Source organism: Bacillus sp. 0102A, from assembly GCF_036765155.1.
Classification (GTDB): domain Bacteria; phylum Bacillota; class Bacilli; order Bacillales; family Bacillaceae; genus Bacillus; species Bacillus subtilis_G.
In genome coordinates, this window is sequence record NZ_JBAIZW010000008.1 from 57,672 (window position 1) to 115,342 (window position 57,671).

General features: G+C 46.1%; 59 protein-coding genes, 2 pseudogenes and 1 other annotated feature (1 of these 62 only partly in view). Of the genes and pseudogenes, 41 read left to right on the forward strand and 20 right to left on the reverse strand.

Annotated features, from left to right (window positions below; genetic code table 11):
- The 3 genes from V6D41_RS17520 to V6D41_RS17530 all read right to left on the reverse strand — a co-directional run.
- A protein-coding gene (locus V6D41_RS17520) for a glycoside hydrolase domain-containing protein (protein ID WP_333519091.1) crosses the window boundary here: on the reverse strand, positions 1-379 show its beginning. It extends 1,799 nt beyond the left edge of the window; the window shows 379 of its 2,178 coding nt (coding positions 1-379); the start codon lies at positions 377-379; its stop codon lies off the left edge, out of view.
- A 73-nt stretch (positions 380-452) separates the two neighbouring features.
- Positions 453-1,373, reverse strand: a complete 921-nt coding sequence (locus tag V6D41_RS17525; RefSeq protein ID WP_333519239.1) for a DMT family transporter — start codon at positions 1,371-1,373, stop codon at positions 453-455.
- A 2-nt stretch (positions 1,374-1,375) separates the two neighbouring features.
- Positions 1,376-2,203: an AraC family transcriptional regulator gene (locus V6D41_RS17530; RefSeq protein ID WP_333519092.1), complete on the reverse strand. Its 828-nt coding sequence runs from the start codon at positions 2,201-2,203 to the stop codon at positions 1,376-1,378.
- 287 nt (positions 2,204-2,490) lie between these two features.
- Here V6D41_RS17530 and purT point away from each other — a divergent pair, with 287 nt between their 5' ends.
- The 11 genes from purT (at position 2,491) to trhO (ending at position 12,088) form a co-directional block, all read left to right on the forward strand.
- Positions 2,491-3,645, forward strand: coding sequence for a phosphoribosylglycinamide formyltransferase 2 (purT, locus tag V6D41_RS17535; RefSeq protein ID WP_333519093.1), 1,155 nt, complete (start codon positions 2,491-2,493; stop codon positions 3,643-3,645).
- A 144-nt stretch (positions 3,646-3,789) separates the two neighbouring features.
- Positions 3,790-4,728 carry an extracellular metalloprotease Mpr gene (gene mpr / locus V6D41_RS17540; RefSeq protein WP_333519094.1) on the forward strand — a complete coding sequence of 313 codons (939 nt, stop codon included), beginning with the start codon at positions 3,790-3,792 and terminating at the stop codon, positions 4,726-4,728.
- Complete coding sequence (locus V6D41_RS17545) at positions 4,691-5,089, forward strand: YbfJ family protein (RefSeq protein WP_148962854.1); 399 nt, start codon at positions 4,691-4,693, stop codon at positions 5,087-5,089. The genes mpr and V6D41_RS17545 overlap by 38 nt, the downstream gene beginning before the upstream one ends.
- 176 nt (positions 5,090-5,265) lie before the next feature.
- Positions 5,266-6,150: an alpha/beta fold hydrolase gene (locus V6D41_RS17550; protein ID WP_333519095.1), complete on the forward strand. Its 885-nt coding sequence runs from the start codon at positions 5,266-5,268 to the stop codon at positions 6,148-6,150.
- Between the two features lie 199 nt (positions 6,151-6,349).
- Positions 6,350-6,883 (forward strand): CDP-diacylglycerol--serine O-phosphatidyltransferase, encoded by a 534-nt coding sequence (gene pssA / locus V6D41_RS17555; protein ID WP_333519096.1) that lies wholly within the window; start codon positions 6,350-6,352, stop codon positions 6,881-6,883.
- On the forward strand, positions 6,874-7,362 hold the full coding sequence (locus V6D41_RS17560; protein WP_333519097.1) for a DedA family protein: 489 nt from the start codon (positions 6,874-6,876) through the stop codon (positions 7,360-7,362). The genes pssA and V6D41_RS17560 overlap by 10 nt, the downstream gene beginning before the upstream one ends.
- On the forward strand, positions 7,355-8,146 hold the full coding sequence (locus V6D41_RS17565) for a phosphatidylserine decarboxylase (RefSeq protein ID WP_333519098.1): 792 nt from the start codon (positions 7,355-7,357) through the stop codon (positions 8,144-8,146). Before V6D41_RS17560 ends, V6D41_RS17565 begins: the two co-directional genes overlap by 8 nt.
- Before the next feature lie 55 nt (positions 8,147-8,201).
- Positions 8,202-8,480 carry a hypothetical protein gene (locus tag V6D41_RS17570; protein ID WP_333519099.1) on the forward strand — a complete coding sequence of 93 codons (279 nt, stop codon included), beginning with the start codon at positions 8,202-8,204 and terminating at the stop codon, positions 8,478-8,480.
- A 104-nt stretch (positions 8,481-8,584) separates the two neighbouring features.
- Complete coding sequence (locus V6D41_RS17575; protein ID WP_333519100.1) at positions 8,585-9,925, forward strand: erythromycin esterase family protein; 1,341 nt, start codon at positions 8,585-8,587, stop codon at positions 9,923-9,925.
- 107 nt (positions 9,926-10,032) lie between these two features.
- On the forward strand, positions 10,033-10,920 hold the full coding sequence (locus V6D41_RS17580) for a helix-turn-helix transcriptional regulator (RefSeq protein ID WP_333519101.1): 888 nt from the start codon (positions 10,033-10,035) through the stop codon (positions 10,918-10,920).
- Positions 10,921-11,119: 199 nt separating this feature from the next.
- Positions 11,120-12,088, forward strand: a complete 969-nt coding sequence (gene trhO / locus V6D41_RS17585; RefSeq protein WP_333519102.1) for an oxygen-dependent tRNA uridine(34) hydroxylase TrhO — start codon at positions 11,120-11,122, stop codon at positions 12,086-12,088.
- A 140-nt stretch (positions 12,089-12,228) separates the two neighbouring features.
- Here the strand turns inward: trhO and ptsG are convergent, their stop codons facing one another.
- The gene (gene ptsG, locus V6D41_RS17590; protein WP_333519103.1) at positions 12,229-14,124 is read right to left on the reverse strand and encodes a glucose-specific PTS transporter subunit IIBC; all 1,896 of its coding nucleotides are present in this window, start codon (positions 14,122-14,124) and stop codon (positions 12,229-12,231) included.
- Between the two features lie 20 nt (positions 14,125-14,144).
- Positions 14,145-14,894 carry a glucosamine-6-phosphate deaminase gene (gene nagB, locus V6D41_RS17595; protein WP_333519104.1) on the reverse strand — a complete coding sequence of 250 codons (750 nt, stop codon included), beginning with the start codon at positions 14,892-14,894 and terminating at the stop codon, positions 14,145-14,147.
- 218 nt (positions 14,895-15,112) lie between these two features.
- Between nagB and gamR the strand changes: the two genes are divergently transcribed.
- The 3 genes from gamR (at position 15,113) to V6D41_RS17610 (ending at position 17,430) form a co-directional block, all read left to right on the forward strand.
- Positions 15,113-15,820: a transcriptional regulator GamR gene (gamR, locus tag V6D41_RS17600; RefSeq protein WP_333519105.1), complete on the forward strand. Its 708-nt coding sequence runs from the start codon at positions 15,113-15,115 to the stop codon at positions 15,818-15,820.
- Between the two features lie 56 nt (positions 15,821-15,876).
- Positions 15,877-16,152, forward strand: coding sequence for a DUF1648 domain-containing protein (locus V6D41_RS17605; protein ID WP_148962865.1), 276 nt, complete (start codon positions 15,877-15,879; stop codon positions 16,150-16,152).
- A gap of 210 nt (positions 16,153-16,362) precedes the next feature.
- The gene (locus V6D41_RS17610; RefSeq protein ID WP_333519106.1) at positions 16,363-17,430 is read left to right on the forward strand and encodes a branched-chain amino acid aminotransferase; all 1,068 of its coding nucleotides are present in this window, start codon (positions 16,363-16,365) and stop codon (positions 17,428-17,430) included.
- A gap of 293 nt (positions 17,431-17,723) precedes the next feature.
- On the opposite strand, the gene mmuP is transcribed toward V6D41_RS17610, so the two are convergent.
- The 4 genes from mmuP to V6D41_RS17630 form a co-directional block, all read right to left on the reverse strand.
- Positions 17,724-19,136, reverse strand: a complete 1,413-nt coding sequence (gene mmuP, locus V6D41_RS17615; RefSeq protein WP_148962868.1) for an S-methylmethionine permease — start codon at positions 19,134-19,136, stop codon at positions 17,724-17,726.
- Between the two features lie 118 nt (positions 19,137-19,254).
- Positions 19,255-20,202 carry a homocysteine S-methyltransferase gene (gene mmuM, locus V6D41_RS17620; protein WP_148962869.1) on the reverse strand — a complete coding sequence of 316 codons (948 nt, stop codon included), beginning with the start codon at positions 20,200-20,202 and terminating at the stop codon, positions 19,255-19,257.
- A 125-nt stretch (positions 20,203-20,327) separates the two neighbouring features.
- Complete coding sequence (locus V6D41_RS17625) at positions 20,328-21,764, reverse strand: alanine/glycine:cation symporter family protein (RefSeq protein ID WP_333519107.1); 1,437 nt, start codon at positions 21,762-21,764, stop codon at positions 20,328-20,330.
- 21 nt (positions 21,765-21,785) lie between these two features.
- On the reverse strand, positions 21,786-22,769 hold the full coding sequence (locus V6D41_RS17630; RefSeq protein WP_148962871.1) for a glutaminase: 984 nt from the start codon (positions 22,767-22,769) through the stop codon (positions 21,786-21,788).
- 293 nt (positions 22,770-23,062) lie between these two features.
- Here V6D41_RS17630 and V6D41_RS17635 point away from each other — a divergent pair, with 293 nt between their 5' ends.
- The 14 genes from V6D41_RS17635 (at position 23,063) to V6D41_RS17700 (ending at position 38,116) form a co-directional block, all read left to right on the forward strand.
- Positions 23,063-24,295, forward strand: coding sequence for an ATP-binding protein (locus V6D41_RS17635; protein ID WP_333519240.1), 1,233 nt, complete (start codon positions 23,063-23,065; stop codon positions 24,293-24,295).
- Positions 24,296-24,304: 9 nt separating this feature from the next.
- Positions 24,305-25,240, forward strand: a complete 936-nt coding sequence (locus tag V6D41_RS17640) for a DNA-binding domain-containing protein (protein WP_333519108.1) — start codon at positions 24,305-24,307, stop codon at positions 25,238-25,240.
- 227 nt (positions 25,241-25,467) lie between these two features.
- The gene (gene kdgD, locus V6D41_RS17645; RefSeq protein WP_333519109.1) at positions 25,468-26,394 is read left to right on the forward strand and encodes a 5-dehydro-4-deoxyglucarate dehydratase; all 927 of its coding nucleotides are present in this window, start codon (positions 25,468-25,470) and stop codon (positions 26,392-26,394) included.
- A 32-nt stretch (positions 26,395-26,426) separates the two neighbouring features.
- The gene (gene gucD / locus V6D41_RS17650) at positions 26,427-27,893 is read left to right on the forward strand and encodes an alpha-ketoglutaric semialdehyde dehydrogenase GucD (RefSeq protein WP_333519110.1); all 1,467 of its coding nucleotides are present in this window, start codon (positions 26,427-26,429) and stop codon (positions 27,891-27,893) included.
- A gap of 89 nt (positions 27,894-27,982) precedes the next feature.
- Positions 27,983-29,350 carry a glucarate transporter GudP gene (gene gudP, locus V6D41_RS17655; RefSeq protein WP_087993085.1) on the forward strand — a complete coding sequence of 456 codons (1,368 nt, stop codon included), beginning with the start codon at positions 27,983-27,985 and terminating at the stop codon, positions 29,348-29,350.
- 36 nt (positions 29,351-29,386) lie between these two features.
- On the forward strand, positions 29,387-30,754 hold the full coding sequence (gudD, locus tag V6D41_RS17660; RefSeq protein WP_333519111.1) for a glucarate dehydratase: 1,368 nt from the start codon (positions 29,387-29,389) through the stop codon (positions 30,752-30,754).
- A 69-nt stretch (positions 30,755-30,823) separates the two neighbouring features.
- Positions 30,824-31,525 carry a FadR/GntR family transcriptional regulator gene (locus V6D41_RS17665; RefSeq protein ID WP_333519112.1) on the forward strand — a complete coding sequence of 234 codons (702 nt, stop codon included), beginning with the start codon at positions 30,824-30,826 and terminating at the stop codon, positions 31,523-31,525.
- A gap of 92 nt (positions 31,526-31,617) precedes the next feature.
- Positions 31,618-33,150, forward strand: a complete 1,533-nt coding sequence (gene garD / locus V6D41_RS17670) for a galactarate dehydratase (protein WP_333519113.1) — start codon at positions 31,618-31,620, stop codon at positions 33,148-33,150.
- A 65-nt stretch (positions 33,151-33,215) separates the two neighbouring features.
- Positions 33,216-33,464 (forward strand) — a binding site (T-box leader).
- A 94-nt stretch (positions 33,465-33,558) separates the two neighbouring features.
- Entirely contained in the window at positions 33,559-33,720 is a 162-nt protein-coding gene (locus V6D41_RS17675) for a tryptophan RNA-binding attenuation protein (RefSeq protein ID WP_333519114.1), read from the forward strand.
- 20 nt (positions 33,721-33,740) lie between these two features.
- On the forward strand, positions 33,741-34,679 hold the full coding sequence (locus tag V6D41_RS17680) for a DMT family transporter (RefSeq protein WP_333519115.1): 939 nt from the start codon (positions 33,741-33,743) through the stop codon (positions 34,677-34,679).
- A gap of 96 nt (positions 34,680-34,775) precedes the next feature.
- Positions 34,776-35,456 (forward strand): response regulator transcription factor, encoded by a 681-nt coding sequence (locus tag V6D41_RS17685; protein ID WP_333519241.1) that lies wholly within the window; start codon positions 34,776-34,778, stop codon positions 35,454-35,456.
- Between the two features lies 1 nt (position 35,457).
- On the forward strand, positions 35,458-36,393 hold the full coding sequence (locus tag V6D41_RS17690) for a HAMP domain-containing histidine kinase (RefSeq protein ID WP_333519116.1): 936 nt from the start codon (positions 35,458-35,460) through the stop codon (positions 36,391-36,393).
- 94 nt (positions 36,394-36,487) lie between these two features.
- Positions 36,488-37,411 (forward strand): ABC transporter ATP-binding protein, encoded by a 924-nt coding sequence (locus tag V6D41_RS17695; protein WP_333519117.1) that lies wholly within the window; start codon positions 36,488-36,490, stop codon positions 37,409-37,411.
- An 18-nt stretch (positions 37,412-37,429) separates the two neighbouring features.
- Entirely contained in the window at positions 37,430-38,116 is a 687-nt protein-coding gene (locus V6D41_RS17700) for an ABC transporter permease (RefSeq protein ID WP_333519118.1), read from the forward strand.
- On the opposite strand, the pseudogene V6D41_RS17705 reads toward V6D41_RS17700, so the two are convergent.
- Together V6D41_RS17705 and V6D41_RS17710 are read right to left on the reverse strand one after the other, a co-directional pair.
- Positions 38,077-38,207: pseudogene (locus V6D41_RS17705) on the reverse strand (hypothetical protein). The gene V6D41_RS17700 and the pseudogene V6D41_RS17705 sit on opposite strands and share 40 nt — an antisense overlap.
- Positions 38,167-38,553, reverse strand: coding sequence for a YndM family protein (locus V6D41_RS17710; protein ID WP_003223823.1), 387 nt, complete (start codon positions 38,551-38,553; stop codon positions 38,167-38,169). Before V6D41_RS17710 ends, V6D41_RS17705 begins: the two are co-directional and overlap by 41 nt.
- A 110-nt stretch (positions 38,554-38,663) precedes the next feature.
- Between V6D41_RS17710 and V6D41_RS17715 the strand changes: the two genes are divergently transcribed.
- From V6D41_RS17715 to tatC, 7 genes and pseudogenes are all read left to right on the forward strand, one after another.
- The gene (locus V6D41_RS17715) at positions 38,664-39,899 is read left to right on the forward strand and encodes a serpin family protein (protein WP_333519119.1); all 1,236 of its coding nucleotides are present in this window, start codon (positions 38,664-38,666) and stop codon (positions 39,897-39,899) included.
- Between the two features lie 80 nt (positions 39,900-39,979).
- Positions 39,980-40,408 (forward strand): cell wall hydrolase, encoded by a 429-nt coding sequence (locus V6D41_RS17720; protein WP_148962882.1) that lies wholly within the window; start codon positions 39,980-39,982, stop codon positions 40,406-40,408.
- A gap of 101 nt (positions 40,409-40,509) precedes the next feature.
- On the forward strand, positions 40,510-41,241 hold the full coding sequence (locus V6D41_RS17725) for a vWA domain-containing protein (RefSeq protein WP_333519120.1): 732 nt from the start codon (positions 40,510-40,512) through the stop codon (positions 41,239-41,241).
- Positions 41,242-41,320: 79 nt separating this feature from the next.
- A pseudogene (locus tag V6D41_RS17730) lies at positions 41,321-41,497 on the forward strand (hypothetical protein).
- 18 nt (positions 41,498-41,515) lie between these two features.
- On the forward strand, positions 41,516-43,267 hold the full coding sequence (phoD, locus tag V6D41_RS17735) for an alkaline phosphatase PhoD (RefSeq protein WP_333519121.1): 1,752 nt from the start codon (positions 41,516-41,518) through the stop codon (positions 43,265-43,267).
- 12 nt (positions 43,268-43,279) lie between these two features.
- Positions 43,280-43,492: a sec-independent protein translocase protein TatAD gene (gene tatAD / locus V6D41_RS17740; protein ID WP_003223835.1), complete on the forward strand. Its 213-nt coding sequence runs from the start codon at positions 43,280-43,282 to the stop codon at positions 43,490-43,492.
- Positions 43,493-43,552: 60 nt separating this feature from the next.
- Positions 43,553-44,278, forward strand: a complete 726-nt coding sequence (gene tatC / locus V6D41_RS17745; RefSeq protein ID WP_333519122.1) for a twin-arginine translocase subunit TatC — start codon at positions 43,553-43,555, stop codon at positions 44,276-44,278.
- Here tatC and pcp read toward each other — a convergent pair.
- Positions 44,275-44,922 (reverse strand): pyroglutamyl-peptidase I, encoded by a 648-nt coding sequence (gene pcp / locus V6D41_RS17750; RefSeq protein ID WP_333519123.1) that lies wholly within the window; start codon positions 44,920-44,922, stop codon positions 44,275-44,277. The two genes, tatC and pcp, sit on opposite strands and share 4 nt — an antisense overlap.
- A 79-nt stretch (positions 44,923-45,001) precedes the next feature.
- On the opposite strand from pcp, the gene V6D41_RS17755 reads away from it, so the two are divergent.
- On the forward strand, positions 45,002-46,111 hold the full coding sequence (locus V6D41_RS17755) for an aminotransferase class V-fold PLP-dependent enzyme (RefSeq protein WP_333519124.1): 1,110 nt from the start codon (positions 45,002-45,004) through the stop codon (positions 46,109-46,111).
- A 57-nt stretch (positions 46,112-46,168) separates the two neighbouring features.
- Here V6D41_RS17755 and lmr(B) read toward each other — a convergent pair whose 3' ends face one another.
- The 3 genes from lmr(B) to V6D41_RS17770 all read right to left on the reverse strand — a co-directional run bounded on the left by lmr(B) (position 46,169) and on the right by V6D41_RS17770 (position 48,750).
- A complete protein-coding gene (gene lmr(B), locus V6D41_RS17760) occupies positions 46,169-47,608 on the reverse strand; it encodes a lincomycin efflux MFS transporter Lmr(B) (protein WP_333519125.1) in 1,440 nt (479 codons plus the stop codon).
- A 55-nt stretch (positions 47,609-47,663) separates the two neighbouring features.
- Positions 47,664-48,230 carry a transcriptional regulator LmrA gene (gene lmrA / locus V6D41_RS17765; protein ID WP_333519126.1) on the reverse strand — a complete coding sequence of 189 codons (567 nt, stop codon included), beginning with the start codon at positions 48,228-48,230 and terminating at the stop codon, positions 47,664-47,666.
- 394 nt (positions 48,231-48,624) lie between these two features.
- Positions 48,625-48,750 carry a hypothetical protein gene (locus V6D41_RS17770; protein ID WP_289628037.1) on the reverse strand — a complete coding sequence of 42 codons (126 nt, stop codon included), beginning with the start codon at positions 48,748-48,750 and terminating at the stop codon, positions 48,625-48,627.
- Between the two features lie 392 nt (positions 48,751-49,142).
- Between V6D41_RS17770 and lipA the strand changes: the two genes are divergently transcribed.
- Positions 49,143-49,781, forward strand: a complete 639-nt coding sequence (gene lipA / locus V6D41_RS17775; RefSeq protein ID WP_333519127.1) for a lipase LipA — start codon at positions 49,143-49,145, stop codon at positions 49,779-49,781.
- A gap of 38 nt (positions 49,782-49,819) precedes the next feature.
- Here the strand turns inward: lipA and V6D41_RS17780 are convergent, their stop codons facing one another.
- Entirely contained in the window at positions 49,820-50,203 is a 384-nt protein-coding gene (locus V6D41_RS17780) for an RDD family protein (protein WP_333519128.1), read from the reverse strand.
- A gap of 233 nt (positions 50,204-50,436) precedes the next feature.
- Here V6D41_RS17780 and V6D41_RS17785 point away from each other — a divergent pair, with 233 nt between their 5' ends.
- A complete protein-coding gene (locus V6D41_RS17785; RefSeq protein WP_333519129.1) occupies positions 50,437-51,513 on the forward strand; it encodes a helix-turn-helix domain-containing protein in 1,077 nt (358 codons plus the stop codon).
- A gap of 39 nt (positions 51,514-51,552) precedes the next feature.
- Here V6D41_RS17785 and V6D41_RS17790 read toward each other — a convergent pair whose 3' ends face one another.
- On the reverse strand, positions 51,553-52,512 hold the full coding sequence (locus V6D41_RS17790; protein WP_333519130.1) for a sensor histidine kinase: 960 nt from the start codon (positions 52,510-52,512) through the stop codon (positions 51,553-51,555).
- A gap of 12 nt (positions 52,513-52,524) precedes the next feature.
- A complete protein-coding gene (gene natR / locus V6D41_RS17795) occupies positions 52,525-53,226 on the reverse strand; it encodes a two-component system response regulator NatR (RefSeq protein ID WP_333519131.1) in 702 nt (233 codons plus the stop codon).
- A 142-nt stretch (positions 53,227-53,368) separates the two neighbouring features.
- Between natR and natA the strand changes: the two genes are divergently transcribed.
- The 3 genes from natA to V6D41_RS17810 all read left to right on the forward strand — a co-directional run bounded on the left by natA (position 53,369) and on the right by V6D41_RS17810 (position 56,338).
- Positions 53,369-54,109, forward strand: coding sequence for a sodium ABC transporter ATP-binding protein NatA (natA, locus tag V6D41_RS17800; RefSeq protein ID WP_333519132.1), 741 nt, complete (start codon positions 53,369-53,371; stop codon positions 54,107-54,109).
- Complete coding sequence (locus V6D41_RS17805; protein WP_333519133.1) at positions 54,110-55,270, forward strand: ABC transporter permease; 1,161 nt, start codon at positions 54,110-54,112, stop codon at positions 55,268-55,270.
- Between the two features lie 135 nt (positions 55,271-55,405).
- Positions 55,406-56,338: an aldo/keto reductase gene (locus tag V6D41_RS17810; RefSeq protein ID WP_333519134.1), complete on the forward strand. Its 933-nt coding sequence runs from the start codon at positions 55,406-55,408 to the stop codon at positions 56,336-56,338.
- Positions 56,339-56,375: 37 nt separating this feature from the next.
- Here V6D41_RS17810 and V6D41_RS17815 read toward each other — a convergent pair whose 3' ends face one another.
- Both V6D41_RS17815 and V6D41_RS17820 read right to left on the reverse strand, forming a co-directional pair.
- Complete coding sequence (locus tag V6D41_RS17815) at positions 56,376-57,440, reverse strand: DUF4352 domain-containing protein (RefSeq protein WP_333519135.1); 1,065 nt, start codon at positions 57,438-57,440, stop codon at positions 56,376-56,378.
- Between the two features lie 12 nt (positions 57,441-57,452).
- The gene (locus V6D41_RS17820; RefSeq protein WP_333519242.1) at positions 57,453-57,593 is read right to left on the reverse strand and encodes a hypothetical protein; all 141 of its coding nucleotides are present in this window, start codon (positions 57,591-57,593) and stop codon (positions 57,453-57,455) included.
- Between the last annotated feature and the right edge of the window lie 78 nt (positions 57,594-57,671).

A 57,671-nucleotide genomic window follows, 5' to 3' on the forward strand; every position in this document is an offset into this window, starting at 1 on the left:
TGGTGACAATTCCATCCTGTGTTGTCAGTCCAGCCGCTTTCTGAAATTCCTTCACCGCAGTTTCTGTTTGTTCGTAAAAGACGCCTGTAAAACCGCCGGGATTAAAACCTTTGCACCATAAAGCGCCTTGTAAAATAAAATTCATGTTGCTTGGTTTTGAATTTGGATCTTGTTTTTTAAGAGGTTTAAATAAGCGCTGTGTTGTCGGACCAAAGTTATCGGCCGGTTCCGAGATGCCCAGTTCAATTTGAAGCGCCCGAGTCAGGCCGTAGATCGTGTCCCATCCAGTCTTCCCGCTCTCTTCTACTGGGTTATACCCATGTTTTCCGCTGTACGTACTGTTTAGCCATTGCTGAGTGATAAAGACCATTTCATCCATTTTGATTCCTCCTTCATGAGATCGCGTTCATTTATAGGTGGCAAACGTAGGACAAGATAAAAAATAGATGCCGTTAAGCATCCATATGACATCCGTTCTCCACCAGCTTCGCTTTCGGTTTCAGCTCTGAAATGTAGAGGCCTAAAAGTGTAAGCGCACCTCCTGCGAGAGCGATCCAGGTCATGTTTTCGTGCAGGATCAGGAGGGAGGCGGCGATTGTGATGACTGGGACCATGTAAATATACGCGCTGGATTTGACGGCGCCGAGCACGCCGACTGAGTAATTCCATGTGGCAAAGCACAGGGCGGAAGCGCCGATGCCGAGGAAGAGCATGTTGAGTACATTTGAAGCAGATGAAAATCGGCTCAGGTCAAAATGAAAATCGAACAAAAATAAAGCGGGAACCATAAACAACAAACCGTACAAAAAAACTCTCTGTGTCAGCTCGATGATATGAAAGTCGTAAGCGCTTAATTTTTTCATGAATATCGAATAGCCTCCAAACACGATAGCGGCCCCGATTGCCATGATGTCACCGAACGGATTCAGCCGCAGTACGACATTGCCATTGAACGTAATCAATAAAAGCCCGATCAGTGCCGCCCCAAAACCAATGAAAAAAGTCAGCCGCAGTTTTTCGCCTTCAAGCAGAAAGTGAGCCAGTACAGCCGTGATCATCGGGATAATGGACACGATCATGCCGACATTTGAAGCGTATGTATACGTAAGGGCTATATTTTCTAATAAAAAGTAAAGTGTTACGCCAAATAAACCTGCCCCGGCAAATAACAGCTCCTGCCTCCAGTTTTTGAACGGTATCATTTTGGGACGTACGAGAATAAGAGCAATAAAGCCCATCAAAAACCGGTAAAATAATATTTCCATTGGCGTAAAGTCAGTCAGCAGAACCTTTGTCGAAATAAAGGTCGTCCCCCAAACCAGAATGGTCGCGATGGCTGCGGTATGCCCGGCCGTTTCTCTTTGTGTGCTCAAGCTCATCTTTGAAGCTCCTTTTCAAAAATCTTCATGTATTGCTTCGGCGTCAGGCCCACCTGTCGTTTGAAAAACTTCGTCATATGGCTTTGATCGCTGAATCCTGTCTGAAAAGCCGCATCAATCGGTCTAACCCCTTGTTCAAGGAGTTTTTTTGCTTGGTTAATCCGGATTGTCTCCAGGTAACTATTAGGCGTAATTCCTTTTTGTTTTGTAAATGAACGCAATAAATGATATTTGCTCCAGCCTGTTAATTCACTCAAATCATTGAGCGTGACGTTCTCGGCATAATGCTCTTCTAAAAATTCGCAAACCATTTTGACCTCGTCGGACGGTTCGGGGATGCTGCTGAGGAACGTGACGTCAGAATAACGGCTGATCAGCTCTTCCAGCAGGTGAAGAAACAGCTCCTCCTTGCGCAAAGCCTGCTTTTCTCTGGATATCAACATATGCAATTCCTGCAGGCTGGCTGTCAGCTCGTGGCGGAATAACACATGCTGGGAGAAATACGGGAGATGTCCTGTGCCAGTAATCTCTTCCACCGCCTTCTCCATGACATCCGGCATCACATTGATACACCGATAATCAAGCGTCCGCCCGTCAATCTGCTCACAGCTATGCGTGTCACGGGGGTTAAAGAGGAGAAGATCACCTGGATTGATGACGTATTCTTGACCCTGACAGGCCAGATACCGCTGTCCTTTTTCAATAAAGCCAATCACATAATAATCGTGAAAGTGGTTCGGGAATTTTTGCATAATCCCCTTAAAGCGATAGGCTTCTATATGAAGGTGCGGGTCAAGCTGCAGTGTGCGTGTTTCGTTTTGCATGGGATGCCTCCTGTGGGTGTGATGGTCTTGGGTTAAGTGTAGCATGATTTTTGGGGATTTCTTGTATGATGTTGCTGTTTGAAATAGAGAAAGCAGACCGTGATTGGTCTGCTTTCGTATAAGAATCTAAAGATTTTTATTCCTCGATAATAGCTTTATTTGCACAATACTTGTGGATATTTTCTAATGAGGCAAGTTAAGATCTTCTTATTTTGTCTTTTTTAATAAAAATTTATTTTTCGAATATTTCAGTTATAATGATTGGGAAACAGATAGGAGGGGCAAAAATGTACCAATCAAAGAAGGTTTTGTTGTTAGGTTCAGGTGAGTTAGGAAAAGAGGTAGTGATAGAAGCTCAGCGTCTTGGGGTACAGACGGTGGCGGTTGACAGTTACGAGCATGCTCCGGCGATGCAGGTCGCGCATAACAGTTATGTCGTTGATATGCTGGATCGCGAGCAGATCAGAACGATCATTGAGAAAGAAAAGCCGGATTTGATTGTGCCTGAGGTTGAGGCGATCGCGACGGATGAATTGCTGAAGCTTGAAGAGGAAGGATTTTACGTCATCCCGAATGCGTGTGCAGCGAAGCTGACGATGGATCGGGAAGGCATCAGGCGGCTTGCGGCGGAAACGCTCGGACTTGCGACGGCTGGCTATGAATTTGCGAATACATATGACGAATTTGTACAAGCGGCAGCTCAGATCGGCTTCCCTTGTGTCGTTAAACCATTGATGAGTTCTTCTGGAAAAGGCCAAAGTTTATGCCGCTCTGAAGCGGATTTAGCAAGCTGCTGGGAGACGGCGATGGAAGGCGGACGGGTGAAAAACGGGCGCGTGATTGTTGAGGAGTTTATTCCATTCGAATCAGAAATTACGCTCTTAACCGTACGTGCTGTCAACGGGACGACATTTTGCGAGCCGATCGGCCATGTGCAAAAGGACGGAGACTATATCGAATCATGGCAGCCGCATCATATGACAGAGCAGCAAAAGGTAGAAGCGAAGCATATTGCAAAAGCCATTACGGATGAGCTTGGCGGATACGGTCTGTTTGGCGTTGAGCTGTTCCTTGCGAAAGATAAAGTGTATTTCAGTGAGGTATCTCCTCGTCCGCATGATACGGGTCTTGTCACACTGGTGACGCAAAATTTGTCAGAATTCGCGCTGCATGTCCGGGCGATTCTCGGTTTTCCGATTACAGAAATCACCCAGCTTTCTTCTGGCGCCAGCCGGCCCCTCAAAGCACCGGAAGAATCAGCGGACTACACTGTTGAAGGCCTGGAAAACGCGCTGGCAATACCGAAGACACAAGTTCGCGTCTTTGGCAAGCCGATAACGAAAGCCGGACGCCGTATGGCGGTTGCGCTTTCTGGGGCAGATACAGTCGAAACAGCGAGAGAGAACGCAAAGAAAGCGTTGGATCAGCTATCTATAAAGTAGAGTTTAAGCGGGCCTTTGTCATGTACAAGGCCTGTTTTTTTCATCCTCCATAAAAGTTTTATCATAAGAATCAGAAAAGTGATTATAATGTAAAAGTCTTCCATCTATAAGGGTGGTTGACACAAAGGGAGGGAGATGGCTAAAATGAAATTAGTTTCAACATTCAGAAAAAAATGGTTCGCTGGTTTAACGGTTTTATGTTTGACATTGGCAGCAGCGGTATCTTTCGGCGCACCGGCCAAAGCGGCAGAGAATCCGCAAACTTCAGTTTCCAATACCGGTAAAGAAGCTGATGCCACGAAAAATCAACCATCAAAAGAAGAACAGGTTTCCGCCCCTTATGAAGGAACCGGGAAAACAAGTAAATCGTTATACGGCAGCACGGAACTGGCAAAAGACATTCAAGCCTTACAGCCTTCAAGTATCATCGGAACCGATGAACGCACCAGAATCTCCAGTACTACTTCTTTTCCTTACAGAGCAACTGTTCAACTTTCAATCAAGTATCCCAACACTTCAAGCACTTATGGATGTACCGGATTTTTAGTCAATCCGAATACTGTCGTAACGGCTGGACATTGTGTGTACAGCCAAGATCACGGATGGGCTTCAACGATAACAGCCGCGCCGGGCCGCAACGGTTCGTCATATCCATATGGAACTTATTCTGGCACGATGTTTTACTCCGTCAAAGGGTGGACGGATAGCAAAAATACCAATTATGATTACGGAGCTGTTAAATTAAACGGTTCTCCTGGAAACACGGTTGGCTGGTACGGCTACCGGACAACAAACAGCAGCAGTCCCGTGGGTCTTTCCTCGTCAGTGACAGGATTCCCGTGTGACAAAACATTTGGCACGATGTGGTCTGGTACAAAGCCGATTCGATCCGCTGAAACGTATAAGCTGACCTATACAACTGATACGTACGGCTGCCAGAGCGGCTCGCCTGTGTATCGAAACTACAGTGATACAGGACAGACAGCTATTGCGATTCACACGAACGGGGGATCGTCATATAACTTGGGAACAAGGGTGACGAACGATGTATTCAATAATATTCAATATTGGGCAAATCAATAAATACAGCAAATTAGCTATTTTCATGTCTATTTTGTTTTTATGCGGATGCAGTTCACAGACGCATTCTGCTCAGAAAGAAACCGCTATACCTGTCACTCTTCATGTGGAGGATGCCAAGGGGCTGCCGGTTGAAGGGGTTCAAGTGACGATTGTCGAAGCGCCAACCTCAGACCAAGAGCCGAGTATAGAGATTGGCGAGATACTTGGTAAAACAGACAAAAATGGGGACATCAAATGGGATACAGGCAAAAAAGGTGACTACTCAGTCGCATTGACGAAGGGTGAAAAATCAGTAACCCATCACATCTCATTAACTGAGGATAAAAAAGATAAGGTCATTCCATTAGTTTTCAAAGAATAGGCGGTTTCCTTGATTTCGAGGAAACGGCCTTTTTTTATCACAGAAAGCCAAACTATATATATATATACTGGAAATTTATAATATGAGATAATCATACATAGGTATTTTTTCTTACGAGACAAAAGGGGCATTATCCTTGATTTTTATATCAATCAATCCGGAGGAAAAAGAAGAAAATGACACAATATTCGATGCAGCCTGCCGCGGCTGAAAGCAGTCTTAGCTTTTACCAGGCATATGATCAAAGCCTTTCTTTGTGGCCGATTGAGTCGGAAGCATTCTATGTTTCTACTCGTTTTGGAAAAACGCATATCATTGCAAGTGGGCCAAAGGACGCACCTTCGCTCGTTTTGCTTCACAGGGGGCTCTTCAGCTCTCTTATGTGGTATCCGAATATCGCGGCGTGGAGCAGTCAATATCGTACATATGCGGTCGATATAATAGGAGACAAAAACAAAAGTATACCATCAGCTGCTCTGGATACGAGAGCAGATTGCGCAGAATGGCTGAAAGACGTCTTAGATTCGCTTGAACTTGAGACCGCACACTTGGCAGGCCTCTCGCTGGGGGGTTCCCATATCGTGAATTTTTTGCTCCAAGCGCCTGAAAGAGTAGAGCGGGCGGTTGTGATGAGTCCTGCTGAAGCATTTATTTCATTTCATCCAGATGTCTATAAATTTGCTGCGGGTCTTACGGGGGCAAGAGGGGCTGAGGCCTATATCGAGTGGATCACGGCTAGCCGTTATGATCTGCATCCTGCGCTGCAAAGACAAATTGTGGCGGGTGTGGAATGGCAGGGTGAACAAAGAAGCCTGAAACCGACAGAAAACGGCTTTCCGTACGTGTTCACAGACCGGGAATTGAGATCGATTGCGGTCCCGATGCTGCTGATGTTCGGTGAACACGAGGTCATGTACCATCAGCAAATGGCTTTAGAGCGAGCTTCAATATTAGTGCCCGGAATTCAGGCTGAAATCGTGAAGAACGCCGGACACCTATTACCTCTGGAGCAGCCAGAGTACGTCAATCAACGCGTCTTGTCTTTTTTTAGCGGGGAATAAAATTGCCAGAAACATGAAAAGATTGGCATTCATTGTTCAAAAGGTAACAAATGTTGTATAATAATAGAATTTGAGTGCTGCTTTTTGCGGGACGTTTTATGGTATCATGCTTAATAGAGAAATTTTTTCCTGTAACGCTATTCGATCCATTTGGTCGAATAATGATAGATGGTTTTACAATTGGAGGTTTGGTTACACTGTGAATTATATCCCCTGTATGATTACGATAGGAAATTTTATTTGCGGACTGCTGGCGATTCATTCCTTGTTATATCACAACATTCATTCAGCAGTGCTTTTCATTTTTACCGGCATGCTCCTCGATCTTTTTGACGGGATGGCTGCACGTAAGCTGAATGCCGTTTCGGATATGGGAAGAGAGCTGGATTCGTTTGCCGATCTGGTGACGTTTGGCGTGGCTCCTTCAATGCTTGCTTACAGTGTCGCATTAAACTCCCTGCCATTTATCGGGATTTTATGCGCATTGACGTACAGCATTTGCGGAATGCTTCGCCTCTCTAAATTTAACATTGAACAAAGTAAGCTTCCGACATTTATCGGAATGCCGATTCCATTTGCGGGCATGTGTCTTGTGATTCTCAGCTTTACCTATAATCCGATCCTGCTGGCGATCGGCACTTGCGGACTTTCATATTTAATGGTGAGCAAAATTAAATTTCCTCATTTTAAAAAACACGCGGCAGAAAACTTGGAGTCCGGGAGATGGAATTAGTTCAGCAGCTCATAGCGGATTACGGTTATCTCGCTATTTTTTTGATGCTCGTATTAGGGATTGTTGGATTGCCGATACCGGATGAAGTGATGATGACTGTCGTCGGCTACTTTACGCATACGGACGTGCTGAATTATGAGCTTTCGATATTCATCAGTTTTGTCGGGGCTTTGTCAGGCATGCTGATCAGCTACATGATCGGCAGAAAAGCCGGTCGCCCATTTATCGACAAGTACGGCAAGTGGGTCGGATTAAAAGAAAAGAGAATGATGAAAGTGGAAAAATGGATGAAGAAATACGGTCCATATTCGCTTATTTTAGGTTATTTCATACCCGGCGTCAGACATGTGACGTGCTACTTTTCGGGAATCGGCAAAATGGAGCTGAAAACGTATATTGCGTTTGCGGCAATCGGCGCCTTTTTATGGTGCTTTATTTTTATTACAATCGGAAGGGTTATAGGGATTATTCATGTTTAACACAGCTGTAAAGATTCTGTATCGTTCATTGATAGAGCTGACGAATCATCGTCTGTCATCCTATCTGATTAAAGGATTTTGCGAGTCTAAAATCAGCAAACCGGTCATTCCGCTTTTCTCAAAACATTTTCGGCTAAATTGGGATGATGTTGACGGTACGGCCGCTGATTATGGTTCGCTTTCCGAATTGTTCATTCGACATATTAATCTGGAGCGGCGCCCTGTTTCAAAAGAGTTGCAGGCGGTGGTCAGCCCTGTTGACGGTGTGGTTCAGACGGTGGGAAAAATCAACCCGAATCAAACCTTTACGGTAAAGGGGAAAGATTATTCATTCGCTGAGCTGACCGGCTGTAAACGCGCGGACCATCAATACAACGGCGGTTACTTCGTCGTGCTGTATCTAAGCCCGCGGCATTATCACCGTTTCCATTCCCCAATCAGCTGCAGGTATCAAAAGCTGGCCGAGCTCGGAAATCGTTCATACCCGGTAAATCAATTAGGGTTAAAATACGGAAAAGATGTGCTGTCGAAAAATTATCGCTTTGTATACGAGCTGAATGGCGGCAGTCGAAGTGTCCTGATGATTCCTGTCGGCGCGTTGAATATTAACTCTATCGTGCAGACGAGTATCCGGGATGAGCTGGAGATTGGCGAGGAGCTGGGATACTTTTCATTCGGCTCAACCGTCATTTTGATTTTTGAAAAAGACGCGTTCAAGCCGGCCGCCAATTTAACAGAAGGCCAGGAAGTCCAAGTCGGAGAACTGATAGGTTACGAAGAGTAAAAAGAGGGGCTTGTCTAAACGAAGCGCCTCTTTTTTTTGGAAGGAAGTGAGACTCATGGAGAAACAAATCGCCAGCTGGATCACAGATTATCAGAAAACCGGAGATGAAGCCGTCCTGAGGAAAGTGCGGGAGGCGTGCTGGCCGATCGTTGAATCGATTCTGCAAGAAATGGCAACGGATGAGGCACTAGCGAGCGACCTGCACAAGAAAGGAATCGAGCGGTTTCCGTTTATCATCAGCAAATACCAAGCGGATGTACAGCTTCCAGTAGAAACATTTTTACGTAATACGTATCGGTTTTACTTTCAGCAGGTGATGAGAGAATCAAGATAAAGCTTCTTTGAATAGAGAAGCTTTTTTTGTCGGCAGGAAAAGGAAACTTTTTCTATATCTATCTCGTAACTACTAGAGAACCTTGCAGAAAAGGAGAGATAGAATTGAAACGAATGATAGTGAAAACGGCTCTGCCGTTGCTGATTGTCTGTCTGGTGTTTTCTTCTTTTTCAGCCTCAGCCCGTGCTGCTTCTGAAGAAAAACATTGGGAGCGCTGGATTGAACGACATGCGCGTCCACTGGATTCTTCCGATGCTTCAAACAAAGACCTTCGCTTTCTGAAGAAGGTGCTGAAGGGAAAACGAATCGTTCAGTTAGGAGAAACCACACACGGCGGTGGCGAAATCAATGCAACAAAGGTCCGCATGATCAAATACCTCCATGAAGAATTAGGATATGATGTTTTGGCATTCGAGTCCGGATTTTCGGATACAAATACATCCTACCTTAATATGGGCCGATCCACCTCTAAGAGCACGATGAAAAACTCCATTTACGCCGTTTGGCACACAGAAGATGTTCTTGCCCTGTTTGATTACATGAAAGAGCAAAAAGAGAAAGGTAATCCGCTTATCTTGACCGGTTTTGATATACAAAGCCTTAAAGATTCATTTAATGATAATGCGAATCAATGGGTGAAGGCGGTGAACCCGGAAAAAGCTGAGCTGCTTTCCCAATCAGAAAACGATTTTTCAGAATTGGTGACTGGCAGTAGCACCTTTGAGGAATTTACGCAAAAGAAGGAAGTGCTGGTGAAAAACTACGGTGAGCTTATTCAATTCGCAGAAACACATGCATCGAAGTTAAAAGCACAACTACCGAAAGAGCCGAAAGCTTATGAGATGTTTATGCATTCTCTCCAGCTGCGAATTGACGTAATGGAAACGTATATGCCTCAAGAAATGAAACAAAAGCTAGAGGATTATCCGGAGAATTTAGAGGAGTTTCCTTTCGTTTTAAGAGACCGCATGATGGCTGAACAATTTCAGTGGGTAGCGGAAACCCTTTATCCGAAAAAGAAAATCATTGTCTGGGGCCACAATTACCATCTCCGCAAACAGAATACGAAAATGATTAAGGATATGACACAGGCGAACACTCCTAATATGGGTGATTATTTGCCGGAGCGGCTGAAAAAACAAACATATACGATTGGCATTTATGCATATTCAGGCGCCAGTCTTGATAGCTCAGACAATAAGACCGTTACGCCGGTCACAAGCCCGCCGCCGACTGGAAGTCTCGAAGCATTGCTGAAGGCTGCGGACCATCCAGCTGTGTTTGTTGATTTTCTCCATACAAAAAACAAGAAAGGCACTTCGTGGATGTATACCCCGCTGACAGCACTCTATTGGGGGTTCATGGAAGAGCGGATGATCCTAAAGGAACAATATGACGGTGTCATTTGGCTGGAGCATATCACGCCATCTGTCATTATCAAGTGAGCGGCGTCCCCTGCGATAAACAGGGGATTTTTACATATCGCAAAAATCATCAAAACATATAAGCCGTGATCCATTATTCTAAAAAAGAAAGGAGATTGAAGCGTGCAATGTACTATGAAAAAGCTGTCCAGAAAACGATTGATTGGATTGAATCACATTTACATGAGCAAATATCAAATGAGGATATTGTAAACGTTTCAGGCTTTTCAAAATTCCATTTTCATCGGATTTTTCAAACAGAAGTCGGCATGTCGGTTGCTTCTTATATTCGGTTAAGGCGTCTTGCGAATGCAGCGGCAGCTTTGCTTTATACAGATCTTCGTATTATTGATATTGCTTTGTATTATCAGTTTGAATCTCAAGAAGCATTTACGAGGACGTTCAAAAAGCTGTATCACATGCCGCCTGGCGCATATCGAACATTTATGAACCGTTTTACTTCAAAAAAGGAGGAATCTTACATGGAGAAAAAAATGAAGGGCTGGGTTTTGAGCGGGAGCCATCCGTTCCAATTCGAAATGGGAGTTGACCGGGAAAATGTACATCAGGGAAAAGCTTCAGGGTATTTAAAATCAACGATGGTGCAGGATATCGGTGAATTTGCGACGATGATGCAGCAATTTAAAGCAGATCGCTATCTAGGAAAAAGGCTTCGTCTATCAAGTTTTATCAAAACAAAAGAAGTGCAGCATTTTGCCTCACTTTGGATGCGGGTTGACAGTGCTGCTGATGACGTTCTCCAATTTGATAATATGAGCAACAGACCTATTACCGGAACAACCAATTGGAATCATTATGCTATCGTTTTAGATATTCCTGAAAATAGCGCTGTGATATCCTTTGGTGTCCAATTATCTGGGCCGGGTCAGGTGTGGATGGATCATGTTGTTTTTGAAGAGGTAGATGAGAGCGTTCCTTCAACAAACCTTGAAATGCCGGGAGAACTTTTAGATGAACCGGTTAATTTATCTTTTGAAGAGGAACTACAAAAATAGTTTTCAGATAAATATTGTCATTAGTAATTTAATGGAAAATACTACTCGCTATTAATAAACCCTTGTGCCGCATGGGTTTGTAAGAGCTTGGATATTTTTATCAGTCTGTGCGGATATGTTCATCTTTGCGGCATTTTCCTGTATGATATAGTAAGAGTGTGCATAGCAACTAACTATAATTGAACAGGGTGTTTAAATCATGGAAAAACAATACAGAGTATTACTTTACTATAAATATGTTCCGATTGAAGATCCAGAGGCGTTTAGAGAGCAGCATTTGGCTTTTTGTAAGGAGCTTGGTTTGTTAGGCCGTATTCTTGTTTCTTCTGAAGGAATTAACGGTACGGTATCAGGTACGGTTGAACAGACTGAAAAATATATGCAAACAATGAAAGCTGATCCTCGTTTTGCGGATATGGTATTTAAAATTGATGAAGAAGAGGACCATGCGTTCAAAAAAATCTTCGTCCGTCATAAAAAAGAGCTTGTGACGCTTCGTCTTGAAGATGATGTGGATCCGAATCAAACAACAGGACAGCATTTGAAGCCTGCAGAATTTTTTGAGAAAATGCAGGATCCCAACACAATTGTGCTCGACGCGCGTAACGACTACGAGTATGATCTTGGCCATTTCAGAGGTGCTGTCCGTCCTGACATCGAAGCCTTCCGTGAATTGCCTGAGTGGATTGAAGAAAACAAAGAGCTGCTTGAAGGCAAACAGATTTTAACGTACTGCACGGGCGGCGTGCGCTGTGAAAAATTCTCAGGATGGCTGATGAAGCAAGGTTTTGAAGATGTATCACAGCTTGACGGCGGAATTGTGACATACGGAAAAGATCCTGAGGTGCAAGGCAAGCTTTGGGACGGCCAGTGCTACGTCTTTGATGAAAGAATCAGCGTGCCTGTCAACCGTGTCGAGCATGTGGTTGTCGGAAAAGACTGCTTTACAGGTGAACCGTGTGAGCGTTATGTGAACTGCGCAAATCCATCATGCAACAAAAAAATGATATGCACACCGGAAAATGAGTATAAGTATATGCGCAGCTGCAGCCACGAATGCCGCACGAACTCAAGAAACCTGTATGTCAAAGAGCACAATATGACAGAAGAAGAAGTCATCGCAAGACTGGCAGCGATTGAAAAAGAAGATCACGCTGCTGCTGAATAATAGAAAGAACACCTTGTATTCAAGGTATTCTCAGATGTTGACAAAATCCTAAAACATTTCGTTTCGGGATTTTGTCCTTTTTTATTTTGGCGGTGATGTTTTCATGTGCCAACGAAAACATCACCAGCAGGAGGGATTTTTTACTTTATTTGAATGTGCTTCATATCTTCTTCAGATGCATTTGTGAAAATGACCGGTGTTACAGCTGAAGCGGCATGCTGTTTGATGGTATCAAGATCAAATGTGAGAAGCAGTTCGCCTTGTGTGACGGCTTGTCCGCTCGTGACATGTGCTTCGAAGCTTTCCCCGTTTAATTTGACCGTATCAATGCCGACATGAATCAGGATTTCAATGCCGCCGGCGCTCATAAAGCCGATGGCGTGCTTCGTCGGAAAAATGGAGACGATTTCGCCGTCTGCTGGGGCAATGACTTTTCCTTCCGATGGATCAATCGCAAACCCCTCGCCCATCATTTTTTCTGAAAAAACTGGATCAGGCACGTCCGTTAAAGAGACTATTTCTCCTTTGAGCGGATAAATAAAGGATTCGTCAGAAGCGGGAATCTGCTGTACGACAGTTTCCGCATCCAGCGCGGCGGCTGTATCAGGCACGCCACCGGCCATGATCGTTTTGATGTCGTCTTTTAAGGCGTCGGATTTTGTTCCGAATATCGCTTGGAAGTTGTTGTTGACTTCCAGCACACCTACTGCGCCAAGCCGTTTTAATTCATCCTTGCTGACTTGGTTTGGCTGATGAACGGTCACACGGAGCCTTGTAATACACGCATCCAAGTTGGCGATATTTTGCTGTCCGCCTAAGGCCTGCAGCACATGAAAGGCAAGCTGGTCTTTTGCAACAGGCGCTTTTGCCTCATTCTGATCGGCTTCATCTGTTTCACGGCCCGGCGTTTTTAAATTCCATTTCAAAATTGCAAATCGGAACAAATAATAATATATGAAAGCAAATACGATCCCGACAGGAATGACAACCCAGCCGTTTGTCGACAGTCCGTAGTTTAAGACGTAGTCAATTCCGCCGCCTGAGAACGTATAGCCATGGCGGACATGGAATAAATCACAAACGACAAAGATGACGCCGGCGAGAATAGAGTTAATCAAATAGAGCACGGGCGCAACGAACAAGAAAGAAAATTCAACCGGCTCTGTAATGCCTGTCAGCATAGATGTGAGCGCCGCAGAAATCATCACGCCGGAGATCATTTTCTTCTTTTCCGGATGCGCGGTATGGATAATGGCAAGTGCAATTGCCGGCAGACAGAAAATCATGTAAGGGAAATCTCCCATCATAAAGCGCCCGGCTGTCGGATCTCCCGCGAAAAACCTTGTCAGATCGCCGGTTATGGTATTTCCTGTTGACGGGTCTGTGTATTCTCCCATCATAAAATAGAAAGGTGTATAAAAAATATGATGCAGGCCAAAAGGAATCAGCAAGCGATAGATCGTTGCATAAAAGAACAGGCCGACCGTTGAATCGGCAATTAAACTGCTGGCAGCGTTAATCCCGTTTTGGATCAGCGGCCATACCAATGAGAAAATGACGCCGATCACTAATGAACTGATGGAAGTGATAATTGGGACAAACCGTTTTCCTGAAAAAAATCCAAGGACAGGATGCAGTTCAATTGTTGAAAAACGTTTATATAAATAGGCGGCAAGAAGCCCGATGATGATTCCTCCGAATACGCCCATATCAATCAGGTGATCGGCTCCTTCATACGGAGGCTGAAGGCCAAGTAATTTCCCCATGTTGTCGAGGGTAACGGTTAAAATTAAATATCCGATGACAGCGGCAAGTCCGGCTACACCTTCGCCGGCGGCTAAACCGATCGCGACCCCCACGGCGAAAATCAGCGGCAGGTTATCGAATACAACACCGCCCGCATCCTTTATAATAGGGATATTCAGTAAATCCTTGTCACCGAAACGGAGCAAAAGACCGGCTGCCGGCAGGACGGCAACCGGGGTCATCAATGCACGGCCAAGCTGCTGCAGAATTTGAAATGCCTTTTTAAACATGACAATCTCCTTTTATTGTTTTATGAGTAGGATGTATTCTTTAATTTGCTGGCTGCTTTTTGATCTGTGATAACGGTTACATGATTGTGTTTTTGAAGAATGGAGGCCGGTACATCTGTCGTGACAGGACCTTCGGCCATCTTTTGAATAGCATCTGCTTTTTCCTCGCCGCTCGCTAAAAGAACAATATGTTTGCTGAATTTGATGATGGTTTTAATGCCCATTGAAATCGCGAGTCTCGGCACCAGCACAGGATCACCGCCGAAGAATCTGGCATTTGCCTGTATCGTGCTTTCTGACAGCTTAACAACTCGTGTTCGACCGTCAACATCAGAACCCGGTTCATTAAAACCGATGTGGCCGTTGGCGCCGATGCCGAGAATTTGAACATCAATGCCTCCCGACTGACGGATGAGATCCTCGTAGATCATACATTCAGCCTCAAGCTGCGGAGTGTCTCCTTGCGGGATATGGATATGGTTAGGCTGCATATTGATATGCTGAAAAAGCTGATCGTGCATAAAATAGTTATAACTTTGCGGATGAGATGGAGAGAGGCCTGCATATTCATCCAAATTAAATGTAGTAACCTTTGAAAAATCAATTTCGCCTGACTGATAGTCTGAAATCAGCTGCTTGTACAAGCCGACCGGCGTGCTTCCTGTTGCCAGGCCGAGAACGGCATCTTTCTTTGCCTGTACATGTTCTTTGATTATGTTAGCGCTTAACTTACAGAGTTCTTCATAATGCTCGGCGACAATAATTTTCATGCGACACCCCCCAAAGAGATAGACAAGCACCATATTTGTTACAATCAATTTATGATAGTTGTCATTACGAATTTAGCACCATAATCATTAAAGTGTCAATATAAATGTCTGAAAATTTGTTATAAAAGAAAGATACAAATCTTTCATCATTATGAGATTAAGTGGTATGATGGTCTCAATCAAAAAGAACGGTTTGCATACAGGATGGGGAGAATGAAATGACAGCTTTATATTCTGTTATCAAGTTTAAAATCATTGAATTAATTAAGTCGGGCAAATATCAGGCGAATGATCAGCTGCCGACGGAGAGCGAGTTTTGCGAACAATATGATGTCAGCAGAACAACTGTGAGATTGGCTCTGCAGCAGCTTGAGCTTGAGGGATATATTAAACGGATTCAAGGAAAAGGAACATTTGTATCGGCGGCAAAAATACAAACGCCGATTCCGCATCAGATTACGAGTTTTGCAGAACAAATGAAAGGCCTGCGTTCTGAATCAAAAGTGCTTGAACTCGTGGTGATCCCTGCTGATCACTCCATTGCCGAGCTTTTGAAAATGAAAGAGAATGAACCTGTCAATAAGCTTGTCAGAGTCAGATATGCCGAGGGGGAACCTTTGCAGTATCACACCTCATATATTCCATGGAAAGCGGCACCTGGTCTGGCTCCGGAAGAGTGCACCGGCTCGCTTTTTGAACTGTTAAGGACAAAATACAATATTGAAATCAGCAGGGGCACGGAATCGATCGAACCGATTTTAACCGATGAAACGATCAGCGGCCACTTATTAACCAATGTGGGAGCACCGGCGTTTTTAGCAGAATCCCTCACCTATGATAAAAATGAAGAAGTAGTGGAATATGCGCAAATTATTACGCGGGGAGATCGAACGAAATTCACCATAGAACAGTCATATCATTCATAAAGCAATGCGTATGAAAGAAAACGCCTGATGGTTATGAAGAAAGGAATGGTGGTTCTATGTTTCTATTGACGAATGGAAAAGCGCTGTGGGGGTCTGTGATTGCTGCTTTCGTCATTTCAATGGTGTTTTATCCGTTTCTTCCGGCGGAGATGCCGATTCATTATGATGGTACAAACAGCCCGGATTTGACAGTGAACAAGCTGGCGGGGACAGTGATACTGCCTGTCATGATGTTGGTGTTCGCATGGGCGCAGAAGATCAATTGGCAATTTGTGATCGCGGTGTATATTTTGCTGATTTGCCATATTGCCGTCCTGTATTTAGCAGTCTAAAATCAGACAGCCGGAATGAATCTGGCTGTTTTTCTTTTATTTTTTCTTCATTTGACAATGGATGTGGTGTATAATAGCTGATGATCATAAAGAATATTCTGAAATTTATAAATTAAAGCGGTGTATAATCAAAAATGCGGCGGAAGTTTTTGCAGCTTTAAAGAGACTGAATATTTAAACAACTACGATGTGAAAGGTGTGCTGATCAGATTGAATAAGCTTATCGAACGAGAAAAAATTGCATTTCATAAGGCAAAGCCTGACCCGTCATTCTTGGAATTCGGGAAATATTTTACAGATTATATGTTTGTGATGGATTATGAAGAGGGAATGGGCTGGCGCCATCCTAGAATAACGCCGTACGCGCCGCTTACGCTTGATCCTTCTTCATCTGTCTTTCATTACGGCCAGGCTGTTTTTGAAGGATTAAAAGCGTACAGAACAGAAGATGGCAGAGTGCTGCTGTTCAGGCCGGACCAAAATATCAAACGGCTGAACAGATCATGTGAGCGCATGAGTATGCCTCTTTTAGACGAAGAGCTTGTGCTTGAGGCATTGACGCAATTAATTGAGCTGGAGAAAGATTGGGTTCCAAAGGAAAAGGGGACGTCACTGTATATTCGTCCCTTTATCATCGCCACAGAACCGAGTCTTGGGGTGAAGGCATCCAAAACCTATACATTTATGATCGTGCTTTCGCCTGTCGGCTCATACTATGGCGATCAGCTGAAGCCGGTGAAAATCTACGTCGAAGATGAGTACGTGCGGGCGGTAAATGGCGGAGTCGGATGTGCAAAAACGTCGGGAAACTACGCCGCCAGCCTTGAAGCGCAGCGAAAAGCGAATGAGCGGGGCTATGACCAGGTGCTGTGGCTGGACGCGATTGAAAAGAAATACGTGGAAGAAGTAGGGAGCATGAACATCTTTTTTGTCATGAACGGGGAAGCTGTCACACCGGCTTTAAACGGGAGTATTTTAAGCGGGATTACACGCGCGTCTGCGATTGAACTGATTCGCAGCTGGGGCATTCCGGTTCGTGAAGAGAGAATTTCGATTGATGAGATTTATGCGGCCTCTGCGCGCGGGGAATTGACAGAGGTCTTCGGCACGGGCACGGCAGCCGTCGTAACGCCTGTCGGTGAACTCAATATTCGTGGAAAAACGGTGATTGTAGGTGACGGACAAATCGGGGACATCTCGAAAAAATTGTATGAAACGATAACAGATATTCAGCTTGGCAAAGTGAAAGGGCCGTGCAACTGGACAGTGGAAGTCTAAAGATCGAAAAAGAACCTGCTCTGAGGCAGGTTCTTTCAACGTGTCGACAAACCCTCGCATTCGTTGTCAGTCCTGCGTGTTGGTGCTCACTTGAGAAAAGATTAGCGGCTAAAAGCTGAGCATCCTGCTCAAACGCCGCTGTCACCGCATCCTGCGGAGTCTGCTCCAATACTCGTCCTTCCTAGACTTCAAGGGTTTTCAATCACGCTGAAAAGATGACAAAATCCTAAAACAAAAACCGTTTTAGGACTTTGTATACAATCTGAAAGAACCTGCTCTGAGGCAGGTTCTTTTTACTTTGAATGAGTCATATCAGCTGTCGGCTTGTTTATGCGGTTTTTCGCATAATACACTGCGTAGCAGATGGCCATAAAAGAAATGCCGCAATACAGCGCGATTCTTTGATTTGGATCAAAGGCAATGCCGAGCACGGATGCCAGGCATAATAGGAACGCGGCAATCGGCACGAACGGATACCAAGGGGTCCGGTACTTTAAATCGGCGACTTTGTTTCCCGCTTCGATATACCGTTTTCTGAACATGAATTGAGAAGCTGCGATTCCCATCCACACGACAACGACCGCAAAACCTGAAATCGACACGAGCACAACGTATACAGTGTCTGGCGCAAATACGCTGGACAGCAATGAGAGAATGCCGCCGATCATGCTGAACACCAGCGCGTTAAACGGGGTTCCTTTTGATGTCAGCTTTGCAAATGCCGGGTGAAGCGTCTTTTCTTTTGATAAAGACCACAGCATCCGGGAAGAAGCGTAGAGTCCAGAATTAGCCGCTGACAGGATCGCTGTCAGGATGACAAAGTTCATGATATCGGCTGCGTATGGCACACCGACTCTGTCGAAGACAGCGACAAACGGGCTTTTGATGACGCCTGCTTCTTGAATCGGAATCAGCCCTGACAGGACAAAAATGGTACCGATAAAGAAGAGTGAAAGACGCCAGACCGTTGTTTTAATCGCTTTTGGTATCGTCTTGTCGGGATCGACGCTTTCTCCGGCGGCGATTCCGATCAGTTCAGTCCCCGAAAAGGCAAAATTGACAGACAGCATCGTCATCAAAATCGGGACAAATCCATGTGGAAAGAGCCCGCCTTCCGCTGTGAAATTGGACAGCATCGGAGCGGCCTCTCCGCCTTGAATCGGAATGATGCCGAACATGGCAGAGCCGCCTAAAAGAATAAACAATACAATGGCTAAAACTTTGATGCTGGAAAACCAAAATTCCGATTCAGCGAAAAACTTGACCGAAAATGCGTTAAGCAAGAAAATCAACAGCGCAAAGACGGCACTCCACATCCAAACGGACGTATGGGGGAACCAGCGCTGCATTAACAGGCCGGCTGCTGTGAATTCCGATCCCAATGCCACGGTCCATGTCAGCCAGTACAGCCAAGCGACCGTAAATCCAGTTCCCGGTCCTATGTATTTGGTTGCATAGGTGTGAAAGGCGCCTGTCACAGGCATGGCTACAGACAGCTCACCGAGGCATAGCATGACCAAATAGACGATTCCGGCGCCGACTAAGTAGGCGAGTATCGTTCCCGCCGGGCCTGCCTGCTGAATGGTATAGCCGGAGCTTAAAAACAGTCCGGTTCCGATGACACCCCCTAAGGAAAGCATAAAGAGGTGCCGGCTTTTCATGCTTCTCTGAAAGTTTGTCTCATTCTTGTTGTGAGCAGTTTTCATCTTTTTCCAACTTTCTATCGGCGATTTCTTTCCTTTAATAAAAAATCCCATGTCAGCGAGTGACACGAGACTCCGGCGAACCGGCTTTAAGATAGAATATACAAACAATTCCGATAAGTCAAGTTGTTTTTAAAGAGCGCGCCCAAGCCGCGATTTCTTTAATATCTTCGGGTTTTGTCCGGCAGCAGCCGCCAATCAGCTTTGCTCCTTTTTCATGCCACGCGCGGGCGCTTACTCCGTAAGGTTCTCCGCATGCCGCCCCGTTCCACGTTTTTGTCTCCGGATCATACTGCTCGCCTGAATTCGGGTAGACGATGATCGGTTTTGATGTGTGCTTTTTTAACTCCTCTATTAAAGAAGGGATATGCTGAAGCGGCGTGCAGTTGATGCCGAGCGCTGCAATTTGGCGGTGCTCATCAAGCCATGACGCACAGTCAGCGGCAGGTGTTCCGTCACTAATATGAAGGCTGTCTTTTGCACTGAAGCTGATCCACGCATACGTTTCAGGAAACTCCTTCAGCAGCCGCGCAATCGCTTTTGCTTCGCTCAGACACGGGATCGTTTCACATGCCAAAACATCAGCTCCAGCTTCGATCAGGGCCTTCATGCGGGGACGATGAAATTCAACAAGTTCATCCTCTGAGATTCCGTAGTCGCCGCGATACTCAGAGCCGTCTGCAAGATAAGCGCCATAAGGGCCTACAGAAGCCGCAATGATCGGCTTTGGCCGATTGACACGGTTTTCTTCAAATGCCCAAAATTCATCACGTGCTTCAACTGCAATGCTGACAGACATCTCGATGAGCCGGCGTGCTTCTGCTTCGCTCAGCCCGCGTGCGGCAAAGCCTTCAAACGTAGACTGATAGCTGGCGGTGATCGCACAGTCAGCACCTGCCGCAAAATAATCAGTATGCACTTGTTTAATCAGATCTGGCTCTTCCATCAGGATTTTTGCCGACCAGAGACTGTCGTTCAAATCACAGCCCTTGCGTTCAAGCTCGGTCGCCATGGCGCCGTCTAGCACAATAAGCGGGTATGTATCTAGTATGTGTTGGATAGGATTCATAGAATGTACCGATGCCTTCTTTCAGATTTTTTGAAAAGATATGAAAATCGTAATGGAGGTTTACGCGTTTGTCAATAAACGCAAAAGGGAAAGGTGTTCAGCCCGTCTATCTGAACACCTTTTTTTTATGATATTTGTTTGTTGTGTGTGTCAGCTTGTTTGTCAGAAAGCGGCCAGCATTCAATGCCATTGTGGTTTTTGAGCACATTTTTATAAAAGACTGGATCTTTGCCCGCTTTTTTCTGGCGTGTATAGTCTTGCAGCGCCGCAAAAACGACCTTTGATAATAAGAAAATCGCAATTAAATTCACGACGACCATCAAGCCCATGAACAAATCAGCCAGATCCCAGACGAGCTGGACTTTGGCAACACAGCCAAACACAATCATCGCCAGCACGCCGATACGGTAGACAAAAATCAGTTTTTTGCTTTTGTTTAAAAAGCCGATATTGGTTTCCCCGTAATAATAGTTTCCGATTAAAGCACAGAAACCGAATAACAAAATCAGAATGGCGAGAAAGCCTGATGCCCACGATCCGACATGGGAGCTGAGAGAGGCTTGTGTCAACGCGATTCCGCTCAGTCCCGGAGTTTGATAGGCATCCGAAAACAGGATGATAAAAGCAGTGCTTGTACAAATGACTAGCGTATCTGACAGCACACCCAGCGCTTGAATCAGCCCTTGTTTGACAGGATGGCTTGTCGTTGCGGTGGCGGCGGCATTCGGTGCGCTCCCCATTCCCGCCTCGTTTGAAAAGATTCCCCGTCTGACGCCCTGCATTAACGCCGCCCCCAAAGCGCCGCCAGCGGCCTGGTCAAAACCAAACGCATTTTTCACGATAAGCCCAATCACGTCAGGCAGCTGCGTAATGTTGGTTAAAATCACAAAAAACGCAACGCTGATATACAGGGCAGCCAACACGACGACAATGGATTCAGCCAGCTTCGCAATCCGTTTTACGCCGCCGAAAATAATCGTGCCGAACACAGTAATTAAAATGAGTCCCAATATCAGGCGGTTTGTGCCGAACGCGTTTTCAAAGGCGAGGCTGACTGTATTTGATTGGACCGAGTTAAAGACGATACCGAACGATAAGGTGATTAATACAGCGAACAGCGCGCCCATCCACCTTTTGTTCAGCCCTTTTTCCATGTAATAAGCCGGTCCGCCGCGGAAGCCGTTTTCATCTTTTACTTTATAAATCTGGGCCAGTGTGCTTTCCACAAAGCTTGATGCTGATCCGATAATGGCGATAATCCACATCCAGAAGATTGCACCGGGTCCGCCGAGCGCAATGGCGATGGCAATGCCCGTAATATTTCCCGTTCCGACACGGGCTGCCATGCTGATACAGAACGCTTGAAACGGAGAAATGCTGTTTTTCGATCGGGAGGCAGCACCTTCTTTTAATACCCTGACCATTTCTTTCAGCATGCGAACCTGCAAAAACTTCAGTCTAAACGTAAAATAGATTCCCAGAGAAAGGAGCAATACAATTAATAGCTTTGACCACAAAAGATCATTTGCGATACCGACGACATGTTCCAGGATTTGCTGCATACAATCACCTCTTTTTTATGTTTAAAAAATGCTGAGTTCCCACTCCTGTGCCATATGCTTCAGCAGCATTCCGCCAGTGAGGCTGTTGCCGTATTCATCAATGGCCGGTCCGTAAATGCCGATCCCGCAACCGGATGGAAAAGGCTGTTCTCTTCTGGCGCTTGGAGGAACCAGTGCCATGATGCCGCCGGAGACGCCGCTTTTGGCCGGCACGCCGACAAACGCCGCATATTTGCCTGAAGCGTTGTACATGCCGCACGTCAGCATTAACGCCTTGGCCAATTTTGCCACGTCCTTTGGAATCACTTGCTTGCGGTGAATCGGATGATAGCCGTCATGGGCAAGGATCAGGCCGATCAATGCAATATCTTCAGTGGTGCTCTCCATGGCGCAATGCTTCAAGTAAACCTCAAGCGTTTCTTCTACGTCTGCTTCTAAAAAGTTTGTTTCTTTTAAATAGTAGGCCAGCGCTCTGTTGCGGTGGGCGGTTTCCCACTCAGACCGGAACACTTCCTCATGAATTCTCGGCTGTTTTCCTATTAAGGTTTCCATCACCGAGTTAAGAAAATCGAGCTTATCGTGTGCCGACTCTCCGGGAAGAAGCGAGGCGATGGTGAGAGCACCCGCGTTGATCATAGGATTGAAGGGCTTTCCCGGCTTGTTGATTTCGAGCCGAATGATGGAATTAAAGGCGTCACCTGTCGGCTCGACATCTACGCGGTCCAGTACATAGGGAATGCCGCGGCTCATGCAGGCGGCGATAAAGCTGATCACTTTTGAAATGCTTTGCAGGGTAAAAGGGACGTTCCAGTCGCCGGAGTGTATCATCGTTCCGTCAGGCTCCAATATACAAATGCCGAGCTGTGAATCATTGACTTTTCCTAAAGCGGGGATATAATTTGCACTTTGTCCATTAGCGGCAAATGGGCGATAGTGCTCCACCCAATCATGCAGCTGGGACGCCGGGTCTATTTCTTTCCGGGGCTCTTTTATCAATTCTTTCATCAAATTCCTCCTCACTGTTTTAAAGGACTATGGTTTACCAAAACGAAGGATGAAGGGGCATTAAACGCTTTCACTAAAGCGGAGGGTATATTTACTGTATAATGACGACTACAGAATCATACAAAATACGACAAAAATATTTTGAAAATAAGCCGTAAGATTTATAAAAACCTCATGTTCTGGGTCAAAAGAAATTTGCAGGTTTTCTGCCGTTTCCCCAAAATAAAAGCGAGGATGTGATCATCATAAAACTGGAGCATTTTTTTGAAAAAGACGGATATATATTGGCTCTCATGCTGATGACGGTGCCGCTGGCCGGTGAACTGAAATTTTATCCCCTTAATGAAGAGTTCCGGATCAGCTTTGGCGCACCGGTTTTTTTCTTCTTCTTGTCGCTGCTGCGGCATGTGCCCGCTGTGCTGCCGGGTTTTCTGACTGGAGCGGCAGTACTCGTCTTTCGTGTCTTTCTGGAATTGTGGCGCGGGGGACACGATGGACTGACTCCGATTCTGTATGACCAAGCGTCTGGCTTTTTCTTTTATATGACTTACGCCTGCCTGTTTTCTGTATTGAAGGCTAATCGTTTCCGCGAACGGCCGTTTATGCTCGGTTTTGTCGGATTTATGATTGAAATTGTGGCAGATTGTGTCGAGCTGGCTGTGCAGTTTCTCATGTTCCATACCGTCGTCACGCCTGAGGAAATCACCGACCTCGCGGTGATTGCGATTTCTCACACATTTATCGTGATGAGCTTTTATAGTGTGCTGAAGCTGTATGAAACACAATCGAGAGAAAAACAGACAAGGCGGCAGCACGAGCATATGCTGATGATCGTTTCCAATTTATATGAAGAAACGGTGCATCTAAAAAAGACGCTGAAAACGACAGAACAAGTGACGAACGATTCGTATCAGCTCTATCGGGAAGTAAAGGGAAAAGATGATCAGCTCAGCGGCAGAATCCTGAGGCTGGCCGGAGAAATTCATGAAGTGAAAAAGGACAACCAGCGGATATTCGCCGGGCTTTCAAAACTGATTTCTAATGAGAGCTTGAGAGATTATATGAGGGCGTCTGATTTGCTGCAGCTTGTGATTCGCATGAATGAGAAGTACGCTGAAGCACTGGGAAAGCAGATTGATTTTCACTGCTTGATAGAGGGGGAGCATGAAGAATATCACGTATTTATCGTGCTTTCAATTATTAATAATCTAACGGCGAATGCGGTAGAGGCCATGGGGGAAGAGGGAATGATCAGCCTGAGGCTCCGTAGGCCAAATGAGAATATGGTAGAATTCCAGGTGGAAGACAATGGTCCCGGCATTTCTGAGAAAATCGGAGAGATTGTGTTTGACCCGGGCTTTACCTCAAAATATGACGAATATGGCACGCCTTCTACGGGAATCGGACTTTCCTACGTGAAGGAAATCGTGACAGAGCTGGAAGGGGATATCACATTTGATAATCAGCAGCGGGGAGTGGTGTTTGCTGTTAGGCTGCCTGTCCGGCATTTGATTCAGAAAGGGTGAACCGAAGCTATGCGTTTTTTTATCGCTGATGATGACCGTGCGGTACGGTCGATTTTAAGGCAGATCATTGAGGATGAGGATCTCGGGGAAGCTGCTGGTGAAGCGGAAGACGGGAGCCAAGTGGAAGGGCATATGCTGCAATTCAAGCAGATTGATATATTATTAATCGATCTGTTAATGCCTGGAAGAGACGGCATTGAGACGATTCGCCAGCTCCAAAATACGTACTCCGGCAAGATCGTCATGATCTCTCAAGTGGAAGCGAAGGAAATGGTCGGAGAAGCGTACTCACTCGGCATCGAATATTTTATCCATAAGCCGATTAACCGCATTGAAATTGTCACGGTTCTCCAAAAAGTGAAGGAACGGATCGAGCTTGAGCACTCAATTGGGGCTATTCAGCTCTCTCTCAGCCGGCTTGTCAATCGGAATGAACGGAAAACGCATCCTCAGCAGAATCGTGACAGCGGCTTAAAAGAAGCAGGAACATTCCTATTGTCCGAGTTGGGCATGATGGGGGAAGGCGGCGCGCATGATCTCGTGGCAGTGCTGCAGTATTTAGCAGAACATGAGCCGTACGAAAAACATATCCCTTCGCTAAAACAGATCTTCACTCAAGTAGCGGAACGGAAGCTGGGGGCAGGGGCATCCCAAACGGAAGTCAATCGCGAAATGAAAGCCTCGGAGCAGCGCATTCGCAGAGCGATTATCCATTCGCTGCATCATTTTGCTTCACTGGGCACAACTGATTTTTCAAATCCGAAATTTGAAACCTATGCATCGAAATTCTTTGATTTTCCGGTTGTCAGCCAGAAAATGAAAGAACTCCAATCCAAGGATGCAAAACCTCTCGCCACTGCGAGAGTGAATATGAAAAAATTCATCCATGTGTTCTTTTTGGAGGCGAAGCTTTTGCATGAGGCGATGAAACAAAGAAGGGTGTAAAACCAAACAGCCGGCTGTCCCGGCTGTTTTTTTGCTGCGCCAGAACCCCGGAGGTACAGCGGTTTACTTTCTTTTTATAAAATATCAGAAAATAAAGATATTGACTTATTGTTTATTTGTCTTACAATTAAACAAAAGGATGTATGGGAAGGAGCGGATGCGAAACAAAAACTAATAAAAGCGCTTTCATTCAGTGCTGTTTACACAAATAACAGGAGGTTATGTTGATGAGCCGTATGAGAAAAGCACCCGCTGGAATTTTAGGTTTTCCGGTTGCTCCTTTTAACACACAAGGAAAACTGGAGGAGGAAGCTCTTTTTCAAAACATTGAGTTTTTGCTGGAAGAAGGCTTAGAAGCGATTTTTATCGCTTGTGGGTCTGGTGAATTTCAATCTCTCAGCCAGAAGGAATACGCGCAAATGGTCGAAGTCGCAGTCTCGGCAGCCGGAGGAAAGGTTCCGGTTTACACGGGGGTGGGGGGTAACCTCAGCACAGCGCTTGAATGGGCGCAGCTGTCGGAGAAAAAAGGCGCCGATGGCTACTTGATCCTGCCTCCGTATTTGGTACATGGCGAACAGGAGGGGCTCTATCAGTATGCGAAAACGATTATTGAAAGCACTGACCTGAATGCGATTCTTTATCAGCGCGATAACGCCGTTCTCTCTCTTGAGCAGATCAAGCGGCTGACCCAATTGGAACAGCTTGTCGGAGTGAAGGACGGGGTGGGGAACATGGATTTGAATATTAACCTTGTCTATACGCTCGGCGACCGCTTAGGATGGCTCAACGGAATGCCGATGGCTGAAGTGACGATGCCGGCTTACCTGCCGATCGGATTTCACTCTTATTCTTCAGCGATTTCAAATTATATCCCGCATATTTCCCGGATGTTCTATGACGCATTGAAAAACGGAAATGACGAGCTGGTGAAGGAGCTCTATCAGCATGTGATTCTTCCGATCAACGACATTCGCAAACAACGAAAAGGATATGCCGTATCTTTGATTAAAGCGGGCATGGAGATCATGGGATTAAATGTGAGAAACACAGCCAGACCGCCTGTCGGCCCGGTTGAAAAAGAGCACTATCAGCAATTAGAAGCGATTTTGAAGCAGGCGGCTGACCGTTTTCCGAAAAAAGCCGCGACGGTTTGATAAACAGAAAAAACATGAAAGGGGCAATGGGCATGTCTGTGATCACGGAACAAAACACGTATCTGAACTTTATTAACGGAGAGTGGGTGAAGTCTGAGTCAGGCGATATGGTCAAGGTCGAAAACCCCGCGGATGTGAATGATATTGTCGGCTATGTACAGAATTCAACGGCTGAAGATGTGGAACGGGCCGTCGCCGCCGCCAATAAAGCCAAAACGGCTTGGAGAAAGCTGACGGGTGCCGAGCGGGGCCAATACTTATACAAAACAGCGGATATCATGGAACAGCGCTTGGAGGAAATCGCCGCCTGCGCAACGCGTGAAATGGGAAAAACACTGCCCGAAGCGAAAGGAGAAACGGCTCGGGGTATTGCGATTCTGCGCTATTATGCCGGAGAGGGCATGCGCAAAACGGGTGACGTCATTCCGTCTACTGACAAAGACGCGCTCATGTTCACAACTCGTGTTCCGCTCGGGGTGGTCGGCGTGATTTCTCCGTGGAACTTTCCGGTGGCGATTCCGATTTGGAAGATGGCCCCGGCATTGGTGTACGGAAATACCGTTGTCATCAAACCGGCGACAGAAACAGCCGTGACATGCGCGAAAATGATTGCCTGCTTTGAAGAAGCGGGGCTGCCGGCAGGAGTCATCAATTTCGTGACAGGCCCGGGTTCTGTTGTCGGGCAGGGACTTGCTGAGCATGACGGGGTAAACGCCGTTACGTTTACCGGTTCAAATCAAGTCGGCAAAATCATCGGACAGGCCGCTTTAGCGAGAGGAGCCAAATATCAGCTTGAAATGGGCGGCAAAAACCCGGTCATCGTAGCTGATGACGCTGATCTTGAAGCTGCGGCAGAAGCTGTCATTACGGGTGCTTTCCGTTCAACCGGACAGAAGTGTACCGCGACAAGCCGCGTCATTGTGCAAAGCGGAATTTACGATCGTTTTAAAGAAAAACTTCTCCAGCGCACAAAAGATATTACGATCGGAGACAGCTTAAAAGAGGATGTCTGGATGGGGCCGATTGCCAGCAAGAATCAGCTTGACAACTGTCTGTCGTACATTGAGAAAGGCAAACAGGAAGGCGCTTCCCTTTTGATCGGAGGTGAAAAGCTGGAGGATGGAAAGTATCAAAAGGGCTATTATGTTCAGCCTGCCATCTTTGACAATGTGACATCTGAGATGACGATTGCCCAAGAAGAAATTTTTGGTCCAGTGATTGCCCTGATCAAGGTGGACTCGATGGAGGAGGCGCTGGACATCGCCAATGATGTGAAGTTTGGTTTAAGCGCATCCATTTTCACGCAAAACATCGGCCGAATGCTTTCATTCGTTGATGAAATTGACGCCGGGCTTGTCCGGATAAACGCAGAAAGCGCGGGTGTTGAGCTTCAGGCGCCTTTTGGCGGCATGAAGCAGTCAAGCTCCCACTCCCGTGAACAGGGTGAGGCGGCGAAGGACTTTTTCACGGCGATCAAAACCGTTTTTGTGAAGCCGTAAGGGTGCTTGCTGGAAAGAGGCGGACGTCTCTTTCCTCGCTTTATCACCAGCCAGCATATGATTCTCTATTTTGAAAAGGAGAAGATATTATGAAAAAAGACTATGCGAATGTTTCGCCGGCGGGCAATAAAACGTCTGTACGCTGGTTCATCGTTTTTATGCTGTTTCTTGTGACCTCTATTAATTACGCGGATCGGGCGACGCTTTCCATCACGGGAGATTCCGTCCAGCATGACCTGGGATTGGACTCGGTCGCCATGGGATATGTCTTTTCTGCTTTTGGCTGGGCCTATGTCATCGGACAGCTTCCGGGCGGCTGGCTGCTTGACCGGTTTGGTTCAAAGACTGTCATTGCGTTAAGCATTTTTTTCTGGTCGTTTTTTACGCTGCTGCAAGGGGCGATTGGTTTTTTCTCCGCCGGCACAGCGATTATCCTGCTGTTTGCACTGCGTTTTCTGGTCGGCTTGTCCGAAGCGCCTTCATTTCCCGGAAACGGAAGAGTTGTTGCCTCATGGTTCCCAAGCTCCGAGCGAGGGACAGCTTCAGCCTTTTTTAATTCAGCTCAATACTTCGCAATCGTCATTTTTTCTCCTTTAATGGGCTGGCTCACCCACTCATTCGGCTGGCATTCCGTCTTCGTTGTCATGGGCGCCGCGGGCATTCTTTTGGCTGTCATCTGGCTAAAAGCGGTGTATGAACCGAAAAAACATCCGAAGGTCAATGAAGCAGAGCTTGCATATATCGAACAGGGCGGCGGGCTGATTTCCATGGATGACAGCAAAAGCAAGCAAGAAACAGAATCGAAATGGCCTTATATCAAACAGCTGTTGACGAACCGCATGCTGATCGGCGTGTACATCGCGCAATATTGCATTACAACTCTCACCTATTTCTTTCTCACATGGTTTCCGGTATATTTGGTTCAGGCCCGCGGAATGTCTATCCTTGAAGCGGGGTTTGTCGCTTCCCTGCCGGCGCTATGCGGATTTGCCGGCGGCGTGCTTGGGGGCATCGTGTCAGACATCTTGCTCAAAAAAGGCCGTTCTCTGACCTTTGCAAGAAAGGCGCCGATCATTGTCGGCATGCTGCTGTCTTGCAGTATGATTGTCTGTAACTACACGGATTCAGCGTGGCTCGTCGTTGTCATTATGTCACTCGCGTTTTTCGGAAAAGGCTTTGGCGCATTGGGATGGGCTGTCGTGTCGGACACGTCTCCGAAAGAGTGTGCAGGATTAAGCGGCGGGTTGTTCAACACATTCGGGAACATCGCCTCGATTACGACTCCGATTATTATTGGTTATATCGTTAACGCTACAGGATCTTTTAATGGAGCGCTTGTGTTTGTCGGCGCTAACGCGATTGCGGCGATCCTCAGCTATTTGTTGCTGGTCGGGCCGATCAAACGGGTCGTGTTAAAGAAACAAGAGCAGGACCCCGATCAATCATTGCCTGTCTAATACTTATGAAAGCGCTTTATAAAAGGAGGATAAAACATGAGTTCACCAATACAAGAGCAGGTCCAAAAAGAAAAAAGATCGAATATTCCTTCAATTTATGAGATGAAGGTAATCCCTGTTGCGGGACATGACAGCATGCTGCTGAATCTGAGCGGTGCACACAGCCCATATTTTACCCGGAATATCTTGATCTTAACCGACAGCAGCGGAAATCAGGGAGTCGGCGAGGTGCCTGGCGGAGAACAGATACGCCGTACACTCGAGCTGGCAAAGCCGCTTGTGGTCGGAAAATCTATTGGCGCATATCAGGCGATATTGCAGATGGTCAGAAAGCAGTTTGCCGATCAGGACAGGGGAGGGCGCGGCATCCAGACGTTTGATTTGCGCACCACGGTACATGCCGTCACAGCGCTGGAAGCGGCTTTGTTAGATTTGCTTGGAAAGTTTCTTCAGGAACCGGTCGCGGCCTTGCTGGGCGAAGGGAAGCAGCGCGATGAAGTGAAAATGCTCGGCTACCTCTTTTACATCGGTGACCGAAAGCGGACGACCCTGCCGTATCAAGGCGATGAGCAGTCAGATTGTGAGTGGTTCCGTCTTCGCCATGAGGAAGCACTGACGCCTGAGGCTATTGTACGCCTTGCCGAATCCGCGCAGGAGCGCTACGGCTTTCAGGATTTCAAGCTGAAAGGCGGGGTGCTGCGGGGAGAGGATGAAATCGAAGCTGTCACCGCATTATCAAAACGTTTTCCAGAGGCAAGGATCACCCTTGATCCGAACGGGGCGTGGTCATTAGAGGAAGCCATTACATTATGCAAAGGAAAGCATAATGTGCTCGCGTATGCGGAAGATCCGTGCGGGGATGAGAACGGCTACTCCGCCCGTGAAGTAATGACTGAATTCCGCCGCGCGACAGGGCTTCCGACCGCGACAAATATGATTGCGACCGACTGGCGGGAAATGGGTCACGCGATCCAGCTTCACGCGGTGGATATTCCGCTGGCTGATCCGCACTTCTGGACGATGCAGGGTTCGGTGCGGGTTGCGCAAATGTGCCATGATTGGGGTTTGACATGGGGCTCCCACTCCAACAACCACTTTGATATCTCCCTAGCGATGTTTACTCATGTGGCAGCGGCGGCTCCGGGACGCATTACGGCGATTGATACCCATTGGATTTGGCAGGACGGGCAGCGTTTAACGAAACAGCCTTTTGAGATTGCCGATGGCTGTGTCAAGGTGCCGAATAAGCCCGGTCTTGGCGTTGACATTGATATGGAACAAGTGGAAAAAGCGCATGAGCTCTATAAGAAAATGAATTTAGGCGCCCGGAATGACGCGATCCCTATGCAGTTTCTGATCAACAACTGGGAGTTCGACCGGAAACGCCCGTGTCTTGTGCGATAAGATTGATTGTAAATATTGTAACCTTGGCTATTTTGTCTTACAATTGAACAACTGAAGGGAGAGTTGTTCGTGTACGAAGGTTTAGAGGATCTGAAAGTCGATACAGTCAATCGGAAAACATTAGCCAAGCAGGTCATTGAACGGATTGTCCATTTATTGTCGAGCGGACAGTTAAAGGCCGGAGACAAATTGCCGACAGAAATGGAACTGATGGACATTTTGCATGTCAGCAGGCCGGTGCTTCGGGAGGCGCTGAGTTCACTTGAAACGCTGGGCGTCATTACGAGAAAAACCCGCGGCGGCACGTATTTCAACGATAAAATTGGCATGCAGCCATTTTCCGTCATGCTTGCCCTGGCCACTGATAATCTTCCGGCCATCATTGAAGCGCGAATGGCGTTAGAACTCGGACTCGTGACGATTGCCGCGGAAAAAATCAATGAGGATGAACTCCAGCGTTTGCAGAAGACGATCGGCGACATCGCCAGCAGCACTGACAATCTTTATGGTGAAGCGGATAAAGAATTCCATCGAATTATTGCGTTAAGTGCCAATAACCCCGTTGTCGAAGGGATGATTCAGTCTCTCTTAATTACCCATGCGAAAATTGACAGCCAGATTCCGTACAGGGAGAGAGATGTAACGGTCGAATATCACAAAAAAATCTACGATGCACTTGCTAAAAGAGACCCTTACAAAGCGCATTACCACATGTATGAGCATCTGAAATTTGTCCGTGACAAAATTCTGAAAGGCATGGATGAGAAATAATTGCAGAGACAGCCGCAGTTGAAACGAAAGAGCTGCGGCTTTTTTGAACCGATTAAGAAAGCGTTTACTATGATATAAGGAGTGATTTTCATATGGCGATGAACCTTAGGCAGAACCAAGCGCCCCTTTACATCAAAGTGAATGAAACAGATAACACGGCGATTATTGTCAATGACGGAGGACTGCCAAAGGGCACTGTTTTTTCATGCGGGCTCGTACTTGAAGAGGATGTCCCTCAAGGCCATAAGGCGGCCTTAACCGATCTCAATCAAGGAGATGAGATCGTGCGTTACGGAGAGGTGATCGGATTTGCCGATGAGACGATCAAACGAGGGAGCTGGATACGGGAAGCCCTCGTGAGAATGCCCGCTCCTCCGGCTTTAGATGATCTTTCTCTCGCAAACAGAGTGCCCAAACCGCTGCCGCCTCTTGAAGGTTACACGTTTGAAGGGTATCGAAATGCGGACGGCAGTGCCGGGACGAAAAATATTCTCGGTATCACCACAAGTGTTCAATGTGTCGTTGGCGTTTTGGATTATGCGGTCAAACGGATCAAAGAAGAGCTGCTGCCGAAATATCCAAATGTCGATGACGTTGTGCCGCTGCATCATCAATACGGCTGCGGGGTGGCGATCAATGCGCCTGATGCTGTCATTCCGATCCGCACAATTCAAAATCTGGCGAAGCATCCGAACTTCGGCGGCGAAGTGATGGTGATCGGATTGGGATGTGAAAAGCTCCTCCCGGCAAGGATTACGCCTGAGAAGCATGATGATATCCTCTCACTCCAAGATCACCAAGGTTTTGCTGCGATGATTCAATCCATTTTGGAAATGGCGGAGGAACGGTTAATCAGGCTGAACAGCAGAACCCGTGTGACCTGCCCTGTTTCGGATCTGGTTATCGGCCTGCAATGCGGCGGCAGTGATGCGTTTTCCGGCGTGACGGCGAATCCCGCGGTGGGGTATGCGGCTGATTTATTGGTTCGCGCAGGTGCAACGGTTTTGTTTTCTGAAGTGACAGAGGTGCGGGATGCGATTCATTTATTAACACCGCGGGCTGTCAGTGAAGAGGTTGGACAATCGCTGATCAGAGAGATGAAGTGGTATGACAGCTATCTCCGGCGGGGGGAAGCGGACCGAAGCGCGAACCCGTCACCAGGCAATAAAAAAGGCGGATTATCCAATGTGGTGGAAAAAGCGTTAGGCTCGGTAGCGAAATCAGGCACAAGCCCCATCTCCGGCGTGCTCGGCCCGGGGGAAAAGGCAGAGCGAAAAGGGCTGCTGTTCGCGGCGACACCGGCGAGCGATTTTGTGTGCGGAACCCTGCAGCTGGCGGCGGGCATGAATCTGCAGGTTTTTACGACAGGAAGGGGAACACCGTACGGCTTGGCCGTTGCCCCGGTGCTGAAAGTATCGACACGGCATTCATTATCAGAGCATTGGGCGGATTTAATCGATATCAATGCCGGACGAATCGCGACAGGAGAGGCCAGTATCGAAGACGTAGGTTGGGAGATCTTCAGGACGATTCTGGATGTGGCAAGCGGCCGCAAACAAACGTGGGCGGACCGTTGGGGCCTTCATAATGATTTGTGCTTGTTTAATCCTGCACCAGTGACTTGATTCATCTTGTGATTGACTTCAAAAAATAATCAGAGTATTATAAACTTTACAATTAATAGAACGGATCAATAATCGTGAGGAAGAGTAAGTACGCATCAATGTGTGAGGTTCAGAGAGTCGGTGGCAGGTGTGAACCGATCCTCCCTTGGTGCTGAATGGGCTTCTGAATTGCTTTGCTGAACGGATAGTAGGCGATGCCGGGATTCTCTCCCCGTTACCAAGAGAGGAGTATCGAAACATAAGTTTTCTGTACTGAGAGTGAACGGCTGTATAGCTGTTAATAAAGGTGGTACCGCGAGACCCTCGTCCTTTGCATAGGACGGGGGTTTTTGTGTGTCTTAAAGGAGGTGACGGCCAATGGGTGATGGCTGGTGGTGCATAACAGATGAATAGGAAAGGAGGATTCAAATGGTCATAGCAACTGATGATCTCGAGGCCGCATGTCCTAGATGTGAAAGAGCGGGAGAAATTGAAGGCAGTCCATGTCAGGCTTGCGGCGGGAAGGGTGTCATTCTGACGGCTCAAGGATATACGCTTCTGGATTTTATACAAAAGCATTTAAACAAGTAAAGGAGTAAAGCTTAGCTGAGATGAGAGTAGAAGAGCAGAGTAAGATTCGCGAAGCCGCATCAGGTACAATTTTTTTGCTGATCGGAACGGTTTGTTTTGCGTCTAAGTCTATTTGGATTAAATGGGCATATCAAATGGGTGCTGAGCCAGACGCGGTGTTGTTATACAGACAGCTGATGGCTGTTCCGCTGTTTTGGCTGATTTTTTTGATATACCGTCCTCCAATGCCAGACGGCAAGAAAAAAGGAGACCTAGTGAAGGCTTGTGGCGCGGGAGTGTTTTGTTTTTTTATGTCTCCCTTGCTTGATTTTATCGGGCTAAACCATGTATCCGCAATGATTGAACGTATTTTGCTGATGAGCTGTCCCATATTTGTAATCGTATTTACCGCGTGCCGTGACCGGAAAATGGTTTCGATTCAGGACCTTTTCACAGTGCTGGCGGTCATGTTCGGCCTTTTCTTTGCGCTTGGCGGCTGGGGTACTGAGCTCTTTCGGGCGAATATGATTGGATCTGTATTCATTTTGTTATCCTCAGCCGTCTATGCTAGTTATCTTGTCCTTTCTGGGCGGCTCGTCCATCAAATCGGCGGCATCCGTCTCAATGCATACGGAATGACAGCAGCCGGAACGGCCATGATGCTTTACACAGGGATAAAATCGGAGGCTGGCATGAATACGCCAATAGGAGCTTATCCGCTTGCTATGTACGGTTTATTTGCGTTAATTGCAGTCGTGACCACTGTGATTCCATTTGTGCTGATGCTTGAGGGCATAAAGCGAATAGGAGCACAGCGAGCTGCCATCATTTCAATGGCAGGGCCTGTCCTGACAATCTTTTTTGGAGCCTTATTTCTCGGTGAACGGTTCCAGCTTATTCAAGCCATTGGATGCGCTGCCGTATTTTTTGTCATTACGGGCATGGAATACAGGAAGCTGAAAACAGGAAAAAATAAATAATTTTTGTAAAACACACACGTTTTTCAATTACAATAAGTGTAATCACGTGTGTGTTTTTTGATTTTACAAAGGTTAGGTGAGAAGATGCAGCGCATACTGCTTGTGGAGGACGACCATTCAATCAGTGAAATGGTGGATCATTATTTAACAAAAGAGGGCTTTGAGATGGTGCATGCTTTTGATGGAGAAGAAGGCATCCGTCTGTTTATGCAGGATTCATACGATTTGATTCTCCTCGATATCATGCTTCCGAAGCTGAACGGCATGGATTTTCTGAAAATTGTCCGGGAAAAAAGCAACATTCCGGTTTTGATGATTTCAGCAAAAGACGGAGATGTGGACAAGGCATTGGGACTGGGGTTTGGGGCGGATGATTATATCGCCAAACCGTTTTCAATGATTGAGCTGACAGCCAGAGTAAAAGCCGCGATACGGCGGGCGACGCAATATTCGGCGGAGGAACCGGCTGAGAGTAAGGTGATCCGGATTCGCCAGCTTACGATAGATATAGACAATGTCTCAGTTTTAAAAAACGAAGAACCGCTTCAGCTGACGTCTACAGAATGGCAGCTGCTGTGCCTGTTTGCGGAACATCCTAAAAAAGTGTTTACGAAAGAACAAATCTACCGTTCCGTCTGGAATGAAGAGTACTTTGGCGATCAAAACATCATTAACGTACATATGCGGCGGCTCAGAGAAAAGATTGAAGACGATCCCTCTTCACCTCAATATATTAAAACGTTATGGGGCATCGGTTATAAATTAGGAGAGTTTTAGAATGACAGTGTTATGGATGGCCGCTGTCATCGTTCTGATATGTCTGAATGTCATTCAATTCATGATAAAAAAGAAGCGGGACAGGAGCCTGGCATACACGGCAGAACAGCTTGGCGCCATGCTCAATCGGGATTCGGCAAGGCAAATTTTGCTTCATACAGACAATCAGGCGCTCAGAGACTTGCTTGTCAACATCAACCTATTCGTTGAGGATCGTCAGCAGCTCAGCGCTCAGTTTGCCAAAACAGAGCATTCTATGAAGCGGATGCTGACCAATATGTCACACGACCTGAAAACGCCGTTAACCGTCATTCTCGGTTATATTGAAACTATTCAAAGTGATCCGGACATGCCAGACGAAGAGCGGGAAAGATTGCTGGGGAAGCTCGGCCAGAAAACAAATGAGCTTATTCAGATGATCAATTCATTTTTTGATTTGGCGAAATTAGAATCTGAAGACCAAGACATCCCGCTCACCAAAATACATATGAACGAAATATGCAAACGAAATATCTTGCACTATTATGACGCCGTTCAGTCAAAAGGCTTTCAAGCTGCCATCGATATCCCGGATACGCCGGTGTATGCGCAGGCGAATGAAGAGGCATTGGACAGGATACTGCAAAACCTCTTATCCAATGCGATTCAATATGGCGCGGCCGGCAAGTTTATTGGCTTGACCCTGTCGTATGATGAGATGAGCGTTGCCATCACTGTATGGGATCGTGGAAAGGGGATCAGTGAAACCGATCAGCAGCGTGTGTTTGAGAGGCTGTACACACTTGAAGAATCCAGAAATAAAGCATTCCAAGGAAGCGGCCTCGGTTTAACCATCACGAAACGGCTGACAGAAAAAATGGGAGGCACTATATCCGTTCATAGCAAGCCGTACGAACGAACCGCATTTACAATTACATTAAAACGAATGACATATTAACAAACGTAAGGATTTTTTAAGATTTGAGAAATAAAAATGACAGGGCTCGCGGCTACAATAGAAAACAGGAAAAGAGGAGGAAGGAGAAACAAAATTGACTTATATCGTACAAACAAACGGACTGACCAAAGCGTATCAGGGCAAAGAAGTCGTTTCCAATGTCAGCATGCATATTAAAAAAGGCGAAATCTATGGCTTTCTCGGCCCGAACGGCGCGGGGAAAACAACCATTATGAAAATGCTGACGAGCCTTGTTAAACCGACAAGCGGTGAAATCAGCATCCTAGGGAACAAGCTCACCCACACATCATACGAGGTGCTGGGGAACATCGGCAGCATGATTGAATATCCGATTTTTTATGAAAGCCTGACAGCTGCAGAAAACTTAGATCTGCATTGTGAATACATGGGGTACCACAATAAAAAAGCCATTCAAGAAGTGCTGGATATGGTGAATTTAAAACAAATCGACAAGAAGCCCGTCAAAACATTTTCGCTCGGGATGAAGCAGCGTCTGGGGATTGCGCGTGCCATCCTCACGAAGCCGGATCTGCTTATTTTGGATGAACCGGTAAATGGTCTTGATCCTCTCGGCATCAAAAAGATCAGGCAGTTGTTTCAAGTGCTGAGCAAAGAGTACGGGATGACGCTGCTGATCTCAAGCCACTTGCTGAGTGAAATCGAACAAATTGCGGACACGATCGGCGTCATTCGGGACGGCAGGCTGCTTGAAGAGGTGTCAATGGAAGATGTCAGAGGCCAGAACACTGAATACATCGAGCTTGTCACGCCGAATCAGACAAGAGCCTGCTTTGTGCTGGAGAAAGAGCTGCGATTAACAAACTTTAAAATCTTAAATGAGAAAACGATTCGGATTTACGAGGCAGAAGCCTCTCAAGCTGCCATATCCAAAGCGCTGATTTTAAATAATGTAGACATTGAATCAATGAACAAAAAGTATACGTCGCTGGAGGATTATTTTATCAGCTTGATCAACGGCAATAGCATCGGTGCGTAAAGGGGGAGAGACACGTTGATGAATTTGATCAGAATTGAATTAAGAAAAATGAAGATGGGCTGGTATGTCAGAGGTGCCCTCATTGCCAACTTGATCATCATGGGCTTTCTGTGGCTGATCTGTTATGCAGAAAAAGCCGATACCGGGGTTTCGTTCCAAAGCACGGAGGAAGCGTTTCTCATCATCGGCACTTTCGTCAGAGCGGTATTTATCGTTTTTGGCGCAGTGCTGATTGCAAAATTGGTGATTTCGGAATATAAAAACAAAACCATTCTTGTGATGTTTACGTACCCGATCAGCCGTAAGAAACTGCTCACTGCTAAGCTTATGATCGCGGGCGGACTGACGTTTACCACGATCTTACTATCAAATATACTCATAGCGGCCGGTTTCTTTTGGCTGAACTCGATCTACCATTTCATACCGGGAGAGCTTACTTCCGAGATCATTTCTCAACAGGCGGTAAAAATGGCGGTTTTCGCTTTTGGCGCCGCTGGAACCAGTTTAGTTCCCATCTTTTTTGGGATGCGTAAACACTCGGTTTCGGCAACCATCATATCATCTGTAGTGATTGTAATGCTCATCAGTTCAACGAACCCGGGCTTCTCCATTTCGTCTGTTGTTTATATCCCATTATCTCTTGCTGCTCTCGGTTTGTTTTTTTCCTACATGGCGATCAGTAACGCAGACAAACAGGATGCTTGAAAAAAGGCGCCCAACATGAAAGGCCGATGCTATCAGCACCGGCCATTCTATTATGAATCTGTTCTTGTTTCAAGATAATGCTTCTTGCCAATCTCTTTGCTCATCATATAGAAATGGAAGCAATATTCACCGATGGCCATGGCGATCGCGCCGAATAGAGCCGCCAGTGCAACTTCACCGCCAGTCATCCCCATAGAAAGCGGCATGCCCATCAGCCAAATGACGAGGAAGGCCAGACCGAAATCAGCTAACGTCGCAATCATATTATTCCATCTTGGCAATACATAAAGATCGCCCAGCAAATAAGAAATAACCCCTAACACAAGTGTCATTAAGAGCGTATCACCAAACGTGAAACCGAAGCCCAGACCAAGCACTAGATACAACACAATGATTGTCATAATACCTTTAATCGCGAGTGCTTTCACATGTGTCATTCCAAAGCACCTCCTTCTATTTTTATTTGTTATGTATGATTCCTCAAATGCAGAAAGTTAAACCTTATATTGTGTTTTTACATGCTGTGTAAAAGGAGTGGATGGTTTGTATGAAAGGAAAGATGTTCACAGTGGTGCTGGTGTGTATGATGTTCGGAGGCGGGTGCAAACCTGCTCAAGAACCCGCGCCAACTGCTCAATCGTCTTCACTATCTGATTCTGCAAAAAACAAAGCTTATGATATTCATGAGGGTTTTATTAAAGCGGAGCGTACATTCGGAACCGAATTGTTTCAATACATGTCAGCTCAAGACGGGTTAACGGACAATCTGCTGATTTCCCCGTACAGCTTACAGCAGATGCTGATGATGACGGCAAATGGAGCGGCGGGAGATACATTAAAAGAAATGAAAGCTGCTCTATATTTGTCGGACATTCATGACAGCACCATTAATGAGTCATCGTTCGGGCTCATGAAAAGGTTTGAATCTTTGCCTGAAGGTGATCTGATGACGGCCAATGCTGTATGGACAAGGCTTGAGACCGAGCCGGAATTTAAACAAACGATTAAACAATACTTCTCTGGAAGTGTCTTTAAAATGGATGACAATATTAAAACCGCAAAAAACTCGATCAATCAGTGGACGGCTGGCCAAACAAAAGGGCGAATTGACGATATAGCGGATCATCTTTCGCCGAAAGCTGTTTCGCTTTTGGTAAACGCCGTCTATTTTCAAGCAAAGTGGGCGCTGCCGTTTGACCCACATGTGAGCGATGAGGAGCATTTTTTTCTGCCAGACGGATCGGCCAAAAAACTGCTGATGATGAAGCAGACTGCACGCCTCGCTTACTTAGAAAATGATCTGTTCCAAGCAGTCAAGCTGCCATACGAAGATCAACAACTTTCGTTTACTTTATTTCTGCCGAAGAAAACGCCGGCTTCTTTCATGTCCCTCTTCACCAATCAAAACATAAAAGCTTGGGACCGCGAATTTCAGCCAAAAACAGTAAAGCTGAGTATGCCCCGTTTTACATTGAAAGGGAGGTATAACGTAAAACACGCTCTTCGTGATATGGGGCTGATTTCCGTCTTTTCCGATGCTGACTTTTCGAGAATGTTTACTGAAGGCCGGGGTGTTTCAATCGACGATGTGAATCACCATACATTTATCAAGGTGAATGAATCTGGCACCGAGGCTGCGGCTGCCTCGTCAGCGGAAATTGTTGAGGCCGGACTGGCGCCAGATGTTACCTTGACGGCCAACCGCCCATTTTTCTTTGCCATCACTGATGAACAAACAACAAGTCTTTTGTTTTTAGGCTTTGTCGCAAATCCGCATGAATAAATTAAAAACTTCTCCTGTCCTCCGTCATCACTTTTGAAGTATTGCAATATGATGAAAGGAGATCAAGGGGAGGTGACGTGATGGCGGTCGTGAGAGCAACGAGTGAAGATGTCGATTTGCTGGCAAGGCTGCTCAGAGCTGAAGCGGAAGGCGAAGGCAAACAGGGGATGCTGCTTGTTGGCAACGTGGGAGTTAACCGGCTAAGGGCGAATTGCTCAGATTTTAAAGGCCTCCGCACCATCAGGCAGATGATTTTTCAGCCGCACGCGTTTGAGGCTGTGACTCATGGATATTTTTATCAAAGGGCTCGAGACAGCGAGCGTGCCCTTGCACGACGGTCGATTAATGGTGAAAGGATCTGGCCTGCAAAATTTAGTTTGTGGTACTTCAGGCCGGAGGGGAACTGTCCGCCTCAGTGGTATAACCAGCCGTTTGTAGCCAGATACAAGTCACACTGCTTTTATCAGCCGACTGGGGAAACGTGTGAAAATGTATATAACACATTTTAGAGACAGGGCGCCGTTCAAATTGAACGGTGCTTTTTTTTGAAAAGATATACAATGGAAAATATTCCTGTGAGATAATCAAAGAAAAAAACGGAGATGACAGAATGGCAACAATAGACCTACAAAAGAAAAGCGTAAAGATCGTACTGGAGAAAAAGCAATTAACGAAGGTGACGGCTCGTGTCGGACTTGTACTTGATATTACGGGTTCAATGAGAACGCTCTATAAAAACGGAACGGTTCAAAACGTGGTGGAACGGATTTTGGCGGTGGCCGATCAATTTGATGATAACGGATTACTGGATGTATGGGTGTATGATAACGAATTCTCCCGATTAAAGCCAGTTTCTGAAAAGGATTTTTCTGGCTATGTCGATCGAGAAATTTTGAATAATGACCGCTTGCATAAATTCGGCAGAAATGATGAGCCGCCGGTCATGAAGGACGTGCTGCGCAAATATGTTGCAGAGGAACCCAATTCTTATCCCGCTTTCGTCGTTTTTATTAATGATGGAGGCTGTAAAAAGTCGATCAAATCAATTATTGAAGCCTCTTCTGACAAGCCGGTGTTTTGGCAGTTTGTCGGCATCGGAAACGGAAACTTCGATTTTCTCAATAAACTGGATACGTTAGAAGGACGTGTCGTTGATAATTCGAGCTTCCTGCGTATCGAAGAGATCGACCGTATTTCTGATGACGAGCTTTATGACGCTTTGCTTACTGAATTTCCATTTTGGCTGAAAGAAGCGAAGAAAAAAGGGATTGTAAGAGAACAAGAGCCACCTGCTGAAAAGCCGAAAAAGAAGGGCTTCTTCAGCAGATTATTTTCAAAATAACTGGTACGTCACTGAGTCATTATGCGAAATGGCTCGGTGTTTTTGTTTTTTTAAGATCATGTGAAGAAAAATAGTCCGAATGGGCGGCTTGCAAACGACAGGATATGCGGAAAACGCGCCATTTAGCCAGCTTTCGGCAAGTTTCAGCGGCAGGCTTGTGAGTGAAGACCTGTTTCTGTAGTTCAGCGCTTACAATCGGTTCACACTTCTTCACATCCATTTAACAATGATTTCCTATAATGGAGGCGATCAATGAGAAGAGAGGAGATCTTGAATGGCATACGACAGTCGTTTTGATGAATGGGTACAGAAGTTGAAAGAGGAAAGCTTTCAAAACAATACGTTTGACCGCCGCAAATTTATTCAAGGAGCGGGAAAGATTGCAGGGCTTTCTCTTGGATTAACGATTGCTCAGTCAGTTGGTGCATTTGAAGTCAATGCTGCGCCTAAGTTCTCTAGCTATCCGTTTACGCTAGGGGTCGCGTCTGGAGATCCGCTTTCTGACAGTGTCGTGCTCTGGACGCGCCTAGCGCCAGATCCGCTGAATGGCGGGGGGATGCCGAATCAGGCGGTGCCGGTCAAATGGGAGGTCGCAAAGGATGAGCATTTCCGCAAGATCGTGAGAAAGGGCACTGAAATGGCCAAACCGAGTCTCGCCCACTCTGTTCACATAGAAGCGGACGGGCTTGAGCCAAATAAAGTCTACTATTATCGTTTCAAAACCGGACATGAACTAAGCCCTGTCGGAAAAACAAAAACATTGCCCGCCCCTGGTGCCAATGTGCCGAAAATGACCTTTGCGTTCGCTTCCTGCCAGCAATATGAGCATGGATATTATACGGCCTACAAGCATATGGCGAAGGAAAAGCTTGATCTTGTCTTCCATCTCGGTGATTACATCTATGAATACGGTCCAAATGAATATGTTTCAAAAACAGGCAATGTCCGCACGCACAGCAGCGCAGAAATCATAACGCTGCAAGACTATCGGAACCGCCATGCCCAATATCGTTCTGATGCCAATTTAAAAGCTGCACATGCGGCGTTCCCTTGGGTTGTGACATGGGATGACCATGAAGTCGAAAACAACTATGCCAATAAAATCCCGGAAAAAGGACAGTCGGTTGAAGCATTCGTACTCCGCCGCGCGGCTGCGTATCAGGCGTACTATGAACATATGCCGCTCCGCATCTCCTCTCTGCCGAACGGTCCGGATATGCAGCTGTACCGTCATTTTACGTACGGAAACCTGGCGTCCTTCAATGTTCTTGATACCCGCCAGTACAGAGATGACCAGGCCAATAATGACGGCAATAAGCCGCCTTCCGATGAATCGCGCAATCCGAATCGGACTTTGTTAGGAAAAGATCAGGAGCAGTGGCTCTTCAACAATTTGAGCAACTCAAACGCTTACTGGAATGTGCTGCCGCAGCAGATTTTCTTTGCGAAGTGGAACTTCGGAACAAGCGCTAGCCCGATCTACAGCATGGATTCGTGGGATGGCTATCCGGCTCAGCGCGAGCGGGTCATCAATTTCATTAAAAGTAAAAATCTGAATAATGTTGTTGTGCTGACAGGTGATGTACATGCAAGCTGGGCATCAAATCTGCACGTCGACTTTGAGAAGACAAGTTCAAAGATTTTCGGGGCTGAGTTTGTCGGAACTTCGATCACCTCTGGAGGGAACGGCGCGGATAAACGGGCGGACACAGACAAAATTTTAAAAGAAAATCCGCACATTAAGTTTTTTAACGACTATCGCGGATATGTCCGCTGTACCGTGACACCTCACCAGTGGAAAGCCGATTATCGGGTAATACCGTTTGTGACAGAGCCTGGCGCAGCCATTTCAACTAGGGCTTCATTCGTTTATCAAAAGGACCAAACTGGATTGAAAAAGGTATCCTCCACGACAGTCCAAGGCGGGGTGAAGCAATCCGATGAAGTCGAAGAGGATCGTTTCTTTGCACACAACAAAGCCCATGAAAAACAAATGATTAAGAAACGGGCAAAAATCACGAATTAAGGAGTGAAAAGTATGTTTTCAAACATTGGAATACCGGGCTTGATTCTGATCTTTGTCATCGCCCTCATTATTTTTGGCCCTTCAAAGCTGCCGGAAATCGGACGTGCGGCCGGACGGACACTGCTGGAATTTAAAAGCGCCACAAAATCACTTGTGTCTGGTGATGAAAAAGAAGAAAAATCGGCTGAGCTGACAGCGGTAAAGCAGGACAAAAACGCGGGCTGAGTGCTGATGAGGCAGACACCGGGTCTGCCTCTTTTTTTATGAAAGGGAGGGCTTTTTTGAATGGATAAAAAAGAAACCCATCTGATCGGGCATTTAGAAGAGCTTCGCCGCCGAATTATCATGACCCTCGCGGTATTTCTTCTATTTCTCATCACGGCTTTTTTGTTTGTGCAGGATATTTATGACTGGCTGATTAGAGATTTGGATGGGAAGCTGGCTGTGCTTGGACCGAGTGAAATCCTCTGGGTGTATATGATGCTTGCCGGCATTTGTGCCATTGCGGCTTCCATCCCTGTTGCCGCGTACCAGCTGTGGCGTTTCGTTGCCCCGGCGCTGACGAAAACGGAGCGCAAGGTGACGCTCATGTACATACCCGGGTTGTTTGCGTTGTTTTTGGCGGGGATCTCTTTCGGATACTTTGTCTTGTTTCCAATCGTACTCAGTTTTTTGACTCATTTGTCTTCCGGGCATTTTGAAACAATGTTTACGGCGGACCGCTATTTCAGGTTTATGGTGAATTTGAGCCTGCCGTTTGGCTTTCTGTTTGAAATGCCTTTAGTGGTCATGTTTTTAACAAGGCTGGGCATCTTAAATCCCTACAGGCTGGCCAAAGCGAGAAAGCTGTCCTATTTTTTGCTGATTGTCGTGTCCGTATTGATTACACCGCCTGATTTCATTTCTGATTTTCTCGTTATGATCCCTCTGTTTGTCTTGTTTGAAGTGAGTGTCACCCTATCGGCGTTTGTCTACAGAAAGAGGCTGACGAGCGAAACGGCGGCCGCTTAGTGCAGCGTCCCGCCGGGTGACTTCAAATCTTGCTCGTATTGTGCGGCCGTAACAGCGGCGATCCTCAATGCCCGGACCATCGTGTCCAAGCTGAGGCTCGGCGCTGTTTTGTCGATGGTCTGCTCCGGAATGAAAGGGATATGAATAAACCCGCCGCGTATGTGCGGGGATGTCCGGCTAATGTGATCCATTAATCCGTAGAACAAATAATTGCATACAAATGTGCCCGCTGTATAAGAGACAGCGGCCGGAATGCCGTTTTCCTTCATTTTCGCAGTCATGCGTTTCACGGGAAGTCCTGTCCAGTAAGCGGCGGGCCCACCTGGAGAAATCTCTTCATCAATCGGCTGGTGTCCTTCATTATCGGGGATGCGCGCGTCTGCAAGGTTGATCGCCACCCGTTCCGGTGTGATCTGCATCCGCCCGCCGGCTTGGCCGACACAAATCACGATATCGGGATGATGCTTCTGAATGGCTTGCCGCAGAGTGTGCAGAGCGGTTCTAAAGACAGTCGGAATTTGTTCTGCTTTAATGATTGCTTCATCCGTCTCTAAGCCATTCAGTTGTTTCGCCGCTTCCCATGATGGATTAACGGTTTCTTTGTCAAAAGGGTCAAAGCCTGTGATCAGCACTTTTTTTCTCATCTTCCCATCTCCTTTTTCCTTTTATTCTATTGTTTATTTTTGGGTTTTTCATCAAAATAATAAAAAGGAGTGAATCACAATGGAGCATTTGCCGCAGCAGTATCGCCAGCTGTTCCCAACCGTGCAGACACATACGATGCTTGCCAGCTGTTCTCAGAGCGCGTTGGCAGAGCCTGTATCAAGGGCGATTAAAGACTATCATGACAGCCTGCTGCATATGGGGACGAACTGGAATGAAGCGATCGAAAAAACAGAAAGTGCGAGAAATGAGTTTGCAAAGCTGATAGGGGCTGAACCGGATGAAATTGCAATTGTGCCGTCAGTTTCTGATGCGTTCGTTTCCGTAGCATCATCTTTATCTGTTTTTGGAAAGAAGCATGTTGTGTATACGGAGATGGATTTTCCGGCGGTGTCCCATGTTTGGCAGTCACAATCCGATTATACCGTATCTGTCATTCCATCAATAGACGGGGGACTGCCTCTCGAACAATATGAAACACATATTACCGATGAAACAGTGCTGACGTGTGTTCCGCACGTTCATTATCGTGACGGCTTTGTTCAGGATGTAAAAGCGATCGCTGCGATTTCTAAGAGAAAGGGTTCTTTGTTATTTGTGGATGCTTATCAATCAGCGGGGCACATTCCCATTGATGTGAAGGAATGGGGAGTAGATATGCTGGCGGCAGGCACGCGGAAGTATTTGCTCGGCATACCGGGAATGGCGTTTCTTTATGTGAGAAAGGAGCTGGCGGATGCGCTTAAGCCGAAAGCATCAGCTTGGTTCGGCAGGGAGAGCGGGTTTGATGCGCCGTATGCGAAAGGCGCGCGGCGGTTTCAAGCCGGCACCCCTGCATTTATCAGTGTATACGCAGCTTCAGCGGCTTTATCACTGCTGAATCATATCGACGTCTCTCGTATACGGGATCATGTGAAAACGATCTGTGCCGACGCCTGTCAATATGCTGCTGAAAAAGGCCTGCAGCTGGCGGTACAAGCGAGGCATCTGCCCGGAATGGTTGCGATCCAGGATGAGCGGGCATCGGAAACGGCGATGCTGCTGAAGAAGAAAAAAGTGATTTGCGCTCCGCGGGACACTGTCATCCGTCTCGCTCCCCACTTTTACAACACGAAGGATGAATTGCGTCATGCGATTGATGAAATCGCGGCGGTTTTATCCGCGCGCTGATTGCGGAACATGTAAACATATAAAAGCCCCTGACCTTGAGATCAGGGGCTTTTCATATTAATGATCAACCTTAACCCGCTTCAAAAAGAAAGCGCCAATTAAACCGATAATCGCAACAATCATCGCGAACACAAACGCGTGCTGAACGCCCGCTGTCAAAGCCTGCGGGATGACTGCCGGATCGGCAGGATTTTTGGCTGTGCTCATATAATCATGCTGGCCTGCAGCCATAATGCTGACCGCAACCGCTGTTCCGATAGCGCCCGCCATTTGCTGGAGCGTGTTCATGATGGCGGTGCCGTCTGGATAAAACTCGCGCGGAAGCTGGTTTAAACCATTTGTCTGCGCAGGCATCATAATCATAGAGATCCCGATCATCAAGCAGGTGTGCAAGATGATAATCATCACAGCCGTTGAAGTTGTTGTGACGTTTGAGAAGAGCCAAAGGACAACAGTGACAATCACAAATCCCGGAATGACAAGCCATTTCGGTCCGTATTTGTCGAACAGACGGCCTGTAACAGGGGACATTAAACCGTTTAAAATGCCACCCGGCAAGAGAATGAGACCAGCAGCAAATGCCGTCAGGACTAAGCCGCCTTGCAGATACATCGGCAGAAGCAGCATAGACGACAGGATGACCATCATGCAAATGAACACCATGAGTACGCCCAAAATAAACATCGGGTATTTGAATGCACGGAGGTTCATCATTGGCTGCTTCATCGTTAGCTGGCGGATTGAAAATAGGATAAGACCGACAACGCCGACAATCAGTGAGACGATAACAGTCGGGCTGGACCATCCGCCGGAGCCTTCACCCGCGTTGCTGAATCCAAACACAATGCCGCCGAAACCAATCGTCGACAGGATGATAGACAAAACATCAATTTTCGGCTTTGTAATCTCAGATACATTTTGCATGTATGCCATACCGTAAACAAGTGCAAGCACAAGGAACGGAAGAGAGATCCAGAAAATCCAGTGCCAGTTGAGGTGCTCCAGAACCAATCCGGAGAAAGTCGGGCCGATGGCTGGCGCAAACATAATGACAAGACCGATCGTCCCCATCGCCGCCCCTCTTTTATGTGGCGGAAAAATCACCAAAATCGTGTTAAACATCAGCGGCAGTAAAAGCCCCGTTCCAATAGCCTGAACGATTCTAGCCGCTAATAAAAACGGAAAGCTCGGCGCAAGCGCCGCGATCAAGGTGCCTGCAATTGAAAAGATAAGTGACACGGTAAAAAGCTGTCTTGTTGTGAACCACTGCAATAGCAGGCCTGATACAGGAACGAGGATACCAAGTACAAGCAGGTAGCCTGTCGTCAACCATTGAACGGTTGATGCTGTAATGTTCAATTCCTTCATAAGATCGGTTAACGCGATATTCAGTGCCGTTTCACTGAACATGCCGATAAAACCGGCCAACAGCAAGGAAATCATAATCGGCATCACTTTGTATTGCGGAGATGCTTTAGTTGCTGTTTCCAAAATCATTTCCCCTCTCTGTCAGCTGAATGTATTCATTCAGCTTGTATAAGTATGTCTTTTTTTATCTCTTCAGCAGGGCAGGAATGCGGTTGGAGATATGAAGGAGCGGTGTGCTGTTTTTTGCCGTCAAAGATAGAAGAATACCGCCTTCAATCATCGCGTTAATCACGGTGCTGGCTTCCTTAGCATGGCTCTCGCTGCAGCCTGCCCGCCGCAGTTTTTCCTCATACACAAGGGCCCACTCTTTGTAGGCTTCATGGCAGGCTTCCCTCAATGGTTCGCTTTTCAATGACGTCTCAGCCGCAAGCAAACCGACAGGCAAGCCTTCAATGTCTTCCGTACATGAAAATTGGCACGAAAGCTCCTTCAAAAAGGCTTGAATGCCTTCCGCCGGATCGGTGTACGCTTCCATGCAGTCCGCGATTTTCTGTCGGATATAATCCTTCATCTCATTCACCGCTTCGATCGCCAGCTGTTCTTTACCGCCCGGAAAGTGGTAATAAAGAGAGCCTTTAGGCGCGCCGCTTTCCTTTATAATCTGGCTCAGCCCCGTGCCGTAATAACCCTGCAGCTGAAAAAGCCGGGTAGCTGCCGAAAGGATTTTCTCACGGGAATCTCCATAACTCATAACATTCCCACCTCACTGAATTGCAATCAAAAATATAGTGACTGGTCTATTATCATGATTCAACCATCAGTTGTCAAGAGAAATTGACTGTATGAAAAACAAAAATTGAAGGGACTCTGGGTGCTTTTGGCTTTCTTTATCTTTGAATTTGCAAATGGTAAAATGATTCAAGAAACCCATAAGGGGGGGGTCCCTATATTGCGATTCAATAGATACACAATGATCTTCATCCTTCTTGCCGCAGTATCTCACGTCATTTCAATATACGTATTTCACCAAGGCATCTTAGCTTATCTTTTTGCCATTATCTTTTTATTAATCGCTGGCTATTCCACGAAATTCACTAAACCCAAAGACCAAAATAAAACCAAATAACCTAAAAGAGAGAAAAGGATTACTCCTCTTCTCTCTTTTTTTTATGCCTTTTCCATACACCATCAAGAATGAATGCAACTGCGATAACAACAATTAAAACGATTAATGTCACAGTGAAAGAAAAATGTTCTCTAACACTTGACATGAATAATGCCCCTAATGCTCCAAACACAAAACTCTTTAGTAAATTCACTGCGAAGTTCAAACCTTTCTTCATTTTCATAGGCAAAATAATGCCAGAACGATTGATTGGAAGTAAGTGCAAAAATTGAATGACCTTTAGTAAAGACGACGCGAGACTCACTGCTTAACGCTAACAATGAACAGAAACAAATCGAGACAGTACCGAAAATGATGGTCATATTGAACTCAGCGGCATAATATTTGTCAATATATCCATTTTAAAAACAAAAATAGGAAAAAGATACCCCTCCGAACCTTAAAATCTCTTTAAAAATAAGGTAAAATTACCCTTTGATTAATTAATTTGGTAACGTAATATAATTGGAGAATTTGTTACAAAAAAAGGAGGATATTATGAAATTTGTAAAAAGTAAGTTCATTGCACTTGTAACAATTTTGGTACTGTCAGTTACATCGCTATTTGCGGTGCAGCCGTCAGCAAAGGCCGCTGAACACAATCCGGTTGTTATGGTACACGGTATTGGAGGAGCATCATACAATTTTGCAGGTATTAAGAGCTATCTCGTATCTCAGGGCTGGTCTCGGAGCAAGCTGTATGCAGTTGATTTTTGGGACAAGACAGGTACGAATTATAACAATGGCCCGGTATTATCACGGTTTGTGAAAAAGGTGTTGGACGAAACAGGTGCGAAAAAAGTGGATATTGTCGCTCACAGCATGGGGGGCGCGAACTCACTTTATTACATAAAAAATCTGGACGGCGGAAATAAAATTGAAAACGTCGTAACGCTTGGCGGCGCGAACCGTTTGACGACAGGCAAGGCGCTGCCGGGAACAGATCCTAATCAAAAGATTTTGTACACATCCATTTACAGCAGTGCCGATATGATTGTCATGAATTATTTATCAAGATTAGACGGTGCTAAAAACGTTCAAATTCATGGTGTTGGCCACATCGGCCTTCTATACAGCAGCCAAGTCAACAGCCTGATTAAAGAAGGACTGAACGGCGGAGGCCAAAATACGAACTAATGAGAAACATAACCTTGAAGAATGTCTATTCTTCAAGGTTATTCTGCTTTCAGCACAATCGTTTTCGCCACCATATCATGAACGGCTTGTTTTTTCTTCGTAAAGGCGGCTGTCAAATAGATCAGGCGGGAGAATACATGCACCCACGCGATCATGTAACGGGCAATGGCCTGTGGGAGGGTGATTTTCTCGCATGTTTCGTCCCTCACAATTTGCAGCCCGATGATTTTTTTTCCGAGTGTACCCTTCCAATTTGTCAGCGGCATCAGCAAAGGATACACAAGCAGCATCAAAATGGCGGCAACAATGACGCCGGCGGACCCGTCCCCAAACGTAAATCCAGATGCCAAAATTACTGCGGCTGCGATGATCACATCAAGTATGAGAGCGCAGGCGCGCAGCATAAAACCAGCTGGTTCCAACATAAACACTTCCTTACATTTTGATAAACACCTAATGATTGTAAAAAAGACGAGCCTTAAGTGGAAATAGGTCATAAGTCTCGAATCACAAAATCCAGTTAAAATGTCATAGGTAAATTAACATCGCCAGCCGGCTTTTCATATTACCAAATTCTTTTTTAGCCCGAAACCAAGCCCTCAGAAGTTATTTTTGTTAAAATAGAAAAGTTACAACAGAATTCGGAGGGTTTATTGTGGGAAAAGTGAAACGAAATGCCCCTTGCCCGTGCGGCAGCGGCAAGAAATATAAAAAATGCTGCGGAAGTAAAGTTGTCGACTTCCCGACAGAACTAGCGGCAAAAGAAGCAAAACAAATTCAGGAAGACTTAGTGGAGTTTGCCTTCACAGTACATAGAGAAAGCATGTCAGGATTTATCAATCAGCATGATTTTCTTTCTGCTATGGACAGACAGACGAAAGACATCAGCGTATTTAACTTAGGGATCTGGGGAATCTTCTTCCACCCTCTTGCTGGTGAAAAGACCATTTTCGAAGATTACCTTCAGAAAAAAGGCGATTCGATCACTCGTCCGAAAACGCGTGAGATCGTTGAATCATGGAAGAGCATGACGCCTGCGTTATTGCTGCTGCAAGACCTGAAAGAAGGTGTCATTCACTTTGAGGATGTGATTACGACAAAACAATTCGAAGTGGAAATGGATGCCAATAACCAAGACCTCCCGCCAGCGGGAAGCCTGATTCTCGGCTATCCGATCCATGAAGCGGAAAAAGCAGAATTCTTCATGCAGTTCACGATCTTCCCGGTGAAGAGAACCGAAGCGCTGATCAGCAAGGTGAAGAAATATGCGGATGCCGCTGTGAAGAACGGCAAAACGCCGGAGGACTTCATGAAGCAAGAATTCAACAACGTTCTGTTCGCGCTGTTAGCGGAGAAAGAGGAAGAGCCGCAAGCAGAGGCAGCGGAAGAGAGCAGCGTTGAGTGGGCAAACGACATGGAGAAAGAAACAGCTGCGGCTATCGAAGAAGGCATGAGCGGAGATGAGTATCCGAATGAATTGATTCCTGCTGTCATTGATATCTGGAAAACATTCTGCGAGAAAAAATCACCTGTCATCAGAAAACCGGAAGCTTTTGCGGCGGCAGTTGAATATTATGTAAATGCGATTTCTCTTAACGGCGCGTCCGTTTCTCAAGCCAAACTGGCGAAAAAATACGGCGTCAGCGCATCTACCATTTCCAGCCGCTACAAAGAAATTGAAAGCACGCTGCAAGACGAAGCGGACCGTTTTGCACAAGCGTTATCCTCATAATGAAAAAAACCTTGAAAAGCCGGGCTTTTCAAGGTTTTTTTATTTCTGGACAGGAATTTTGATTTCTAACCGGAAGACAGGGTGGCGATAGGTAAAATCCAATCTGCCAGAAGCGCTTTTCACCAGTTTTTGAATGATATACGTGCCCATGCCTTCATGATCGCCGCTTTTCGTTGAACGGCCAAATGATTGATACAGTGTGTCGAGCACATTTGGGTCCATGCCGGGCGTGCTGTTTTCGCAAATCAGCACATAAAGCCCGCTGCGCAGCGAGGTTTCTAGTTTAATCTCCGCTTTTTCTCGGGCCTCCGCTGCGCTGTCGAGCGCATTTTCCAATAGGTTGCCGACCAAGCTGACCTGATCAGCGGGTGAAAACGGAAGTGAAGAAAGCGGTGTATACATATGCAGCGAAACCTTCACACTTGAAGCACGTGCTTTTTCAAGAAAATCGTAAAGCACCCCTGCAATATAAGCATTCTCTCCCTTCAAAAAACGGTCATATTGACTGTACTGATCCGTCCAGTTTTGGATATATGATTGTGTATCTGTCTTGGACTGCGCTGAACGGATCGCTGTCATATGTTTCATTGTGTCGTGATTTCGGCTTCTGACATCCATCAGCATTCGATTGGCGTGCTGTTCAGCTTGCGTCAGCTTATCAATTTGATCAAAAAGCCTAGCCAACGAGGCAGACTGTCCGATACGGACCCCTTCACAAGCTGCAAATATCACGATCACACACAATTCCGGCAATATGGAAGCGCCATTTAGGACCACTGCTGAAAATGACATCACTTGAATTACGGCAATCCAAGCACAAAGCTGGAGGGAACAGCTGTCCCACACCCGCTTCGTTTTCCAAAGGTACAAGCCTGCCGCCGCCGTGCCCAAAGCAGCCGCGAGCAAAGCGACAGCTGTACTGTGCGAGAGAGCAGCAGCCCCCTGATAAAATATGAAACTAAATAAAAACAAGCAAAGACATTGAAAAGAGGTTATCACGTTCCGAACTCCTCAAAAATAGTAGTTTTGAAAATAATCAAGCTGCTGCTTAGTGATCATCGCTTTTTTAGGCGTTCCCTCAAAGGCGACCGTAAATGAATGCTTTGTATAAGCGGAAAAATGCTTTATGTAATGAATGTTGATAATAAAAGAACGGTGCGAACGGAGAAAATCCTTCTCAGGCAGGTCGCCTTTAATATCATTTAATGTTTGATACGTCTGCACCTCTTCGGCGGTTGTCACAATCGTCGTCGAACGTCCCGTCCGTTCTGCGAAGATGATATCTTTCTTTTGCAGGACGTGCATTTCAGATTTTTGCTTAATTAATATCCGTCCATTCAAGCTCGTTTCCGTTTTCTTTTTCACATAACGGTCGAAAGAAGCCTTCAGCCGGTCAGCATGGTACGGCTTCATAATATAATCATGGACGTTCAGGTCAAAGGCGTGAACGGCATAGCCGCCGTTGCCGGTGACGAAAATCACATCCACATCAAGCGAATGGGATCTGATCAAATCAGCAAGCTCGTACCCAGACATATGAGGCATCTCGATATCGGCAAGCAGCAGATCAATGTCTCCGTTCTTCACCCGCCTGTAGGCTTCCTCCGCTGAATCGGTCGAAAAGACCATTTCGACATCCTGTATTCTGGACACGATCGCTTCCAGTTTCTCTAAATCTACTCGATAATCATCGACAAGTCCGACTTTTACCATTATCATTCCCCTAGTTACATAGAATCATCTTTATTCTATCCTATTTCGCGACATAAAAAGAACTCTTCGCGACAACTTTATCCAACAAATCCAGCATTTCGTATATAGTCATTACTAGAAATAACGAAAAGGAGATTGTGACATGATTACACTGACCGATTGCAGCCGCAGGTTTCATGATAAGAAAAAAGTAGTTAAAGCGGTGCGAGATGTAAGCTTAACCATTCAAAAAGGAGAAGTCGTCGGCATTCTCGGAGAAAACGGTGCCGGCAAAACAACGATGCTGAGAATGATTGCTGCCTTGCTTGAGCCGTCACAGGGTGCAATCACAGTAGCCGGCTTTGACACGGTCAAGCAGCCGGCCGAGGTCAAAAAAAGAATAGGTGTCTTATTCGGAGGAGAAACCGGACTTTACGACCGGATGACCGCTAAAGAAAATTTGCAATACATCGGCCGGCTGTACGGGTTAAACCGTCACGAAATCAAAGCAAGAATAGAAGATTTATCGAAACGGTTCGGCATGCGCGATTATATGAACAGGAGAGTGGGCGGGTTTTCGAAAGGCATGAGGCAGAAAGTCGCCATTGCCAGAGCGCTGATTCACGATCCGGACATCATTTTATTTGATGAACCGACAACAGGGCTTGATATTACATCCAGCAACATTTTCCGCGAATTCATTCAACAGCTGAAAAGAGAACAAAAAACCATTCTTTTTTCAAGTCACATTATGGAGGAAGTGCAGGCGCTCTGTGACAGTGTCATCATGATTCACAGCGGAGAGGTGATTTATCGGGGAGCTCTTGAATCATTATACGAGAGCGAGCGAAGCAACGATTTGAATTACATCTTTATGTCTAAGCTTGTCAGGGGGATTTCTTAAATGCTGAGCCATATTTATAAAAAAGAAATGATCGACGCGCTGCGCGATAGAAAAACGATATTACTCACGATCTTAGTTCCGATGATTACAATGCTTGGGCTTGTATTCTTTTATGAGAGCATGCTGTCCGACAAAGGGGAGCAATACACACTGGCTGTCGGCCATTCTCTGCCGTCCGCACTGGAAAGCAAGCTCAATGCGATTAACGAGATCAGCGTAAAAACATTTACAAATCCTGAAGAGGCGGTTGATGACGGAAAAGCAGATGTGTATCTGAACGTCCCGAAAGAGTTCGATTCATATGTCAACAGCATGACGCCTTTTAAGATTGATGTTTACGGTAATTCAATCGATCAAGACTCGTCAAATGCCATGCAGCTTGTGCAGTCTGCCTTAGATCAGTACAAAAATGAAATTGTCCAAGACCGTTTAACAAATAAGCATATTGATCAATCGGTAATCCAGCCGTTTACGATTCAGCAAAAGGAAGGGGACGAGGAGAAAGAGGCTTCGGCTATTATGATTTCTGCCATTCTGCCCATGCTGATTCTGACATCCATTGTTTCCGGCGCAATGCCGATTGCTCTTGATATCATGGCCGGGGAAAAGGATCGAAAATCAATTGAGGCGCTGCTGTTGACGCCGGTCAGCAGAAACAAAGTGCTGGTCGGCAAGTGGCTGGCGGTTTCCACTTTTGGAATTGCTTCAGGCGTATTGGCTTTGGTGTTTTTGATTTTGTCCACCATGTTATTTACCGAAAATTTAAGGACCGCCTTCCAGCTGGGAGACCATATGTGGGTCGTGCTCGGCGCTTCCGCCTTAATCATCGTGCTTTCTGCATTGCTGATCTCTGCGATGGAGCTTTTCATCAGCATCATTTCCAGCTCGGTAAAAGAAGCGCAAAGCTATATGTCTCTTGTCGTCTTTCTTCCTGTGTTCCCGATGTTTTTCATCCTCAGCAAGGCACCGAACCAATTTGATTTATCATACTTTTTCATCCCATTTCTGAACCTGCACGCTTTATTCAAACAGCTTTTATTCGGGATGATTGACCCGGCTGCCATTCTGTATACGTCAGGAACCATCGCCGTGCTCATCGCCATATTCTTTTTACTAGCCAGAGCCTGCTTCTTGAAGGACAAATGGGTTCTGCCAAAATAAACTTGCAAAAGGAGAAATACACTTTCTCCTTTTTGTATATCCTGATAAAAGGAGGAAAATAGAAAAAGGATATCTAATACAGAAAGTGACCCTGCACTATTTTTCATCAAAATTGGTTTCGAAGGAGAAGAAACAATGGATCAAACACGTACTCTTGGCAAAACGAAGCTGCAGGTGAAGCGCATCGGATTCGGCGCGAACGCGGTCGGCGGACATAATCTATTTCCGAACCTGAATGATGAAACAGGGAAGGATTTGGTGAGAACGGCATTGGATGGCGGCGTGAATTTTATTGATACCGCCTTTATATACGGACTGGGGCGTTCTGAAGAATTAATCGGCGAAGTTGTGCAGGAACGCGGCGCACGGAATGAGCTCATGATTGCCACCAAAGGGGCCCATAAAGAAGTGAACGGCAGCATTGAAATAGACAACAGCCGGGAGTTTCTTCGCGGCGAGGTGGAAAAGAGTCTGAAGCGGCTGAAAACAGATTACATTGATTTATATTATGTTCATTTCCCGGATGGCAAAACGCCTCTCGCTGAAGTGGCGGGCACGCTGAAGGAGCTGAAGGATGAGGGGAAAATCAAAGCGATCGGCGCTTCAAACCTCGATGATCAGCAATTGCAGGAATTTAATGCAGACGGTTATTTGGAGGTCTTCCAGGCAGAATACTCTCTCATTCAGCGTGATGCCGAGAAGGAGATTCTTCCATACTGTGTAAAACACGGCATATCTTTTATTCCTTATTTTCCGCTCGCGTCCGGACTGCTGACAGGAAAATTCACGAAAGATACGGTCTTTGATGACTTTAGAAAGGATAAGCCGCAATTTCAGGGAGAAACGTTTATTCACAACCTCAAAAAAGTAGATAAGCTGAAAGCGGTGGCGGAGGAAAAACAAGCGGAGACGGCACATGTCGCATTGGCGTGGTTGTTAACGAGACCGGCGATAGACGCCATCATTCCAGGCGCTAAGCGTCCAGAGCAATTGAAAGATAACCTGAAAACCTTGAACATTGAACTGACCGAAGATGAAGTGGAATTTATCAGCGGGATTTTTACATAAAAAAGGAAATAGCCGCGGGCTATTTCCTTTTGGTGTTTTATTCTTTGATGAATGCTTCGACTAATTCTGCCGCTCTGTAATCGTCCATATCAAGCTGCCATTGGTCGATGTCGTTCTTCTTCATTTTCACTTCAACCGTTTTTTCAGATGAAGCCGGTCCGAGCTTTTTGAATTCCTCAGGATATACTTGAAGCGCGTATTTCACAGCATCCTCATAGCTCGCGCCAGCATTCTTGCTGTAGTAGTCTTTCACTCTGTCTTCGATGCGGTCTGAGAGCGAAGACGCATCTACAGGTTTGATAGTGGCTTCAACAATTGCTTCGTCTTTAGAGAGCGATGTTGTTTTCGCCTGGATGGAAGAGTTTTTGCTTAATCCCGCTTTAATGCCGTTCACGATATTATCAAGCGCTTTGCTGTCCGCGTATGTGCTTGAAAGGCCGGAAGCAGAGAGGTAGCCGTCTTTGGCTGATTCGTTGAAATCATGTACAATTTCATTTTTGTTGGCACCGGTGATTTTTTCGAAATCAGCGTTGTCTTTACCGAAAAGAAGGACGTCAACATAAGCCGATAATGCTTTTGCAGAGTCTTGTAGCTGATCGGCTGTTGCAAGGATTTTTTTGTCTTTGCCATTAATTTTGAAAGTAACTGATTTTGGCTTTTTATCACCGTAAGATTCCGGCGTATAGTTAAGCTCGTATTTCTCGCCTTTATCTACAACAAAGAAAAGGCTTCCTTCAACGGATTTATCAGCGTTAATCGTGCTGCTGCGCAGCTTTTCGTTATAGTCTTCAGGGTCTGTGTCAGACATTTTGGTATCGTCTTGGTACAAAGTGAAATCCATACTGTCTACATTCAGCGGCTCTTTCCCTGTGTTTTTCACAGCGACATTGACTTTTAACACAAGCTGGCCATCTGTAGTGGACTTATCATATTTAGACGGCAGTGTATAAGAGACATCTTTGAGTTTGACTTGAGCTATATCTGAGCTTTTTTCTGTTTCTGACTCTTTCTTCTCCGCGCTTGTTTTGCTTCCGGAACAAGCGGCTGTAAACATCATCAGCAGAAGAATTAGGAAAACAGCGTGCGTTTTTTTCTGGAACATTCTTTTTCCTCCTCAAATGGTTTTGGGTAAGGGAGTCTTTTGTCTTTGAGAAATGGATCTTTTTGAATGGATTAGCATCAAATAACCAAAAAAATCAGTTCTTTTCTCACGGTTTTCACCGGGTTTTATGGAAACTCCGCCCTTCTTTGTTATAAATGGACCTATAAAAAGTTACAACGGATTTAATTTTAAGATTATTGGCTTTTATATTGAATAGGTTCATCATCCTAT

Coding starts and splice junctions, on each gene's coding strand:
- V6D41_RS17755 (WP_333519124.1), top strand. CDS start 45,002: ATGGAGCATTTGCCGCAGCAGTATCGCCAGCTGTTCCCAACCGTGCAG.
- lipA (WP_333519127.1), top strand. CDS start 49,143: ATGAAATTTGTAAAAAGTAAGTTCATTGCACTTGTAACAATTTTGGTA.
- V6D41_RS17710 (WP_003223823.1), bottom strand. CDS start 38,553: ATGACACATGTGAAAGCACTCGCGATTAAAGGTATTATGACAATCATT.
- V6D41_RS17770 (WP_289628037.1), bottom strand. CDS start 48,750: ATGTCAAGTGTTAGAGAACATTTTTCTTTCACTGTGACATTAATCGTT.
- V6D41_RS17550 (WP_333519095.1), top strand. CDS start 5,266: ATGACACAATATTCGATGCAGCCTGCCGCGGCTGAAAGCAGTCTTAGC.
- V6D41_RS17680 (WP_333519115.1), top strand. CDS start 33,741: ATGAGAGTAGAAGAGCAGAGTAAGATTCGCGAAGCCGCATCAGGTACA.
- V6D41_RS17530 (WP_333519092.1), bottom strand. CDS start 2,203: ATGCAAAACGAAACACGCACACTGCAGCTTGACCCGCACCTTCATATA.
- gamR (WP_333519105.1), top strand. CDS start 15,113: ATGACAGCTTTATATTCTGTTATCAAGTTTAAAATCATTGAATTAATT.
- V6D41_RS17625 (WP_333519107.1), bottom strand. CDS start 21,764: ATGCAGCAAATCCTGGAACATGTCGTCGGTATCGCAAATGATCTTTTG.
- V6D41_RS17560 (WP_333519097.1), top strand. CDS start 6,874: ATGGAATTAGTTCAGCAGCTCATAGCGGATTACGGTTATCTCGCTATT.
- kdgD (WP_333519109.1), top strand. CDS start 25,468: ATGAGCCGTATGAGAAAAGCACCCGCTGGAATTTTAGGTTTTCCGGTT.
- V6D41_RS17545 (WP_148962854.1), top strand. CDS start 4,691: ATGTATTCAATAATATTCAATATTGGGCAAATCAATAAATACAGCAAA.
- garD (WP_333519113.1), top strand. CDS start 31,618: ATGGCGATGAACCTTAGGCAGAACCAAGCGCCCCTTTACATCAAAGTG.
- tatC (WP_333519122.1), top strand. CDS start 43,553: ATGGATAAAAAAGAAACCCATCTGATCGGGCATTTAGAAGAGCTTCGC.
- gudD (WP_333519111.1), top strand. CDS start 29,387: ATGAGTTCACCAATACAAGAGCAGGTCCAAAAAGAAAAAAGATCGAAT.
- phoD (WP_333519121.1), top strand. CDS start 41,516: ATGGCATACGACAGTCGTTTTGATGAATGGGTACAGAAGTTGAAAGAG.
- purT (WP_333519093.1), top strand. CDS start 2,491: ATGTACCAATCAAAGAAGGTTTTGTTGTTAGGTTCAGGTGAGTTAGGA.
- V6D41_RS17565 (WP_333519098.1), top strand. CDS start 7,355: ATGTTTAACACAGCTGTAAAGATTCTGTATCGTTCATTGATAGAGCTG.
- V6D41_RS17805 (WP_333519133.1), top strand. CDS start 54,110: ATGCTGAGCCATATTTATAAAAAAGAAATGATCGACGCGCTGCGCGAT.
- V6D41_RS17675 (WP_333519114.1), top strand. CDS start 33,559: ATGGTCATAGCAACTGATGATCTCGAGGCCGCATGTCCTAGATGTGAA.
- tatAD (WP_003223835.1), top strand. CDS start 43,280: ATGTTTTCAAACATTGGAATACCGGGCTTGATTCTGATCTTTGTCATC.
- natR (WP_333519131.1), bottom strand. CDS start 53,226: ATGGTAAAAGTCGGACTTGTCGATGATTATCGAGTAGATTTAGAGAAA.
- V6D41_RS17720 (WP_148962882.1), top strand. CDS start 39,980: ATGGCGGTCGTGAGAGCAACGAGTGAAGATGTCGATTTGCTGGCAAGG.
- gucD (WP_333519110.1), top strand. CDS start 26,427: ATGTCTGTGATCACGGAACAAAACACGTATCTGAACTTTATTAACGGA.
- V6D41_RS17815 (WP_333519135.1), bottom strand. CDS start 57,440: ATGTTCCAGAAAAAAACGCACGCTGTTTTCCTAATTCTTCTGCTGATG.
- V6D41_RS17635 (WP_333519240.1), top strand. CDS start 23,063: ATGCTGATGACGGTGCCGCTGGCCGGTGAACTGAAATTTTATCCCCTT.
- V6D41_RS17580 (WP_333519101.1), top strand. CDS start 10,033: ATGTACTATGAAAAAGCTGTCCAGAAAACGATTGATTGGATTGAATCA.
- lmrA (WP_333519126.1), bottom strand. CDS start 48,230: ATGAGTTATGGAGATTCCCGTGAGAAAATCCTTTCGGCAGCTACCCGG.
- pcp (WP_333519123.1), bottom strand. CDS start 44,922: ATGAGAAAAAAAGTGCTGATCACAGGCTTTGACCCTTTTGACAAAGAA.
- V6D41_RS17700 (WP_333519118.1), top strand. CDS start 37,430: ATGAATTTGATCAGAATTGAATTAAGAAAAATGAAGATGGGCTGGTAT.
- natA (WP_333519132.1), top strand. CDS start 53,369: ATGATTACACTGACCGATTGCAGCCGCAGGTTTCATGATAAGAAAAAA.
- mmuP (WP_148962868.1), bottom strand. CDS start 19,136: ATGAAAACTGCTCACAACAAGAATGAGACAAACTTTCAGAGAAGCATG.
- ptsG (WP_333519103.1), bottom strand. CDS start 14,124: ATGTTTAAAAAGGCATTTCAAATTCTGCAGCAGCTTGGCCGTGCATTG.
- V6D41_RS17570 (WP_333519099.1), top strand. CDS start 8,202: ATGGAGAAACAAATCGCCAGCTGGATCACAGATTATCAGAAAACCGGA.
- V6D41_RS17725 (WP_333519120.1), top strand. CDS start 40,510: ATGGCAACAATAGACCTACAAAAGAAAAGCGTAAAGATCGTACTGGAG.
- nagB (WP_333519104.1), bottom strand. CDS start 14,894: ATGAAAATTATTGTCGCCGAGCATTATGAAGAACTCTGTAAGTTAAGC.
- mmuM (WP_148962869.1), bottom strand. CDS start 20,202: ATGAATCCTATCCAACACATACTAGATACATACCCGCTTATTGTGCTA.
- V6D41_RS17640 (WP_333519108.1), top strand. CDS start 24,305: ATGCGTTTTTTTATCGCTGATGATGACCGTGCGGTACGGTCGATTTTA.
- V6D41_RS17605 (WP_148962865.1), top strand. CDS start 15,877: ATGTTTCTATTGACGAATGGAAAAGCGCTGTGGGGGTCTGTGATTGCT.
- V6D41_RS17630 (WP_148962871.1), bottom strand. CDS start 22,769: ATGAAAGAATTGATAAAAGAGCCCCGGAAAGAAATAGACCCGGCGTCC.
- gudP (WP_087993085.1), top strand. CDS start 27,983: ATGAAAAAAGACTATGCGAATGTTTCGCCGGCGGGCAATAAAACGTCT.
- V6D41_RS17690 (WP_333519116.1), top strand. CDS start 35,458: ATGACAGTGTTATGGATGGCCGCTGTCATCGTTCTGATATGTCTGAAT.
- V6D41_RS17810 (WP_333519134.1), top strand. CDS start 55,406: ATGGATCAAACACGTACTCTTGGCAAAACGAAGCTGCAGGTGAAGCGC.
- V6D41_RS17715 (WP_333519119.1), top strand. CDS start 38,664: ATGAAAGGAAAGATGTTCACAGTGGTGCTGGTGTGTATGATGTTCGGA.
- mpr (WP_333519094.1), top strand. CDS start 3,790: ATGAAATTAGTTTCAACATTCAGAAAAAAATGGTTCGCTGGTTTAACG.
- trhO (WP_333519102.1), top strand. CDS start 11,120: ATGGAAAAACAATACAGAGTATTACTTTACTATAAATATGTTCCGATT.